Origin of the sequence: Streptomyces sp. NPDC091209 (genome assembly GCF_044757755.1) — a bacterium.
Classification (GTDB): domain Bacteria; phylum Actinomycetota; class Actinomycetes; order Streptomycetales; family Streptomycetaceae; genus Streptomyces.
Genome location: NZ_JBIVVR010000001.1, coordinates 788,523 through 846,193 on the forward strand (window position 1 = coordinate 788,523; position 57,671 = coordinate 846,193).

Below are 57,671 nucleotides of genomic sequence, written 5' to 3' on the forward strand. Positions count from 1 at the left end.
CCCCGTCAAACATCTTTCTCCCGCGCCGGGGGGGGGGCCGCGGGGGCGCGGGGGGGGGGGGGGGCGGGGGGCGGGGGGGGGGCCGCGGGGGGGGGGGGGGCGGGGGCGCCCCCGGGGGGGGGGCCCCCCCCCCCCCCACGACAGGCCGTGGCCCCGGCCCGGCGGCCGTCCCGCGCCTACTTGCGACCCGCAGCGGCACAGCTCCGTCCGGATAAGGCAGTCTTGTCCCGTGCCCGAACCCGAAGCCAGCAAGACCGAGCGCCCAGCGCATGACGTCCAGATGCACACCGCCACCCTCAAGCGGCTGGAGAGGTCGGCCGGCAGTCTCGCCGCCCAGGCCATCACGCGGATGGACGAGACGCTGCCGTGGTACCGGGCCATGCCCCCGGAGAACCGCTCGTGGATCGGGCTGGTCGCCCAGGCCGGTATCGCGGCCTTCACGGAGTGGTTCCGGCACCCGGACGCGCCGCAGGCCATCTCCACCGATGTCTTCGGGACCGCGCCGCGCGAGCTGACCAGGGCCATCACCCTGCGCCAGACGGTGGAGATGGTGCGGACCACCATCGAGGTCATGGAGAGCGCGATCGACGAGGTCGCCGCCCCGGGCGACGAGGGCGTGCTGCGCGAGGCGCTCCTGGTGTACGCCCGCGAGATCGCCTTCGCGACCGCCCAGGTGTACGCGCAGGCGGCGGAGGCACGCGGTGCCTGGGACGCCCGGCTCGAATCGCTCGTCGTGAACGCCGTGCTCTCCGGCGAGGCCGACGAGGGCGCCGTCTCCCGGGCCGCCGCGCTCGGCTGGAACTCGCCCGAACATGTCTGCGTGGTGCTGGGCACGGCACCCGACGGTGACAGCGAGCTGACGGTCGAGGCGATCCGGCGGGCCGCCCGGCACGCCAAGCTGCAGGTGCTGACGGGGGTGCTCGGGGACCGGCTGGTCGTCATCGCGGGCGGCAGCGACAACCCGCTCGCCGTCGCCAAGTCACTGATCGGTCCGTACGCCGCCGGATCCGTCGTCGCCGGGCCGATCGTGCCCGACCTGCTCGCCGCGACCCGGTCCGCGCAGGCCGCGGCGGCCGGGCTGAAGGCGTGTTTCGCCTGGCAGGACGCCCCGCGCCCGGTGCTGGCGGACGATCTGCTGCCCGAGCGCGCCATCGCCGGAGACCCGTCCGCCCGCGAGCAGTTGGTGGAGGAGATCTACAGACCGCTGGAGGAGGCGGGCTCCGCGCTCCTGGAGACGCTCAGCGTCTATCTGGAGCAGGCGAGCAGCCTCGAAGGCGCTGCCCGGATGCTGTTCGTCCATCCCAACACCGTGCGCTACCGGCTCCGACGTGTGACTGACGTCACCGGCTGGTCACCCTCGGATGTACGATCCGCGTTCACGCTGCGGATCGCGCTGATCCTGGGGCGTCTGGCCGATGGAGATCCCCAGACCTAGGCATTTGTCGGGGACCTACAATTCCGTCTCGTGTTCTTCGTCCCTGTCCCCACGGGCGGCCGTGGCCGTCCACAAGAGAGAGTGTGAGAGTGCTCGTACTCGTCGCTCCCGGCCAGGGCGCTCAGACGCCCGGCTTCCTGACTCCTTGGCTCGACCTCCCCGGCGCCGCCGAACGCCTCGCCGCGTGGTCGGACGCCATCGGGCTGGACCTTGCCCACTACGGCACGCAGGCCGACGCGGACGCGATCCGTGACACGGCTGTCGCCCAGCCGCTCCTGGTCGCCGCCGGCCTGCTGTCCGCCGCCGCACTCGGTGACGTGACCCCCGGTGCCGTCGCCGGCCACAGCGTCGGCGAGATCACCGCCGCCGCCTTCGCGGGAGTGCTCGACGACACCGCCGCGCTGACCCTCGTACGCAAGCGCGGCCTCGCGATGGCCGACGCCGCCGCCATCACGCGGACCGGTATGTCGGCGCTGCTCGGCGGGGACCCCGACACGACGGTCGCGCACCTGGAGAAGCTCGGGCTGACCCCGGCGAACGTGAACGGCGCGGGCCAGATCGTGGCCGCCGGCACGCTGGAGCAGCTCGCCGCCCTGGAGGCGGACAAGCCCGAGGGTGTCCGGCGGGTCGTGGCCCTGAAGGTGGCGGGCGCGTTCCACACCGTCCACATGGCCCCCGCGGTCGAGGCGCTGGCCGAGGCGGCCGAGGAACTGAGTCCGGCGGACCCGCGGGTCACCTACGTCTCGAACCGGGACGGCCAGGCCGTCGCCTCCGGTGCCGAGGTCGTCTCGCGCCTGGTCGGCCAGGTCGCCAACCCGGTCCGCTGGGACCTGTGCATGGAGACCTTCCAGAAGCTCGGCGCGACCGCGCTGATCGAGGTGTGCCCCGGCGGCACGCTGACCGGTCTGGCCAAGCGCGCGCTGCCCGGCGTCGCGACGCTGGCCCTGAAGACACCCGACGACCTCGACGCGGCTCGCGAGCTCATCGCCGAGCACAGCGCTGCCCAAGGAGCCTGAGAGCATGTCGAAGATCAAGGCACCCAAGGGAGCTCCTTTCGCGCGCATCCTGGGCGTCGGCGGCTACCGTCCCGTCCGGGTGGTGCCCAACGAGGTGATCCTGGAGACGATCGACTCGTCCGACGAATGGATCCGCTCGCGCTCGGGCATCGAGACCCGGCACTGGGCCTCCGACGAGGAGACCGTCGCCGCGATGTCGATCGAGGCGTCGGGCAAGGCCATCGCCGACGCCGGGATCAGCGCCGAGCAGATCGGCGCCGTGGTGGTCTCCACCGTGTCGCACTTCTCCCAGACCCCGGCCATCGCCACCGAGATCGCCGACAAGCTCGGCACGAACAAGGCCGCGGCCTTCGACATCTCGGCCGGTTGCGCGGGCTTCGGTTACGGACTGACCCTCGCCAAGGGCATGATCGTCGAGGGTTCCGCGGAGTACGTCCTCGTCATCGGCGTGGAGCGGCTGTCCGACCTCACCGACCTGGAGGACCGCGCGACGGCCTTCCTGTTCGGCGACGGCGCGGGCGCGGTCGTCGTCGGTCCCTCCGAGGAGCCGCACATCGGCCCCACGGTCTGGGGCAGCGAGGGCGACAAGGCCGGCACGATCAAGCAGACCGTGCCGTGGGACCGCTTCAAGGTCGGCGACGTCTCCGATCTCCCGCTCGACTCCAAGGGCGAGATCAAGTTCCCTGCCATCACGCAGGAGGGCCAGGCGGTCTTCCGCTGGGCCGTGTTCGAGATGGCGAAGGTCGCACAGCAGGCGCTGGAAGCGGCCGGGATCAGCCCGGACGACCTGGATGTCTTCATTCCCCACCAGGCCAACGAGCGGATCATCGACTCGATGGTGAAGACGCTGAAACTGCCGGGACACGTCACGGTCGCGCGTGACGTGCGCACCACCGGCAACACCTCGGCCGCCTCGATTCCGCTCGCGATGGAGCGGCTCCTGGCGACCGGTGAGGCGAAGAGCGGCGACACCGCGCTCGTCATCGGCTTCGGGGCGGGTCTCGTGTACGCCGCGACGGTCGTTACCCTCCCCTAGGCACTCCGTACCGGATCATCCGGTCCGTACGGATTACCGCCACCCCTCTGGAAACACACCGAAGGAGCGCCTGACATGGCCGCCACTCAGGAAGAGATCGTCGAAGGTCTCGCCGAGATCGTCAACGAGATCGCCGGGATCCCCACCGAGGACGTCCAGCTGGACAAGTCCTTCACCGACGACCTGGACGTCGACTCGCTGTCCATGGTCGAGGTCGTCGTCGCCGCCGAAGAGCGCTTCGACGTCAAGATCCCGGACGACGACGTCAAGAACCTCAAGACCGTCGGCGACGCGACGAACTACATCCTCAAGAACCAGGCCTGATCTTCCGGTCACCCTGGGCCGACCGTCCGGGTTCACCGGGGCCTAGTGCCCTGGTTCCCCCGGGCTGATGCCCCGCCACCCGGCGGTGGCGCCGCTGAATCCTCGTATCCGTTGGAGAAAGAATTCCCGTGAGCCCGACCAATCGCACCGTGGTCGTCACCGGTATCGGCGCAACCACACCGCTGGGTGGCGACGCAGCCTCTACCTGGGAGGGCCTGATCGCCGGACGTTCCGGCGTCCGCCCCCTCGAGCAGGAGTGGGCCGCCGACCAAGCCGTCCGTATCGCGGCGCAGATCGCCGTGGAGCCGGGCGAGGTCATTCCCCGCCCGCAGGCCCGCCGCCTGGACCGCTCGGCGCAGTTCGCGCTGATCGCGGCCAAGGAGGCCTGGGCGAACGCCGGTTTCACCGACAAGGCGGGCGAGGACCCGAGCATCGACCCCGACCGGCTGGGCACGGTCATCGCCTCCGGCATCGGTGGCGTGACGACCCTGCTCGACCAGTACGACGTGCTGAAGGAGAAGGGCGTACGCCGTGTCTCCCCGCACACCGTCCCGATGCTGATGCCGAACGGTCCGTCCGCCAACGTGGGGCTCGCCGTGGGCGCCCGCGCCGGTGTGCACACCCCGGTCTCCGCCTGCGCCTCCGGCGCCGAGGCCATCGGCTACGCCATCGAGATGATCCGCACGGGCCGCGCCGACGTCGTCGTCGCCGGTGGCACCGAGGCGGCCATCCACCCGCTTCCCATCGCCGCGTTCGGCAACATGATGGCGATGTCCAAGAACAACGACGACCCGCAGGGTGCCTCGCGCCCCTACGACGTCGCCCGTGACGGCTTCGTCCTCGGCGAGGGCGCCGGCGTCCTCGTCCTGGAGTCCGCCGAGCACGCCGCCAAGCGCGGCGCCCGGGTGTACGCCGAGGCGGTCGGCCAGGGCATCTCGGCCGACAGCCACGACATCGTGCAGCCGGAGCCGGAGGGCCGCGGCATCGCGCACGCCCTCCAGAGCCTGCTCGACAACACGGACCTGGACCCGGCCGAGATCGTGCACGTGAACGCGCACGCCACCTCGACGCCGGCCGGTGACGTGGCCGAGCTGAAGGCGCTGCGCAAGGTGTTCGGCGACGAGGCCGACCACTTCGCGGTGTCCGCGACGAAGTCGATGACCGGTCACCTCCTCGGTGGCGCCGGTGGCGTCGAGTCGGTCGCGACCGTGCTGGCCCTGTACCACCGCCTCGCACCGCCGACCATCAACGTGGAGAACCTCGACCCCGAGGCCGAGGCCGCCGCCGACATCGTCCGCGGCGAGGCGCGCAAGCTGCCCGTCGAGGGCCGCATCGCCGCGCTGAACGACTCGTTCGGCTTCGGTGGGCACAACGTCGTGCTGGCGTTCCGCAGCGTCTGACGCCGGCTTCCCCGTTCCGCATGACGTGTGGCCCGTACCCCTGGTTCGAGGGGTACGGGCCACACGCCGTTCGTCCGGTCCTGGAGGGACGGGCCGCACGCCGTTCGTTCTCCGGCCCGGCCCGGTGTCCTTGACGGGGTGTCACACCACCTGGTGCAGCCAGCGGACCGGGGCGCCCTCGCCCGCGTAGCGGAAGGGCTCCAGTTCGTCGTCCCAGGGCTTGCCGAGGAGCTTGGCGAGGTCGGCCTCCAGGTCGCTCTCGCCGCGCTGGGAGCGCAGCAGCGCGGCGCGCAGCCGGTCCTCGGGGATGAGGATGTCGCCGTGGATGCCGGTGACCGCGTGGAAGATGCCGAGCTCGGGGGTGCAGCTGTAGCGCTCGCCCTCGGCGGTGGGGCAGGGTTCGGCGGTGACCTCGAAGCGCAGCAGGTGCCAGCCGCGCAGCGCGGAGGCGAGCTTGGAGGCGGTGCCGACCTCGCCCTTCCAGGAGAACTCGGATCTCCAGGTGCCCGGCGCGGCGGGCTGCCGGATCCAGTCGAGGTTGACGCGCGTGCCCAGCACCCCCGCGACCGCCCACTCGACATGCGGACACAACGCGCGGGGCGCGGAGTGCACGTAGAGAACTCCACGTGTCGTCACTGGGGCCTCCGGACAGAGCGAGACATCTTGTAACTTAGCGGAACGGCAGTGGCAGGGCGGCCACGTGGCGAGGCTACCCTGCGGCGGCGCAAGGAGTGTGACGTACCGTCGGTCCAAGCGCCGTGAACCTCCGAGGTTTCACCCGGCGGGACGCGTCCGGACCCCCTTGTCGGGGATACGGGGTTGCCTCCCGGGTGGAGACGGCCGCCCCAGGTGAACGCGGTGCGACCGGCCGTGTACGACATGGTGCGACCGACCGCGCAGGACGGGTGCCGACCAACCCTGTACAACGAACGAGGAGACCAGGGGATGCGGAATCGCAGCCACCGTTCACGGGCGGTCCTCGCCGTCGCCGCGGCGGCGGCTCTCCTCGGCGTCGCCGCGTGCGACGCCACCGGCGGCAACTCCTCCGCGCCCGGCGGGACCCGGCCGTCCCCGAAACCCACCCCGGTCTGGGACCGCAGCCCGGACTCCATGGCCGCGGTCGGCGACTCCATCACGCGCGGGTTCGACGCGTGCAGTGTGCTGACCGACTGTCCCGAGGTGTCGTGGGCGACCGGCAGCGATCCGCAGGTCGACAGTCTCGCCGTACGGCTGCTCGGCGCGACCGGGGCGGCCGAGCGGAGCTGGAACTACGCGGTGACCGGCGCTCGGATGGCCGACCTCCCCGGCCAGATGGCACAGGCGGCGACCCGCAGGCCGGAGTTGGTCACCGTGATGGCGGGCGCCAACGACGCCTGCCGCTCCTCCGCCTCGGCGATGACGTCTGTCGCCGACTTCCGTGCCGAGTTCCAGGACGCGCTGGGGACCCTGCGCCGGGCGCTGCCCAGGAGCCAGGTGTATGTGTCGAGCGTGCCGGACCTGAAGCGGCTGTGGTCCCAGGGGCGCGGCAATCCGCTGGGCAAGCAGGTCTGGAAGCTGGGCATCTGCCCCTCGATGCTCGGCGACGCGGACTCGCTGGGCTCGGCGGCGACCCTGCGGCGCGGACAGGTGCAGGACCGGGTGAAGGCGTACAACCGGGTGCTGCGTGAGGTGTGCGCCAAGGACCGGCGCTGCCGCTTCGACGGGGACGCGGTGTTCGACTACCGCTTCGGCACGGACCAGTTGAGCCACTGGGACTGGTTCCACCCGAGCAGGGACGGACAGGCCCGACTCGCGGAGATCGCCTACCGGACCGTCACCTCACGCAAACCGGTGACCTAGGGTTTCTCTCATGAGCGAACTTTTCGGCACACTTTCCGACGGCACCCCGGTCCACCGCTGGACCCTGGAGCGCGCCGGGGTCCGGGTGCGTGTGCTCACGTACGGCGGGATCGTGCAGTCGGCCGAGGTGCCGGACCGGGACGGGCGCGCCGTGGACGTGACGCTGGGCTTCCCCGGTCTGACGGGTTACGTGGAGCACCCGGAGCCCTATCTCGGCGCGCTGGTCGGGCGGTACGCGAACCGGATCGGCGGTGCCCGCTTCTCGCTGGACGGAACGACGTACCGCCTGGAGCCGAACAACGGGCCCAACTCGCTGCACGGCGGCGACGGCGGCTTCGACAAGCGCGTGTGGGACGCGGAGCCGCTCGACCACGGGGTGCGGCTCTCCCGGGTCAGCCCGGACGGCGAGGAGGGTTTCCCGGGCCGCCTGGAGGTCTCGGCGACGTACACGCTCGACGAGCGGGGCGCGCTGCGGATCGCCTACGAGGCGGTCACCGACGCGCCGACCGTGGTGAACCTGACGAACCACACGTACTGGAACCTGAGCGGCTCGGGCAGCGCGCTCGGGCACGAACTCCGTCTCGACGCGTCACGGTTGACGCGGGTGGACGCGGACCTCACCCCGACCGGGGATCTCGATCCGGTCGAGGGCACCCGCTTCGACTTCCGGGAGTCCCGCAAGACCGGCGCGGGCTACGACCACAACTACGTGCTCGACAAGGGGCTCACCGGCGCTCCGGTGGAGGTCGCCGAGCTGTACGATCCGGCGTCCGGGCGGGTGCTGACGGTCGCGACCACCGAACCCGGCCTCCAGCTCTACACCGCCGACCATCTGAGCGACCCCTTCGCCCCCAACGACGGCGTCGCGCTGGAGACCCAGCACTTCCCCGACTCCCCGAACCGGCCGGACTTCCCGAGCACGGAGCTGCGGCCGGGCGGCGTGTACAGGTCGGAGACGGTGTACGGGTTCTCCGTACGGTCCTAGGGAGACCGCGAGTCCCGGTCCGGAGGTCAGGTTCCGGACCGGGGCCCGCCGAAGGGGCGCGCGCTGGTTACGCCTCGATCATCGTGCTCAGACGACGGTCCCCGAGGGAACGGCCTGCCTGAATCTCGTACGAACCCTTCACAAACGCCCAGCCGCTCGCGGTGGTGTCCCAGATCTCGAAAGCGCGGCGCGGGAGTTCCACGACGGCCTCGACGCTCTCGCCGGGCGCGGCCTCGACTCCCGCGAAACCGGCGAGGACCCGGGCGGGCCGCTCGGTGCCGGGTTCCGCCGGGGCGAGGTAGACCTGGACGACCTCGCGACCGGCGCGCTCGCCGGAGTTGCGGACGCGGACGGTGGCGGTCGTGCCCTCGACCTCGATGGACTCGTACGTCCACTCGGTGTAGCCGAGGCCGTGGCCGAAGGCGTACGAGGGGGCCCTCCCCTCCTTCTCCCAGGCGCGGTAGCCGATGAAGACGTCCTCGGTGTACGGGAGTTCGCCGTCGGCGGGACGCACCTGGGTGACCGGGGCGTCAGCGAGGGAGCCCCAGGTGGTGGGGAGGCGGCCGCCCGGCTCGTGGGCGCCGGTGAGGACGTCGGCGAGGGCGGATCCGCCCTCCTGGCCCGGGAACCAGCTGAGGAGGACGGCGGCGACCTCGTCACGCCAGGGGAGTTCCACCGGGGAGCCGGAGTTGACGATCACCACGGTGTTCGGGTTGGCGGCAGCGACGGCGTGCACCAGCTCGTCCTGGCGGCCGGGGAGCCTGAGGTCCGCCCGGTCGAAGCCCTCGGACTCGACGCGGTCGGTGGTGGCGACCACGACGACGGCGGTGTCGGCGGCACGGGCCGCCTCGACGGCCTCGGCGATCAGTTCGTCCGCGTCGCGCACGGGCTCCTGGTGGGCGAGCCAGAAGCCGACGACCTTCATCGGGACGTCCTCGGGGACGGCGACGACGTGGGTGAGGGAGACCTCCACCGGTTCGCCCGCGGTGAGTTCGGCCTGAGCGCGCGGGACCGGGGCGCCGAAGAACGTCACGAAGGGGTCGTCCTTGCCGGTGCCCTGGACGTCGTCGAAGTACGTCGTGCCGTCGACGGTGAGGGTGAACGCGCCGAGGCCCTTGATGCCGAAGGTGTGCGGGCCGCTGTCCCGCGGGGTGAAGGTGCCGGTGAGTTCGACGGTGTGCAGGGTGTCGTGCGTCACTCCCTCGGGCAGGTCGTCGCCCATCCACTGGATCTGGCCGTTCGGGGCGGAGACGGTGGCGATGATCTCGCCGGCGTCGTCGCGGCAGACCGCGCGCAGCTCGAACCCCTTGTCGGCGAAGGGGAGTTCCACGGTCGGGTCGGCGCCGACGGCGAACGTCAGGCCGCCCTCGGGGAGGGCGGCGGTGAGGCCGTCGAGGGGCGAGACGATCCGTGCGGGGAAGACGGTGGCGGAGCCGCCGCCGAGGATGCGGGCGTCTCGGGCGGCGGCGCCGATGAGCGCCACCCGGTGGCCCTCGGCGAGCGGCAGGGCGCCCTCGTTGCGGACGAGGACGAAGCTGCGGCGGGCGATCTCGCGGGCCAGCGCCTCCCCGTCCACGGTCTCCGGCGGCTCGGTCACGACGGGCGCGGCACCCTCCAGGATGCCGACGCGGGCGGCGAGGCGCAGCACGTTGCGGACGGCCGCGTCGACGGTGGCCTCGGCCACCTCGCCGGCGCGCACGGCGGCGGCGAGCGGCGGACCGTAGACGGTCAGGGGGCCGGGCATGGCGACGTCGAGGCCGCCCTCGATCGCGGCCTCGGTGGAGCGGGCGGCCGTCCAGTCGGAGACGTTGAAGCCGTCGAAGCCCCATTCGCCGCGCAGGATCTCGTTCACGAGGTAGCGGTGTTCGCTCATCGTCGTGCCGTTGACGGAGTTGTAGGCCGTCATGACACCCCACGGGTGGGCGTTCTCGACGATGGCCTCGAAGGGGGCCAGGTACAGCTCGCGCAGGGCGCGTTCGGAAACGAGGTTGTTCACCGTGAAGCGGTCGGTCTCGGCGTCGTTGGCGACGAAGTGCTTGACGGTGGTGCCGACTCCGCCGGACTGCACGCCCTGGACATAGCCGGTGCCGATCACGCTCGTCAGCAGGGGGTCCTCGCTGTAGGCCTCGAAGTGGCGGCCGCCGAGCGGGGAGCGGTGCAGATTGACGGTGGGGGCGAGCAGCACGTGGACGCCCTTGCGCCGGGCCTCCTGGGCGAGGAGCACGCCGGCGCGGCGGGCCAGGTCCGGGTCCCAGGTGGCGGCGAGCGCGGTGGGCGAGGGGAGCGCGACGGAGGGGTCGTCGGCGGTCCAGCGGACGCCGCGGACGCCGATCGGGCCGTCGGACATGACGAGGGACTTCAGTCCGATCCCGGGGAGCGCGGGCAGCGTCCACATGTTCCGGCCGGACAGCAGCCGTGCCTTCGCGTCCAGGTCGAGCCGGCCGAGGGCCGCCTCGACGACGGCCTCGCGGGCCGCGTCCGCCTCCGCGTCCTTCCGGTCGTTCGCCGTCTTCCGCCCGTTCGCCGTCTCCACCGCAGTCTCCGCCATGGCGGCACCTCCTCGTTGAAAGCCGTCGGTCTCCCCTCATCCTGCACGGGCTACCTGTAGGGCGGTAGGTTTCGTGATGCTGTCGTTACGATGGGCGTGATCGGATGCCGTACGGTGACGCCATGGCGACCAGGACCAGGAGTGAGGAGCGGCGCGCGGAGATCGTGCGCGCGACGCTGGAGGTGATCGCCGAGCGCGGTTACCGGGGCGCGAGCCTCGCGGCGGTCGCCGAGCGGGTGGGCCTCACCCAGCAGGGCCTGCTGCACCACTTCCCCACCAAGGAGGCCCTGCTCGTCGCCGTGCTCAAGGAGCGGGACCAGTGGGACGCCCTGCCGGACACCACCTGGCGGGCCGATCTGCTCGTCTCGCTCGTCGAGTACAACTCCATGCGGCCCGGGATCATCCAGACCTTCTCGGCGCTGCTCGGCGAGAGCGTCACGGAGGGACACCCGGCGCGCGAGTTCTTCACCCGGCGCTACACCGCGGTGCGCGCGAGCATGGCCTCGGTGCTGCGCGCCGAGTACGGGGAGCTGCTGCCGAGCGGTCTCACGCCGGAACGCGCCGCCCCCCTGCTCGTCGCCGTGATGGACGGGCTGCAGTACCAGTGGCTGCTGGACCCGGAGTCGGTGGACATGCCGGCCGCGTTCCGGGACTTCCTGACGCTGCTGGGCGAGGACTGACCGTCCCGCGAGGCCACCGGGGCCACGGGACGAGGCCTCCGCCGGGGCCGCCGCATCACCGGTCCGTCCGTCCCGGACAACGGCCCATGTCCTTCGGCCACTTCCGCCCCGCGCCATGGTGGACGCCCCCCACGTCACGGGATACTGCCGCCGTCCGGCAGTACCCCCACCTGACGGAAGGCCCGAAATCCCTTGACCCACTTACGTGTTCGGATCGGCGTCCTCGGACTGGCACTGCTGGCGGGACTCACCGTGACACCCGCCGCGACGGCGACGCCGGCCGGGAATCCCGCCGCCTGGACCCCCACGACCGAGGAGCGGCGGCTCGACGGGGCGGCGCCCCAGGAGATTCTGCGGCGCTCCGGATTCGACACGGTGGCACCGGAGTTCGTCCGGGCGCTGGGCCGGGCCGGCTCGTACGCGCGGGCCGAGCGGATCGTGGCGCGGGATGGTGCCCGGCTGTGGCGGCGGGCGGTCGACCGGGCGCAGGGCCGGGGCCCGGCGGGCGGGGACCTGAGCCGGGACGACGACCGGCCGCTGTACTGGGCGCGGCTCGCCATGACCCGCGAAGTGCGCGGGTGGGAACCCGGGTTCGGGCTGACGGACACCCGACGCGCCCGCCTGCTGGACGAGTTGGAGCGGACCTCGCGCGGCCAGGGCTCCGTGCGGTACCCGGCGCGCACGGGGCCCCACGAGGGGATGAAGCGCATCCTGCTCACCGGCTTCGACCCGTTCACGCTCGACCGCGACATCCGGATCTCCAACCCGTCCGGGGCGAGCGCGCTCGCTCTCGACGGCACGACCATCCGGACGGCTGACGGTCCCGCGCGGGTGGAGACCGTCGTGTTCCCGGTCCGCTGGCAGGACTTCACCGGGGACACCACCCCAGGCTCCGGCTCCGCGGAGGGGACGGTGGAGCGGACCCTGCGGCCGTACCTCCCGCGCGTGGACCTGTTCACGACGGTCAGCCAGGGCCGCGTAGGCCGGTTCGACGTGGAGCGGACCAACGGGGCCTGGCGGGGCGGCTTCCCCGACAACGACAACGTCTCGGTGACGGGGACCGTCCCGGTCACCGATCCCGCCTCGCAGCCCCAGTGGACGACGACGACCCTCCCGTACGCGCGGATCGTCGCCGCGCACACGGGCCGCTTCCCGGTCTACGACCACACCTCGGTGACGGAGATCCCGGCGGGCGGGACCGATCCCGTCGTGCGCCCCGACGGGCCGACCCCGGGATCGCAGGCCCGAGCGGGTGGCGGCGGGGACTATCTGTCGAACGAGATCGCCTACCGGGCGACCCTGCTGCGGGACCGCCTCGGGCTGGGCGCGAGCCTGCCCGGCGGTCATGTCCACACGCCCGTGCTGCAGTTCGGCGCGGACAACACGGATCCGGCGACCGGGACGGTGACGGACCCCGAGTTCGTGCGCAACCGGCTCGACATCATCGCGCAGGTGCGGGCGATCCTGACGGTGGCGGCGGACGCGACCGCCCCGGCCCTCAGGGGGACGGCGCGAACGCGCGGGTGACGCCGATCGTGGTCGGCACGGTGACGGCGACGGCGGGTGTCCCCGTCAGGGGGTGGCGCCCTGTTCCTCCGACGCGCCTTCGGAAGCCCGGGCCGCGTCCTCGTCGGCGTCGTCCTCGCGGCTCTCCTCGATCTCCTCGCCGAGCAGGTCCCGGGCCATCAGCGTGGCGCCCGCGACGGCACCGGGCATCAGGAACACGGCGACGAACGGGACGAGGAAGGCGAGCCCCAGCGGAGTGCCGAAACCCCAGACCAGGGTCTTGCGGGAGCGGAGCAGGGCGAGGCGCGCCCGCAGGTCGACACGGCGGCGTTGCAGGGCGACGGCGACGAGTTCCTCGGTGAGGAAGAAGCCGGTGACGAAGAAACCGAGCACCGGGACGACGGTCTGGCCGATGAACGGAACGAAGCCGAGTGCGAAGAGGAGGACACCCCAGACGAGGGCCCGCACGAGGATACGGAGACTGTCGCGCGCGGAGATCCACAGTTCACGCCAGAGCGGCAGCCCCGACTCGGGGGCCGTGCCGTCCGGGGAGACGTCGCGGTCGACCTTCTCCGAGAGGTTCTCGTAGAAGGGCTGGCCTATGAGCAGGGTGACCGCGGTGAAGGTGAGGACGGCGAGGAGGAGGGCGAGACCGAAGAGCACCGCGGTGAGGAAGCCGCGGAACAGGCCTGCCCAGGGGCTGGTCCAGCCGTCCGCGAACGGCGTCGCCCAGGTGACGAAGCCTTCCCCGTACACGCCGAGGCCGACGAGGGCCGCCGCGTAGAGCACGAGCGTGATGAGTCCCGGCAGCAGCCCGAACCCGTAACTCTTCCCGTGCCGGGCCACCCACCGCTGGCCGCGCAGCAAATAGCCGAAGCCCACCCCAAGATCGCGCATGGGCCAACTTTATCGGGGTGCCGCGCCGGACCCCAGTGCGTGGCGGTCACGGCTTGGGCAGACGGAGGCCGCACCCCACGTCCCGGGGTGCGGCCTCCGCCGTGGCGGCCATCGTCGTCCGCTTCGAGCGCCCCGCACTTCGGGCGCCGTCGGGCAGGGGTTCCCCTCAGCCGGACCGACGGTCAGAGCTTGACGATCATCTTTCCGATGTTGTCGCCGCGCAGGACGCCGAAGAACGCCTCCACGTTGTTCTCGATGCCTTCCACGACCGTCTCGGCGTACTTCAGCTCACCGGAGCGGACCCAGGCGCCGACCTCCTGGACGAACTCCTGCTGGAGGTCGTAGTTGTCGCCGACGAGGAAGCCCTGGATGCGGCCGCGGGTCTGGATCAGCCGGGCCAGGTTCCTGGGGCCGGGGGCGGGCTCGGTGTTGTTGTAGACGGAGATCATGCCGCAGACCGCGATGCGGCCGTCCCGGTTCAGCGAGCCGATGGCCGCCTCCAGGTGGTCACCGCCCACGTTGTCGAAGTAGACGTCGACACCGTCCGGGGCGGCCTCGCGAAGCTGCTGGGAGACCGGGCCGTTCTTGTAGTTGAACGCGGCGTCGAAGCCGTACTCCTCGACGAGCAGTTTGACCTTCTCGTCGGATCCGGCGGAGCCGATGACGCGCGAGGCGCCCATGAGCCGGGCGATCTGGCCCACCTGGCTGCCCACGGCACCGGCGGCGCCGGACACGAAGACGGAGTCGCCCTCCTTGAAGGAGGCGGTGCGCAGGAGCCCGGCGTACGCGGTGAGGCCCGTCATGCCGAGGACGCCGAGGTACGTCGACAGCGGCGCGGCCTCCGGATCCACCTTGACGGCCTGCTTGGCGTCCACGGTCGCGTACTCGCGCCAGCCGAGGAAGTGCAGCACGTGGTCGCCGGCCTCGATGCCCTCGGCGTTCGAGGCGATGACCTCGCCGACCGCGCCGCCCTGCATGGTCTTGCCGAGCTCGAAGGGGGCGACGTAGGACTTGGCGGCGCTCATACGGCCCCGCATGTACGGGTCGACGGAGACATAGGCGTTCCGGACCAGGACCTCGCCCGGACCCGGCTGCCGGACCTCGGCCTCGACCAGTTCGAAGTCCGTGGGCTGGGGCCAGCCGACCGGACGGCTGACCAGGTGCCATTCGCGGCCGACGGAGGGGAGCTGGGGGGTCTCGGACATGAGATTGCGCCTTTCACGGTGACCGGCGAGCGGGATCTAATACTTCAGTACCTGAAACAACCATGCGCCTGAATATTTCATGATGTCAAGTAACGCGGTAGGCTCGGGGGCATGGCCACCCACAAGAGACCACGGATCGACCCCCTGACCATGGAGGTCGTCGAGCTGATCGGCACGGTCGTGGCCCGCTACCACGAGGAGTACGAGGACGCGGCCGCCGAGCACGCCCTGACCGGCGCGCAGGCGCGGCTGCTGAGCCTGCTGTCGCTGGAGCCGCTGCCGATGCGGCGCCTGGCGCAGAAACTGAAGTGCGAGCCGTCGAACGTCACGGGGATCGTGGACCGGCTGGAGACACGAGGGCTGGTGGAACGGCGCCCCGACCCGGCTGACCGCCGGGTGAAGCTGGCCGCGGCGACGGCCGAGGGCCGCACGATCGCCGGGGGGCTGCGCGACTCGCTGAACTTCGCCCGCGAACCCCTGGCGGAGCTCTCGGACGAGGAACGGCTGGCCCTGCGCGACCTGCTGCGCCGCATGCTGGGCGCGGACACCGACAGCGACACCGACTGAGGCGCCGACGCCGGCACCGGCGCGGTGAACCCGAGCGGCTCACGGCGCCAACGATTCACGGCGTGACCGGCCAACGGCGTGAACGGCTCACGGTACAAACGGCTCGCTCCCCGAACGACTCACGGCGCGAAGGGCTCACGGCGTGAACGGCTCGCTCCGCGGGCGACTCACAGCGTGACCGGCTCGCGGCGTGACCAGTGACCTCCCGGAACCGGCCGGGCGTCAGGTTCGATGGGTCCCCATCGGCTTCTGTCGGTCTCTGTCGGGACCTGTGGTGTTCTGCCGAAGCCTGTCACGTTCTGCCGGGTTCCGCCGATCCTGCCGGGTTCCGCCGAACTGCTGCGGCCCACCCTCTCCGGTGGGCGGAATCGCCGTGGATGCCCCGGAAAGGGGCCGTCGCCCGGTCGGCGCGGGGGCCTGCCATCGGCGTGTCGGGGTCGTCGCGCGGCCGGCACGAGGACCCGTCATCGGCGTGTCGGGGCCGTCACGGGCCCGGCCGGACGCCGACAGGACCTACGTGCACCACCACAGGAAGCGGTTGCAGGCGTCCGAGGACGAGGGGCTCGGAGTGGGGGCCGACGTCGTGGGCGCCGCGGTGGCGGGGGCCGACGTCCCGGGGGCCGAGGAGGCGGTCGCCGGGGCCGAGGCGGACCGGCCCGGGAGGGCACTGGCGATCGCCGACCCATCGCTCCCGGCGCTCTTCCCGCTCGACGCCGTGGGAGACACGGAGGCGGACGCGGAGGCGGACCCCGAGGGCGACGAAGAGGAGCCGGGCCTGCCCGTGGCCGACGCGGAGCCGGACGGGGAGCTCTTCGGGCGCGAGGACGCCGCCGAGGAGGCCGAGCCGTCCGGCGACTCACCTCCGGCCGCGGCGGGGCTCGGACCCAGTCCGGGCGCGTCGACGCCGAGTTCGGCGAGACTCAGGCCGCCGGCCGCGAGGACGAAGCCCATCGCGACGAACAGGGTGCGGCGCCTCCGACGGCGGTGCGCGGCGGCCTTGCGGTCACGCCGACTGGTGCCGGCCGGGGCGTCCGGGCCCTGCGGACCGCTCGGGCTCCCGGTGTCCCGGCCGTGCCCTCCGCGCCGTCGCGCGGCCCGCCCGGAGCCCCTCTCGGCGTCGCGTTCGTCGCCGTAGTACGCGTCGGCGTCGGCGCCCGTTTCCGGGCGCGCGTCGGCCTCCTCAGCGTCCGCGCCGAGTTCGTCGACCGGGGTGCCGCACCCGGGACAGGCGAGGGCGCCGTTGAGGTGCCTTCGGCACACGTGGCAGTAGTCCATGACGCGGGAAGACTAGGGTCACCGCCGGTAACGTTCCTAGGGTCAGTTGTGAAAGTTCTGTGCGGAATCAAGCATTCCGGTCCGTCGGACCCGGACACCCCCGAACATTCCCCGCCATCCTGACGCCCGTCGCGTCGAAACCGTTATGTGCGCGCCCCATTGACACCCCCCCGGCCGCGTCCTTACTGTCACGCCAGCATTTCGAACGTGTGACGAAATTTCGAACAACGCTCAAGCAGCAGGGGGCATCTGCCGTGCGCATCACGGGAATCACCACACACGTGGTCGGGACACCCTGGCGGAACCTGACCTACGTCCAGGTGCACACCGACGAGGGCATCACCGGAGTCGGCGAGACCCGCATGCTGGGCCACACCGACGCGCTGATCGGCTATCTGCACGAGGCACAGGCCAACCACATTCTCGGTTCCGACCCGTTCGCCGTCGAGGACCTGGTCCGCCGGATGAAGTACGGCGACTACGGACGGGCCGGCGAGATCGTGATGTCCGGCATCGCGGTCATCGAGATGGCGTGCTGGGACATCAAGGGCAAGGCGCTCGGGGTGCCGGTCTGGCAGCTCCTCGGCGGCAAGGTCACCGACAGGGTCAAGGCGTACGCCAACGGCTGGTACACCACCGAACGGACCCCGGAGGCCTACCACAAGGCCGCGCAGGAGGTCGTGGCGCGGGGCTACAAGGCCCTCAAGATCGACCCCTTCGGCACCGGCCACTTCGAGCTCGACCACGCGGCCACGCTCTACTCCGTGTCGCTCATCGAGGCGGTGCGCGACGCGATCGGGCCCGAGACCGAGCTGATGCTGGAGATGCACGGCCGCTTCTCGCCGTCCACCGCCGTCCGGCTGGCCCACGAGCTCGCGCCCTTCAAGCCCGCGTGGCTGGAGGAGCCGGTGCCGCCGGAGAACCTCAAGGCGCTGGAGAAGGTGGCCGCCAAGGTCGACATCCCGGTCGCCACCGGTGAACGCATCCACGACCGCATCGAGTTCCGCGAGCTCTTCGAGAGCCAGGCGGTCGACATCATCCAGCCCGACGTCGGCCACATCGGCGGCATCTGGGAGACCCGCAAGCTCGCCGCGACCGCCGAGGCGCACTACGTCCTGGTCGCGCCGCACAACGTCGGCGGCCCGGTGCTGACCGCCGCCTCCCTCCAGGTCGGCTTCACCTCGCCGAACTTCAAGATCCTGGAGCACTTCAACGACTTCGCGGACGCGGAGATCAAGAAGGTCGTGAAGGGCGCCCCGCAGGTCGTCGACGGCTACTTCGAGCTGTCCCACGAGCCCGGTCTGGGCGTCGAGCTGGACGTGGACGCGGCGGCCGAGTTCCCGCAGCAGCAGGCCCGGTTCGACCTGTGGGCCGACGGCTGGGAGCAGCGCAAGCCCAAGGGGGCGAAGTGAGCACCGCGGTCGTCATCGAGGGTCCGGGCGAGCACCGGCTGATCCCGCACGAGCCGGTCCGGCCGTCGGCGGGCGAGGCGCTCGTGCGGGTGCACGCGGTCGGCATCTGCGGCAGCGACCGCGAGGTCTACCAGGGCAACCGGCCCGAGGGATACGTCCGCTACCCCCTGACCCCGGGTCACGAGTGGTCCGGGACCGTCGAGGAGGTCGGCGCCGGTGTCCCCGCGGCACTCGTCGGCCGCAAGGTCGTCGGTGAGGGCTTCCGCAACTGCCAGGTCTGCGACCGTTGCCACGCGGGCGAGACAACGTTGTGCACGGCCGGGTACGAGGAGACCGGGTTCACCCAGCCGGGCGCGATGGCGGGCACGCTGACGCTGCCGGCGCGGCTGCTCCACGTCCTGCCCGACGACGCCGATCTGAGCGCCGCCGCCCTGCTGGAGCCGGCCGCCTGCATCGCGGCCGCCGCGCTCAAGGCGAACGCCCGGCCCGGTGAGCGCGTGGCCGTGGTGGGCACCGGGACGCTCGGGATGTTCGCCGTGCAGTTCCTGAAGGCGGGTTCGCCGGCCGAGCTGCTCGTGGTGGGCACCCGCCCGGACCGGGCCGCTTTGTCGAAGGACTTCGGCGCCACCGACTTCCGTACCAGGGACCAGGAACTGCCCGACGATTTCGACGTGGTCGTCGAGACCGCCGGGTCCGCGTCCGCCGCGCGCACCGCCGCCTCCCTGCTGCGGCGCGGCGGACGCCTGGTCCTCACGGGGATCCCGGCGCCGGGTGCCGAGGGACTCGACCCGACCGATCTCGTCGTACGGCAGCTGGAGGTGCACACCGTGTTCGGGGCGCCGCCGGAGGCCTGGGCGCACACGGTGCGGGTGTTCGGCGCCGGTCTGCTGAACCCCTCGCCGCTGGTGACGCACGAGCTGCCGCTCGCCGCGTTCCCGGAGGCCATCGAGCTGGTGGGGTCCGGTGATCCCAAGGTCGGCAAGGTCCTGCTGAAGCCCTGACCACCCGAGCCGTACGCCGGTACGGGGACTCCTGACGGCCCCGTACCGGCGTACATCAGGCCCCCGCACACCCTCAGCCGCGAACTCTGCCCGAAATACCGAACGTGAAGGACTGCTCGTGACCGACGCCTCCCCTACGGCGGCCCGTCGACCCGGTGAGAGCGCGCTCGCCGCGCTCGGCCTGGGCGCGCCCGCCCTCTCCCCCGCCGACGCCTCGCCGCACACCTTCCCGGGAGGCGGGCGCTGGCGCACCGAGGTTCCCTCCGTGGAGGGGCCCGAGGCGCTCGCCGTGGTCCTCAAGGAGTCCTCGCGGCTCGATGTGCCGATCCACCGGATCAGCCAGGGCAGCGGTGTCTGGATGCTGACCGACGCCGAGATCACCGAGATGGTCGAGGCCACCGGTGAACGCGACATCGAGCTCTGTCTGTTCACCGGCCCGCGCGGCACCTGGGACATCGGCGCCTCGGTCCGTACCGACTCGCGCGGCGGCGGGCTGCGTGCCCGCGGCCACGACGCGTTGGCCGGCTGTGTCGAGGACGCCGTCCGGGCGACGGAACTGGGCGTCAAGTGCCTGCTCGTCGCCGACGAGGGCGTGCTGTGGACACTGCACCGGGCACGGGTCGCCGGGATCATCCCGGCCGACACCACCCTCAAGGTCTCGGCGCTGATCGGTCCGGTCAACCCGGCCTCGTACGCCGTGTACGAGAACCTCGGCGCCGACTCGGTGAACGTGCCGAGCGATCTGACGCTCGATCATCTCACCGAGATCCGGCGGGTCTCCGCCGCCCCCATGGACATGTACATCGAGGCCCCCGACGATCTCGGCGGGTACATACGGATGTACGAGGTCGCCGAGCTGATCCGCCGCGGCGCACCGCTGTACCTGAAGTTCGGGCTGTCCAAGACCCCCGGGATCTACCCGTACGGACACCATCTGCGGGACCTGACCCTGAGCACGGCCCGGGAAAGGGTACGGCGCGGCCGTCTCGCCCTTGACCTGCTCGCACGGCACGGGGCGGACGGCGACATGGCGCCGCTCGGCACCCGTCTGCCCGGCTCGCTCACGCGGTTCGACACTCCCTCATAACGTTCGCACAAACCCCCTTCACAGAAGCCGACACAGTCGCGCACAATCCAACACACCCTCTCGGCCTTCCTCTCTCAAAGCTCCCGGAGCATCCGAGTTCCGCGAGACCGAGCCCGGTCCAAGACATCAAGGATGATGATCATGCGTAACCGCAGAGCCGCACTCACCGCCATAGCCGGGGCCGCTTCCCTCGCCCTCACCCTGACCGCCTGCGGCCAGAGCAGCAACGGCGGCAGCAAGGACACCTCGGGAGACGTGAAGGGCGCCACGATCGGCATCTCGATGCCGACGAAGTCCTCCGAGCGCTGGATCGGCGACGGCAACAACGTGGTCAAGGACCTCCAGGCCAAGGGGTACAAGACCAAGCTCGCGTTCGGTGAGGACGACCCGGACCAGCAGGTCTCGCAGATCGAGAACATGATCACCCAGGGCGTGAAGGCCCTGATCATCGCGGCCATCGACAACAAGTCGATGAACAACGTGCTCCAGCAGGCCGCCGACGCCAAGATCCCGGTCATCTCCTACGACCGCCTGATCCTCGGCACGAAGAACGTCGACTACTACGCCTCCTTCGACAACTCGAAGGTCGGCGAGCTCCAGGGCAACTACATCCTGCAGAAGCTCGGCCTCGCGGACGGCTCCAAGAAGGGCCCGTTCAACATCGAGCTCTTCGCCGGCTCGAACGACGACAACAACACGAAGTACTTCTTCGGCGGCGCGATGAAGGTCCTGCAGCCGTACATCGACAAGAAGCAGCTCGTCGTCAAGTCCGGCCAGACCGCGCTCAACCAGGTCACCACCCTGCGCTGGGACGGCGGCACCGCCCAGAAGCGCATGGACGACATCCTGACCTCCTCGTACAAGAGCTCCCGCGTCGACGCGGTCCTCTCGCCCTACGACGGCATCTCCATCGGCATCCTCTCCTCGCTGAAGTCGGACGACTACGGCTCCAAGAGCAAGCCGCTGCCGATCGTCACCGGCCAGGACGCCGAGCTGGCCTCCGTGAAGTCGATCATCGCGGGCGAGCAGACGATGACCGTCTACAAGGACACCCGCAAGCTGGCGACGGTGGCCTCGGGCATGGTCGACGCGGCGCTCAAGGGCAAGAAGCCCGAGCTCAACGACACCACGACCTACGACAACGGCACCAAGGTCGTCCCCGCCTACCTGCTGCAGCCGGTCGGCGTCGACAAGAGCAACTACGAGAAGGAGCTCGTCGGCACCGGCTACTACAAGGACAGCGACCTCAAGTAACCGCCACCTCCTAGTGATTGGAAGGCACGACCATGGCGGGACCCGTCCTGGAAATGCGCTCGATCGTCAAGACCTTTCCCGGCGTCAAGGCGCTGTCGGACGTCAACCTGACCGTCCGACAGGGCGAGGTCCACGCCATCTGCGGCGAGAACGGCGCCGGCAAGTCGACCTTGATGAAGGTCCTCTCCGGCGTCCACCCGAGCGGCAGTTACGAAGGGGACATCCTCTTCGAGGGGGAGGTCTGCTCCTTCAGGGACATCAGGGCCAGTGAGCAGCACGGCATCGTGATCATCCATCAGGAACTGGCCCTGGTGCCCTATCTCTCCATAGCGGAGAACATCTTCCTCGGCAACGAGCACGCCACGCGCGGGCTCATCAGCTGGGGCGAGACGCTCCGGCACGCCTCCGAACTGCTGCGGCGGGTCGGACTCGACGAGAACCCGCAGACCCGCGTCGCCGACATCGGCGTGGGAAAGCAGCAGCTCGTCGAGATCGCGAAGGCGCTGTCGAAGAAGGTGAAGCTGCTCATCCTGGATGAGCCGACGGCCGCCCTGAACGACGAGGACAGCGGCAAACTCCTGGATCTCATCCTGGAGTTGAAGACCCAGGGCATCACCTCGATCATCATCTCGCACAAGCTGAACGAGATCGAGCGGGTCGCGGACTCGGTGACCATCCTGCGCGACGGGCGGACCATCGAGACCCTCGACGTGAAGGCCGCGGAGACCACCGAGGACCGGATCATCAGCGGCATGGTGGGCCGCGACCTCGAACACCGCTTCCCGGAGCGGACCCCGCACGAGCCGGAAGAGGGTGCCGCGCCCGCGCTGGAGATCCGCGACTGGACCGTGTTCCACCCGATCGACCAGCAGCGCAAGGTGGTCGACGACGTGTCGATCTCCGTGCGGCGCGGCGAGATCGTCGGCATCGCGGGACTCATGGGCGCCGGCCGCACCGAACTGGCGATGAGCGTCTTCGGTCGCTCCTACGGCCGGTACGCGGGCGGCACGGTGGTCAGGGACGGCGCGGAGATCCGTACGAAGACCGTGTCCGAAGCGGTCGGGCACGGGATCGCGTACGTCACCGAGGACCGTAAGCACTACGGGCTCAACCTCATCGACACCATCAACCGCAACATCACGCTGAGCGCCCTGGGCAAGGTCGCCAAGCGCGGGGTGGTCGACGAGCACGCGGAGCGGCAGGTCTCCGAGGGCTTCCGCACCTCGATGAACATCAAGGCGCCGACCGTCTTCGAGCCGGTGGGCAAGCTGTCGGGCGGCAACCAGCAGAAGGTTGTCCTCAGCAAATGGATCTTCGCGGGTCCCGAGGTGCTGATCCTCGACGAGCCGACCCGCGGGATCGACGTGGGTGCCAAGTTCGAGATCTACACGGTCATCGACAAGCTGGCGGCCGAGGGCAAGGCGGTCGTCTTCATCTCCTCCGAGCTGCCGGAGCTGCTCGGAATGTGCGACCGCATCTACACGATGGCCGCGGGGCGGCTGACGGGTGAGTTCTCGCGGGCGGAGGCCTCGCAGGAAACGCTGATGCGCCAGATGACGAAGGACAAAGAGGTAACCCGATGAGCACGGATGTGACCGCCAAGACGCCGGCCCCGGCGCCGGCCGGCAAGAGCGGATCGGACGCCGGAGAGAACCTGCTCCAGCTGATGCTGCACGGCATGCGCCGCAACATGCGGCAGTACGGCATGCTGTTCGCCCTCGGTCTGATCGTGGTGCTGTTCGCCGTGTGGACCGGCGGCGACCTGCTGCTGCCGCGCAACGTCTCCAACCTGGTGCTGCAGAACAGCTACATCCTGATCCTCGCGATCGGCATGATGCTGGTCATCATCGCGGGCCACATCGACCTGTCGGTCGGCTCGCTCACGGCCTTCGTCGGCGCGGTGGGTGCCGTACTGATGGTCAACCACCACATCTCCTGGCCCATAGCCGTGGTGCTGTGTCTGGCCATGGGCGCCGCGGCGGGCGCCGCGCAGGGCTTCCTCATCGCGTACGGCGGCATACCGTCGTTCATCGTGACCCTGGCGGGCATGCTGACCTTCCGCGGTCTGACCGAGATCTTCCTCAAGGGCCAGACGATCGGCCCGTTCCCCGAGGGTCTGCAGAAGGTCGCCAACAGCTTCCTGCCCGAGGTCGGACCCACCACGAACTACCACAACCTCACCCTGCTGCTCGGCATCGGCCTGGTGGCGTTCGTGGTGTTCCAGGAGGTCCGCGACCGCAAGCGGCAGCAGGAGTTCTCCCTCGACGTCCTGCCGAAGAACCTCTTCCTGCTCAAGCTCGTCGCGCTGATCGCCGCGGTGCTCACCGTCACCATGCTGCTCGCCAGCTACAAGGGTGCTCCGGTGGTCCTGCTGATCCTCGGCGTCCTGGTCGCCGGCTTCGGCTACCTGATGCGCAACGCGGTCATCGGCCGGCACATCTACGCGATCGGCGGCAACCTTCCGGCGGCCAAGCTGTCGGGTGTGAAGGACAAGAAGGTCACCTTCCTGGTCTTCCTCAACATGGGCATGCTCGCCGCACTCGCGGGCCTGGTCTTCGCGGCCCGCTTCAACGCGGCCTCCCCGAAGGCGGGTCTGAACTTCGAACTCGAAGCCATCGCGGCCTCGTTCATCGGCGGTGCGTCGATGAGTGGCGGCGTGGGCACGGTCCTCGGCGCGATCATCGGTGGTCTCGTCCTGGGCGTGCTGAACAACGGAATGAACCTCGTCGGCATCGGCAGCGACTGGCAGCAGGTCATCAAGGGCCTGGTGCTCCTGGCCGCGGTCGGGTTCGACGTGTGGAACAAGCGCAAGGTCGGTTCGTAAGTCAGCCGGGGCCCCGCCAGAAGGCGGGGCCCCTCCATTTGGGCAGGAGCCGCACAGTGGAAACGAGCAGACGTACGGTCATCGCAGCGGCGGCGGCAGCGGGATTAACCGCGGCCACCATCGGCACGGCGCACGCATCGGGCGGCAGGAAGCCCGAGAAGGAACTCTTCGGCAAGCTCGCCGACGGGACCAAGGTCTACCGCTGGTCGCTGGCGAACGGCGGCACACGCCTGAAGGTCATCTCCTACGGCGGCATCGTCCAGTCGCTGGAGCTGCCCGACCGGCACGGCCGCTACGCCAACGTCTCCCTGGGATACGACAACCTGGCGTCCTACGTCGCCGGGACCACGTTCTTCGGGGCGACGATCGGCCGCTACGGCAACCGCATCGCCAAGGGACAGTTCACCCTGGACGGCAAGAGCTACCAGCTCTCCGTCAACGACGGTGTGAACAGCCTGCACGGGGGCGCCAAGGGCTTCAACACCAAGGTGTGGGACATCGAGGGCTTCACCTCGGGCTCCGACGTCGGCCTGCATCTGTACTACACCAGCGTCGACGGCGAGATGGGCTACCCGGGCACGCTGAAGGTGAGGGTGACGTACACCCTCACCGCGCACGGCGACTGGCGCATCGACTACCGGGCCACCACCGACAAGGCCACGGTCGTCAACCTCACCAACCACACGTACTACAACCTCGCCGGTGAGGGCAGCGGCGGCATCTACGACCACGAGCTGCACCTGGCCGCGGGTCGCTTCACGCCCACCGACTCGGGACTCATCCCCACCGGTGAGCTGGCCCGGGTCGCGGGCACCCCCTTCGACTTCCGCACGGCCAAGCCGATCGGCCGGGACATCCGCGTCGGCCACCCGCAGCTCGTCACCGCCAAGGGCTTCGACCACAACTGGGTCCTCGACAAGGGCGTCACCGCCGAGCCCGAGCACATCGCGACCCTGCGCGACCCGAGCTCCGGACGGACCCTGAGGATCGCGACGGACCAGCCGGGCGTGCAGTTCTACTCGGGCAACTTCCTGGACGGCACCCTGGTCGGCCCCTCCGGTCACACCTACCGGCAGGGCGACGGCATGTGCCTGGAGACCCAGCACTTCCCGGACTCCCCGAACCATCCGGCGTTCCCGTCGACGGTGCTGCGGCCGGGGCAGACGTACCGGACCTCCACAGTGCATTCGTTCGGTGCGTGACCGCTCCTCACAGGCGCACGCGCTCGGTGCGTGACCGCTCACTCACCGGCACATGTGTCCGGTGAGTGAGCGGACCTCACAGCCGGTTCACAAAATCCGCACGATTGCGCAGCGATTGAACAGCGCCACTTCCGTCTCCGTATGAAAGGGCGGCCCGTGCTCCCCCGCGCGGGCCACCCAAAGACGGAGGGCCCGTCCTCCCCAGCGGGCTCGCCCTACACGGAGGTTCCATGGCCGGCAATGTCACCTCGCTCTTTCGCGGCACCGCGGCGCACAGCCCGTCGATGGCCGCACTGACGCGGGAGGGCGACGGAGCCGGCCCGGTGGACTTCTGCATTCCGTGCAACCCGTACTTCCCCACGCCCGCGATGTTCGACGAACTCGCGAGCCGGTTGCGCGAGATCATCACCTACTACCCGAGCAGCGCCGACACGATCACCAGTGAGCTGTGCTCGCTGCTCCAGCTTCCGCCGCAGTGCGTCGCGATGGGCAACGGCTCGACCGAACTCATCACCTGGATCGATCACTTGCTGGTCCGAGAGTCCCTCGCGATCCCCGTCCCCACGTTCGGCCGCTGGACCGATCAGCCGATGGAGACCGGCAAGCGGGTGGACATGTTCCCGCTCCAGGAGTCCACCGGCTTCGCCCTCGACCTCGCCGCGTACGCCAAGTTCATCCGCTCGCGCGGCACCAGGGTCGCCGTGATCTGCAACCCGAACAACCCCGACGGCGGCTTCCTGCCCCGCCAGTCGGTCATCCAGTTCATGGACGCGATGGCCGACCTGGACCTGATCGTCATCGACGAGTCGTTCCTGGAATTCGCCGACGCCGAGTCCGAGCCCAGCGTGGTCGAGGACGCGGTGATGCGGCCCAACGTCATCGTGCTGCGCAGCCTCGGCAAGAACTTCGGCCTGCACGGCATCCGCTTCGGCTACATGGTCGCCAACCCCTCGCTGGCGGGCAAGGTCCGCTCGATGCTGCCGAAGTGGAACCTCAACTCCTTCGCGGAGACCGTGGTGTTCATGCTCAAGAACCACGGCAAGGAGTACATGGAGAGCCTGCACATGGTCCGCCGCGACCGGCTGGACATGGCCCGCCAGCTCTCCGCGCTGCCCGGTCTGACGATCTACCCCTCGCAGGGCAACTTCCTGTTCGTCCGCCTTCCCGTCGGCGCCGAAGGCACCGTGGTCCGGGACCGGCTGCTCACCGAGCACCGCATCCTGGTCCGCGAGTGCGGCAACAAGGTCGGTTCGTCCAGCCGCTTCCTGAGACTCGTGGTACGTCCGCAGACGGATGTGCGCCGCCTGGTGGCCGGCCTGGAACAGGTGCTCTACGGGTCCAGGAAGGAAACCGCCGTACCCGAACTGAGCAACGGGACCGGCTACAGCTCGGGTACGGCCATGGTGGACCGTCTCGTCGGCTCGACCAACGGAGCGGGTGTGCAGGGGCTGGCCGCGCAGGCGAACGCCTGGCCAGGACAGCCCGCTCAGCCCCAGCCGGTGGCCGCCGCCGCTCCGCAGCCCAGTCTGCCGCCCGGTCCGCCCGCGCGGCCCGCCGCGGCCTCGCCCTACCCCGCCCAGCAGCCCGTCGCGGCCCCCATCTACCCGGCCCCGCAGCAGCCCATGGCGGCCCCGGGCTATCCCGGTCCGCAGCCCACCAGCTGGCCGGCTGCGGCCCAGGGCCCGGGGGCGATGCCGGCCCAGATGCCGCCCGCGGCGATGCCCGGGCCGGCCCAGCCGGCCGGTCTCCAGCCGGCCGCCCAGACGGGCATGCCCGGCATGGCGGGCGCCCCCTCCATGGGCGCGCAGGGCGGCCTGACGGCGGCCCAGGTCCGGGGCAGGACGCAGCCCGAACCACCGCCGCCCCAGGCGGACGGCGGCTGGGGAGCCGTCGGAGCGATGCTGTACAACCAGGCCGGATAACAGGCCACTCATACCGCCGGGCGGACCTCCGCGCGGCCGGCCACGGGCCGGCCGCCGGGAACCGCCCATGACCGACGGCGCGGGCAGGGCAGAAGGACGCCCGCCCGACGCCGGCGGACCCCTGTGTCCGGCGCCGCGAACCCGGCGCCGGACACCACGGCGCGGTGCCCGCGGAACCACGGCACCGGCCCGATCGCTCCTTCGCCTGTCCCCGCCTGCCGTCACACCCCTGTGCGGCCGGAAACCGGTGCGTCCCTCGCGCCGGACCGGGGACCGGGCAAGGTGTCCAACAAGCAGCTTGACGGGCTGCCACTTTGCGGAACTGACAGCCGACCGACAGCATCCACTTCTACGGTGCCGTGTCCATGACAGATTCCCCCTCGAAAGACATGTCAGAGGCGGCCCAGATCGGGCGCCGAACCGTCCTGATCGCCACGGGTGTCACGGCCGCGGCGCTGACCGTGGGAGCGGCGGCACCCGCCGCACCCGCCCCCGTCACCGACGTGCCGGACGCCGCCCCGGCCGCGGCGGCAGCCGTCTGCACCCTCACCAAGGAGATGACCGAAGGCCCCTACTACCTCGACGGACAGCTCGTCCGCGCCGACGTCACCGAAGGCAAGGCGGGCGCCCCGCTCAAGCTGGTGCTCACCGTCGTCGACGACTCCACCTGCGCGGCGATCGGCAACGCCCTCGTCGAGATCTGGCACTGCGATTCGCTCGGCGAGTACTCCGGCTTCGTCGGCAACAACGGCCACAGCGAGGCGGACGACGGCACCTTCCTGCGCGGCGGCGTCCTGACGAACGCGTCCGGCGTCGCGAACATCACCACGATCTACCCGGGCTGGTACCGGGGCCGCTGCGTGCACATCCACGTCAAGGTGCACACCGGCGTCACCCTCACCTCCGACGGCTCCTTCACCGGGGGCCAGGAACTCCACACCGGCCAGCTCTTCTTCAACGAGACGATCACCACGGCGATGGCCAAGGTGTCCCCGTACTCGACCAACAAGGTCACCCGCACCACCCTCACCCAGGACTCCGTCTACGACGGCGGAGGCGCCTCCTCCGGCCTCCTGACCCTGACGGCCCTCGGCAGCAGCACCTCCGCCGGCTACACCGGCACCCTGACGCTCGGCGTCGTGACGAGCTGACCCGGCCTTTCCCCCCACGGAGGCCGGGGGCCGCCCGCGACCGCGCGGGCGGCCCCCGGCCGCACCCATCCCGCGTAATCCCCCGCGCCGAGATCGTCGTACGACCATCAAATGATCTGCCTATGTGGACAATGGCGGCACCTTCCCCGGCCTCTCGGGCTCCTGCCGAGCGGGGCAACCTGTCGCCGTCCCCGGGAGAACCCGCATGGTGTTGAGCAGACGTACCTTCAGCGCACTCGCCGGCACCGCCGCCCTCGGCCTCTCGCTCAGCGGCAGCGGGAGCGACGAGGCGTGCGCGGCCGGAAGGGCGCCCCTCGCACCCACCGGACCCGCGCCCGCACCGCCCTCCGCCGACGGCAGGACGCACACGGTCGGCTTCGACCGGTACTCGATGCTGATCGACGGCGGACGCCTGGTGATCTGGTCCGGGGAGGTCCACCCGTTCCGCCTGCCGAGCCCGTCCCTGTGGCGGGACGTCCTGCAGAAACTGCGGGCCCACGGCTACAACGCGATCAGCATCTACGTCGCGTGGAACTACCACTCCCCCGCACCCGGGCAGTACGACTTCACCGGGGTCCGCGATCTCGACCTGTTCCTGCGGACCGCCGCCGAGACCGGGCTGTACGTCATCCTGCGCCCCGGCCCGTACATCAACGCCGAGGTCGACGCGGGCGGCTTCCCCGGCTGGCTGACCACGACCCCGGGGGTGGCCCGCACCTCCGACCCGACCTATCTGACATACGTCGACGAGTGGCTGACCGCCGTCGACCGCATCGCGTCCCGCCACCTCTACACCGACGGCGGCGGCACGATCGTCCTCTACCAGCTGGAGAACGAGTACGACGACCACCTGACCGAGCCCGCCGGACGCGACTACATGGCACACCTCTACGCCAAGGTGCGGGCCGACGGCATCGACGTGCCGCTCTTCCACAACGACAAGGGCAGGAACGGCCATTGGGCCCCCGGCACCTTCGACACGGGCGGCGAGCAACGGCGTTACCTCTACGGCTTCGACGGCTACCCCTCCCCTTCCAAGACACCACCGGACTGGGGGTACTTCGGACCCGGCGGCATGCAGGGCGGCTCGACCGCCAGTCCCGACACCCCGGGATTCATCCCCGAGTTCGGGGGCGGCTGGTTCGATCCGTGGGGCGGGGCGGAGTTCGACGGCCTGGGATACGCGGAGTCGCGCCGCACCCGGGACGCGGCCTACGAACGGCGCTTCTACCTCACCAACCTCGCCAACGGCATCACGGTCCACAACGTCTACATGACCTTCGGCGGCACGTCCTGGGGCTGGCTGCCCGCGCCGATCGTCTACACGTCGTACGACTACGGGGCCGCCCTCGACGAGGCACGGCAGCCGACGGAGAAGCTCGTCCCGATGCACCAGATCGGCCAGCTGCTGCACTCGGTGCCCGACTTGGCCAAGCTGGACCCCGCCGATCCGGTCCCGGGCGACGACACGGGGGCCGGCCCCGGCATCAAGGCGTACCACCTCGTCAATCCGGACACGAAGGCGCACTTCCACGTCCTGCGCAACGACACGTCCGCCGAGGCCGTCGCCTCCGTCCCGCTCGCGGGCACGACCGTCGAGGTGCCGGTGCCCGGTCTCGACGCCCGGCTGCTCGCCGCCGGTATCGCGCTGGGACGATGGAAGTTGAGCTACTCCACCGCCCAGCCGATGCTGTGGCTGACCGCGGGACGGCAGGACATCGCGGTGTTCACGGGCCGGGCGGGAGAATCGACGCACACCTGTCTGGAGTCCGCGGGCGAACCGACGGTCACCGTGCTGGACGGGGACGCCGGGCACAGCTACCGGGACGGGGTCCTGCGGATCGACGCCGTGCTGGACGGCATCACCCGGGTCCGGGTGGACGGCGGCGGTGCCGCCGCCCCCCTCCTGCTCCTGTTCGCCGACGACGAGAGCTCCCGCCGCCTCTGGCGGTACGACACCCCGTCGGGTCCGGTGCTGGTGCGCGGCCCGGCGCTGCTGCGCACGGCCGCCCTGCGGGGCACGACCGTCCAGCTCACCGGCGACACGGTGGAAGCGGCGGACCTGGAGGTATGGGGGCCGCGCGGGACAAGTGAACTCGTCTGGAATCACGGCACGTTGACGTCCCGCACCACCACCTCCGGGAGTCTGCTGTCCGAGCGACCGCTGGCCGGCGTGGACCGGGTGCGGCTGCCCGCCCTGACCGACTGGCGCCGAGCCGAGGGGAACCCCGAGTCGGCCGCCGACTACGACGACACGGCATGGCGGGTCACCGACAGGACGTCCTCGTACAGCGTCACCCCCGTCCCCGCCGGGCAGCCCGTGCTGTTCGCCGACGACTACGGCTTCCACTACGGCGACGTCTGGTACCGGGGGCACTTCGCGGACGCGGGCGAGGCGGAATCCGTGTCTCTGACCTATGTCGCGGGCGCCCAGGGGCTGTTGATGGCCTGGCTGGACGGCGAGCCGCTGGGCACCCACCGGATGCCGGTGCCGGACAAGAAGACCGTGCGGCAGGGGACCTGGACGGCCACCGCCACCTTTCCCGTCCGGCCGCGGGACGGGCACTCCCATGTGCTGTCCGTCCTGGTCCGGAGGATGCAGCACGACGAGGACGGCAAGGCGAACGACACCCACAAGGCGGCCCGGGGTCTGACGGCCGTCGCCTTCGCCGGGGCCGCTCCCGCGATCCGCTGGCGCGTCCAGGGCGCGGCGGCCCCCGACCCGGTGCGCGGACCGCTGAACACCGGAGGCCTGCACGGGGAGCGGCACGGCTGGCATCTGCCGGGGTTCGCGGACGGCGGCTGGAAGACCGTCGGCTTCCCGCGCGCCGAACGGCGGCAGGGTGTCACCTGGTACCGCACCGGGTTCCGGCTCGCGGTGGACACCGGGGTGGACGCGTCGATCGGGCTCACCCTCACCGACGATCCGGCCCGCGCCTATCGCGTCCAGATCTTCCTGAACGGCTGGAACATGGGCCAGTACATCAACGACGTAGGGCCCCAGCACACTTTCGTCCTGCCCAACGGGGTGCTGCGCACACGGGGGCGCAACACACTGGCCCTCGCGGTGCTGTCCGACGGGACCACACCCGCCGGGCCCGGCCGGGTGGAACTGACCCTGCTGGGCAGCGCGGCCGGAGGAGTACCGGTGACCCCGGTGGACTCCCCCGGCCCCGGCACCGCCCAGGACAGGTCCTAGGCCAGCCGGATCACGTTCCAGGACAGCGGCTCCAGGACGGCGTTCAGCGTGCCGTCCCGGAGCGTGGTCCCCTCGACCGGGTGCGGGGTGACCCGCTCCTGGTCGTGCAGGCTGTTGGCGGCGTCCGGGTCGGCGTCGGCGAGCGCGCTGTGCTCGACGACCGTCGTCAGCCCCAGCCGGTTCAGGGCCACTTCGAGCGGCAGCGGTTCGGTCTGGCCGCGGTTGACGGCGAACACGGTGACCGAGCCGTCCTCGGCGCGCACCGCGGTGGCGTGCAGCAGGTCCGCCTCGCCGTACTTGCGGGTCGGGTACGTCGGCGAGTCCACCCGGACGTCGAGGACCCGCCCGCGCCCGTGCGCCGAGGCCTGCGCGAACGGGTAGAAGGTCGTCTGCCGCCAGGCCGGACCGCCCGGTTCGGTCATGATCGGCGCGATGACGTTCACGAGCTGGGCGAGGCAGGCGACGGTCACCCGGTCCGCGTGCCGCAGCAGCGCGATGAGCAGTGAGCCGAACACGACCGCGTCCGTGACGGAGTAGACGTCCTCCAGCAGCCGCGGGGCCTCCTGCCAGTCCTCGACCGGGTGCGGGTTGGGCCGGCTCTGGTACCAGACGTTCCACTCGTCGAAGGAGAGGTTGATCCTCTTCGTGGACTTCAGGCGGGCGCCCACGTGGTCGCAGGTGGCCACCACGTTCTCGATGAACGACTCGGTGTCGACGGCGGAGGCGAGGAAGGAGTCGCGGTCGCCGTCGGTCTCCTCGTAGTAGGCGTGCAGGGAGATGTGGTCGACGAGGTCGTACGTCTCGGCGAGGACGGTCGCCTCCCACGCGGCGAACGTCGGCATCCCCTGTCCGGAGGAGCCGCACGCGACGAGTTCGAGGTCCGGCTCGATCTGCCGCATCGCGCGGGCGGTCTCGGCGGCGATCCGGCCGTATTCCTCGGCGGTCTTGTGGCCGGTCTGCCAGGGGCCGTCCATCTCGTTGCCGAGGCACCAGAGCCGGATGCCGAACGGGTCCTTGTCGCCGTGCGCGATCCGCAGGTCGGAACGGGCCGTCCCGGAGGGGTGGTTGGCGTACTCCTGAAGGGCCAGGGCCTCGGCGACGCCCCGGGTGCCGAGGTTGACGGCCATCATCGGCTCGGCCTGCGGGCCGATCTTCTTCAGGAAGCCGATGTACTCGCCGAGCCCGAAGCGGTTGGACTCGGTGGAGCGCCAGGCGAGGTCGAGGCGGCGGGGCCGCTCCTCGGCGGGGCCCACCGAGTCCTCCCAGTCGTAGCCGGAGACGAAGTTGCCGCCGGGGTAGCGGACGGCCGTGACACCGAGCTCGCGGACCAGCTCCAGCACGTCCGTGCGCAGGCCCTCGGGGTCCGCGGAGGGGTGGCCGGGTTCGAAGATGCCGGTGTAGACGCAGCGGCCGAGGTGCTCGACGAAGGAACCGAAGAGACGGGGGTTGACCTCGCCGATGGTGAAGGCGGGGTCGAGGGCGAAGCGGGCGGTGCGCATGGGGTCCTTTCGGGGGCGCCTTGAGGGGGTACCTACGTTTCATGGGCTGTGCGGTCTGTCGCGGCCGGTCGCGGCCACGCCGCGGAGCCGCGTACCGACGCGGCCCCGCACCGCCCTAGCCGACGGCGGGCCAGCCGGCCTTCGTCCAGCTCAGCCTGTTCAGGCCCAGCTTGGGCGTGCCGTTGTCGTCCGCGTCGTAGTAGTGGTAGGCCAGCCAGTCCTGGCCGCCGTCCCGGAAGACCGACTCGCCTCCGGGGCCGATGTAGCGGCCGTGGCCGGCCAGCAGGAGGTCGCCGCCGCCTTCGAGCATCGGGGTGCCGGTGCTGTCCACGTACGGGCCGGTCACCGAGGTCGACCGGCCCACCCGGATCTTGTAGGTGGAGTTCACGCCCGCGCAGCACGCGTCGTACGAGGCGAACAGGTAGTGGTAGCGGCCGTGTCGGACCACGTACGGGCCCTCGACGGCGTACGGGGCGTCCGGGCGGGTCGCGAGGTGGTGGACGGGGGCGGCGGCCTCGGCCTTGCCGGTCCCCGGGTCCAGTTCGACCATGCGGATGCCCGTCCAGTACGAGCCGAACGTCATCCACAGTCTGCCGTCGGCGGCGGTCACCGCCGGGTCGATGGCGTTCCAGGTGTCGGTGGTGTCCGAGGTGAAGGCCTTGCCGTGGTCGGTCCAGGTGCCGGGCAGACCGCTCGGGGAGGTGGCGACGCCGATCGCGGAGTGGTTGGTGCCCCAGGAGGAGACCGCGTAGTAGAGCCAGTAGCGGCCGGCCCGGTAGGAGATGTCCGGGGCCCAGGGGTCGCCGGTCGCGTTGTACTCGTACCACCAACTCGGCGGCGCGGCGAAGGCGTTGCCCGCGTCGTCCCACTGGACCCGGTCCCCGGAAAGGCGAGCGCCGATCACTCCGCCGGTCGAATAGGCCACGTACCCACCGGACTTGAGGTGGATCACCGTGGGATCATGGATGATCTGCTGCCCGGTGACGGGCCCCGGGTCGGGGTAGCTCACGTCGGCCTGCGCGGTGGTCGGCAGCAGGGCGACGACGGCCGCGGCGAGCAGCGCGGCGAGTCGGTGCGCGGTCAACTGGGGCTCCTCGTCCGGTCACTGGCCGGCCAGACCGGTGTGGGCGACACCCCGCACGATCTGGCTCTGGAAGAAGACGAACACGACGATCAGCGGAAGGCCCGCGATCAGACCGCCCGCCATGAGCTGCGGCCAGATGATGCCGAAGGAGTTCTGCACGGTGGCGATGCCGTTCGGCATGGTCATCAGGTCCGGGTTGTTGGTCACCATGTACGGCCACAGGAAGTTGTTCCACGAGGCGATGAACGTGAAGATCCCGACCGCCGAGAGGGACGGCTTGGAGAGCGGGAGGACGATGGTGAAGAAGATCCGCCAGCGGCCCGCGCCGTCGATGAACGCGGCCTCCTCCAGCTCGCGGGGCAGCGACTGGAAGAACTTGTACAGGATGTACACCATGGCCGCCGGGGCGCACTGCGGCAGGATCATGCCCCAGTAGGTGTCGACCATGCCGAGCGACTGGACGGTCGCGAAGAGGGGGACGCCGAGGACGGCCGGGGAGAACATCAGGCCCGCCATCGTCAGGGCCATCAGGGCGGACTTGCCGCGGAACTCGGTACGGGCGAAGCCGTATCCGGCGAGGGACGCGACGAGCAGCACGACGAAGGTGACGCAGACCGACACCACCAGGGAGTTCACGAACCAGTTGGGGATGTTGCCTGCTTCGAGGACGCTCTTCCAGGACGCCGCCGTGAGGTGGTCGGGGATCCAGTGCGGGGAGGTCACCGACTCGGTGGGGGTCTTCAGCGAGGTGGACAGTGCCCAGCCGAGCGGGGCCATCCACACGAGGGACAGCGCGGCGGCGACCGCCGTCAGCGCGATCTGGCCCGGCGTCCAGGTGCTGCGGGCCCTGCTCGGTACGGGAGTCGGGGCGGTGGTCGGGTCGGCGGTGGTCATCGGGCGTCCTCCTCGCGGAGCCGCAGCAGCCACATCCGCCCGAGGGCGACGGCCGCGATGATGAGGAACAGGACGAGGGAGATCGCGGAGGCGTAGCCCACGCGGTAGCTGGTGAAGCCCTGTTCGAGCGTGTACTGGACGAAGGTGCGGGTCGATTCCTCGGGCCCCGGGCCGAACTGGTACATGACGACGGCCTGGTCGAAGACCTGGAGCGAGGCGAGGACCTGGAGGGCGAGCACCAGGCCGGTGATGGTGCGCAGGTTGGGCACGGTGATGTGCAGCATGCGCTGGAACGCGTTCGCGCCGTCCAGTTCGGCCGCCTCGTAGAGGTGGTGCGGGATGTTCTGGAGCGCGGCCAGGTAGAGCAGGAAGGAGAAGCCGACCGTCCACCACAGGGTCGCGATGACGACCGCGACCATGGCGGTGGACTTCTGGGTGAGCCAGGGGGTGTCGATGCCCAGGACATGGTTGACCATGCCGTTGGTGGGCTGGAACAGCCACCACCACAGGTTGCCGACCACGGCCGACGGGAGCAGGAACGGCGCGAAGAAGCACAGCCGCCACAGCCATTTGAGGTGGGTGATGTGGTGGGCGATCAGTGCCATGAGCAGCGCCACGACGACGATGCAGGGCACGACGTAGAGAGTGAACTGGACGCTGTGCCACAGGGAGTTCCACACCAGGCGGTCCTGGAGCGCCTCGCGATAGTTGTCGAGGCCGATGAAGCGGGTGTGGTCGCCGGAGATGTTGGCGTCGGTGAGGCTGAGGTAGAGGCCGCGCACGACGGGGACGACGACGAACAGCCCGTAGAGGACGAAGAACGGGGCGACGAACCAGCCGCCGTGCTGGAACCGGCGGCCCCAGCGGGCGCGGGCGGACTCCGTCGCGGTGGCCGTTCGGGGCCGCAGGCCGGTGGCGGGGGCGAGGGTGGTGGTCATGCCGCGGCTCCCTTCAGCTCCTGGGCGGCCGTGCGGCCGTCCATCGGATTCCGCATGGCGAGCAGTTCCTCCAGGACGGATTTCATCCGGCGGGCGGCGGCGGCCGGTTTCGCGGAGCCGACGTTGGAGGAGGCGACGACCGGGCCGATCCGTTTGGCGAGGGTGCCGGTGGAGCCGGCGAACCAGATGCGCGGTTCGGTGGCCGGGTGTTCCATGGCCGGGCGGGAGTACTCGTTCTGCGGGGTCAGCTTGAGATAGGCCGGGTCCTGGAACGTCGGCAGATAGGCGGGGACATGGCCGCCGCCCGCCCAGGCGGTGGCGTGCTTGACCATGTAGGCCGCCAGCAGGTGCGCGCCCTCGTCGGCGGGGCCGCCGCGGTCGGCCTGGTGCGGCAGGACGAAGGAGTGCGACTCGGCGTGGGTGGCCGGGGTGCCGAAGACCGGGGGCAGCGGCTGGGCCCCGTAGCCGACCTTCTCGCCGCTGAAGTACGGAACCGACCAGTTCCCCTCCCACACGAACGGTGATCCGGCGAGGAAGGCCTCGGCGTCGGTCTGGCCGACGATCGTGTAGCCGTCGGCGACGTGCTGGTGGAGGAACTCCAGGACCTGGGTGGCCTTGTCGGTGTCGAAGGTGACGTCGGTGCGGTCGTCATTGAAGTAGCCGCCGCCGAGCTGCTGGTAGAAGGCGACGAAGAACCACCAGGAGAAGTTCTGGTCGAAGGCGTGCAGGCCGAGGGTCTGCTGTCCGTCCTTGAGCTGCTTCTTGGCCTCCTTGAGGAGGGCGAACCAGTCGTCGGTGGAGGTCGCGGTCGGCAGCCTTCCGTCCGCGTCGAGCAGGCCGGCCTTCCGGCAGACGTCCGTGCGGTAGAAGCTGAGCTGAACGTGGATGTCGAGGGGCAGCGCGTAGAGCTTGCCGTCGACGATGCCGCGCTTCCAGAGGACGGGGTTGAAGTCGGCTTCCCGGACGCCGTACTTGGCGAGCAGGTCCATGTCCCAGGGGTCCAGGAGCCGGCCGGGCGCGAAGCCGGGGACGCGGCCCTGGTGCATCACGCTGAGGTCCGGCGCGCGGTTGCCCGCTGCGGCCATCGCGAGCTTCGTGTAGTACGGGTCGCCCCAGGTGAGAGTGGAGTCCTTGACCGCGATACCGGGATGCTCCTTCCGGAAGGCGTCCACCATCGCGACCATGTTGGCTCCGTCGCCTCCGGTGAACAGGTTCCAGTAACGGACCCGTGTGCTCGCGCCGGAGGCGAGGGCGTCCGCGCCGGTGCCGAGCGCGGCGAAGCCGAGACTGCCCGCGACCGTCAACCCGCCGACCGCGGAGAGGAGTTGCCTGCGGTTCAGGCCAGGTCGTCGCATACCGTGCTCCCACTGTTCGAAATTTCGTCAGGTGATCGCAACTTCGAACGGGACCGTAGATAGGAAGCGCTTACTCGTCAATGGTTTGCGCAGAAAACGGTTCGCGAAAACGCGAGTCCCCGCCCGGTGACCGGCACCTGGGCGGGGACTCGCGGTGGGACTGGTGGCAGGACCGGCCGGTGTCGGCCGGTGCCGGCCGGTGCCGGCTATCCGGCGAACTCCGGCTGCGACAGGCCCTTGCCCGCGCCGGGGACGACGAGCAGGGAGCCGGACATCGGGTGCGGTGCCGTGAGGCCCGTACGGGCGGTGGTGATGTACAGGTCGGTGAGGTCGGCGCCGCCGAACGCGCAGGAGGTGGGGCGGCGGACCGGCAGGTCGAGGACCCGGTCGAGCGTGCCGTCCGGCGTGTAGCGGCGGACCGCTCCACCGTCCCAGAGGGCCACCCAGACGCAGCCGTCGGCGTCCACCGTCAGACCGTCGGGGAATCCGTCCTCCACGGTCGCGAACGGGCGCCTGCCGACCGGGAGTTGATCGTCGCCGAGGTCGAGGACGTCGATGCGGCGGGTCGGCGAGTCGACGTAGTAGACACGGCGGCCGTCCGGGCTCCAGCCCGTACCGTTGCTGACGGTCACGTCGTCGAGGATCGGGCGGACGGTGCCGTCGGGGGCGATCCGCGACAGCGTGCCCCCGCCCGGCGCCTCGTCGTAGCGCATGGTGCCGGCCCACAGCGAGCCGTCGGGGGCGACGGCCGCGTCGTTGGCACGCCGGCCGGGCACGGGTTCCCGGTGCAGCCACCGGAAAGCACCGGCGGAAGCCTCGGCGCTCGTGGACCCGGCGGCACCAGCGGGTCCGGCGGGTCCGGCGGCACTGGTAGACCCGGCGGCACCGGCTCGTCCGGCGGCACCGTGGGCTCCGGTGGTTCCCGCGGCACCGTGGGCTCCCGCGACACCGGTGGCTCCGGTGGCTCCGATGGTGGACCCCCCGGGCGCCGTCGGCCCGTACAGGCCCACTCCGTCGCGGAGGTTGACGACCAGGCCGCCGCCCGCGCGGGGCTTGGCCGCGCCGACGTGCTGCTCGGTGGTCATCACCGTGCGGCGGCCGGAGACGGGGTCGTAGGTGTGGATCCGGGAGCCGAGGACATCGACCCAGATGAGCCGGCCCGCCCGGGTGTCCCAGGTCGGGCCCTCGCCGAGCGCCGCGTGCGCGGGGACCGCGACCTCGACGGCGGTCATCGCGCGTTCCGGTGGCCGAGCCGCTCGGACAGTTCCGCGGCGCCCTTCGCCGCGAGCTGCTCCAGTTCGACGCGGCGGTCGTCGCTCCACCGGATCATCGGCACGGAGATCGAGAGCGCGGCGACGACCTGTCCCGCGCGGTCGCGCACCGGGGCCGCCACACAGCTCACGTCCGGGTTGGACTCCCGGTTCTCGACGGCGATCCCGCGACTGCGGATCTCGGCGAGGGCCTCGCGCAGCGCGCCCGGCTCGGTGATGCTGTTGGGTGTCATCGCGACGAGGTCGGCGTCGTCGGGGAAGCGTGAGGTCAGCTCCGGCTCGGAGAGGGAGGCGAGCAGCATCTTGCCGACGGAGGTGCAGTGCGCGGGAAGGCGGCGGCCGGCCGCCGAGACCATGCGGACGGCGTGCGTGGAGTCGACCTTCGCGATGTAGATGACGTCGGTGCCTTCGAGGATCGCCACATGCACGGTCTCGTCGCAGGTCTCGGCGACGGAGCGGGCGACCTGCTGGCCCTCGGCCGCGAGGTCGAGCTGCTCGGCGTAGCGGCTGCCGAGCTGGTACGGGCGCACGCCGAGCCGGTAGCGTCCCGGCTGACCGGGCACCTGCACGATGTACGAGCGGGCGGCGAGCGTGGTCACCAGCTCGTGCACGGTCGTGCGGGGCAACTGGAGTCTGCGCACGATGTCGGGGGCGGAGAGAGTCCCGTCCCCGTCGAGAAAGAGCTCCAGTATGTCCAGAGCCCGGGTCACGGCAGGTACGAGGCGTCCCACAACCGGCCCCCTCTCTTTTGTTCGAAATTTCAACAGACGATCGGGATGACGAACAGAGGCCAGGCTAGCCATAGTGCCCTCGGGCGGGCAATGGTTTGGGGGCGACCCCTGCTCGAAGGTGCGCGTGACGGACCTCATGGCGAACGCCCTGGCGACCCCGTGACGGACGGAGTGGTCGGCTGCCCCCCTGCGGATCCCCGCACCCGCCCGGCGCCGCACGGGCGACGGCCGGGCGAAGCAGGGCAAGGGCAGGGCAGGCACCAGCGGCAGCGGCAGCGGCAGCGGCAAGGACAGGAGCAAGGAGCAAGGAGCAAGGGCAGGTTGCGCGACCATGGACCCCATGCCGGCCAAACGCCCCGCCACCCCCTTCACCCCGCTCGACTTCCAGCTCGTCCTGCTGCGCCGCATGGCCGACCACAACCCTGGTCTGGTCGAGGACGCCCGGCACGAACTGGGGGTGTCCATCGCCGACATGCGCGAGGCCAACCGGCGCTGGCAGGCGATGCTGCACGTCCCGCGCTCCCGGTCCGCCGCCTCCCGCTACCGCTCGGTCCTCGGTGCCCCCGAGTCCGCGCGGGAGCGCCGGATCGGCGATCTGACCTGCGAGGCCCTGCGATGGCCGGTGCCCCTGTGGCCCGATCTGCGCTTCGAGGTCCTGCTCGCCCCGAACGGCGTCGCCTGGAACGAATGGCTGGTACGGGCCCCGGGCGCCGCCGCTCCGGCGCTGGAGACCCTGGAGGACCTGGCCCCCTGGTCCTGCACGGTCGACGAGGTGGCCCGCGCCTTCGCACCCGCCCGGCCCCTGGAGGGCACGGCCCCGACCCGCTGGGGTCTGGCGTTCACGGCCCCCGACGCCACAGGTGTGCCGCACGCGTGCGCGGCGGAGTTCACCTGGGGGCTGCTGCAACGCGTGGGTGTCAAGGGACCCGTACCGGCACCCCCCGAGTAGCCCGCTCGGGATCCGCGACCGGACCGCCGACGGGACCGCCGACAGGAGCGCCGACAAGCCCACCGCCGGGACCGCCGACGAGACGTTCAAGAGGCGGAGGCCTTCGGAACGTTCAAGAGGCGGAGGCCTTCGAGACGTTCAAGAGGCGGCGGCCTTGAGGATCCGGTCCACGACGACGGGCAGCGAATCCGGGTGGAGCCACAGGAAGAGGTTCGGCTCGACGAGTTCCAGCTCCATCACCCGGGGCTCGCCGTCGTCGCCGTCGACGAGGTCGACGCGGGCGTAGAGCACGCTGTCCGGCCCTCCCGGTATGACGGCCAACGCCCTTTCGGCGACGGCCTGTTCGGCCGCGGTCGGCTCCCAGACCTCCAGCCGCGGATGAGGTGTCTTGTCCCCGTCGTAGGGCGTTCCGGGCTCCAGTACGGCTCCCTTGCGGCTGGCGTGCAGCAGCCGTCCGCCGAAGAACTGGAGCGCCCGCTCGCCCCCGGTGTCGATGTTCGTCACATAGGGCTGGACCATCGCGGTCAGCCCCTCGGCATGCATCCGGGTGAGCTGCCCGAGGGCGGTCTCCCGCTCCTTCGGCGTGTACCGGGCGGCGTAGCGTGCCCCCGCCCCCGCGGTGGGCTTCACGACGAACTCGTGATCGCCGGGCAGCTCCACCGGGTCCCCCGGCGCGAGATACCGGGTCGGGATGACCGGCACCCCCGCGTCCGCCAGGTCACCGAGGTACCGCTTGTCCGTGTTCCACCGCACGACCGGCGCCGGATTCAGAAGCCTCGTGAGCCCCGCGCACCGCTCGGCCCACGCCACGAACTCCGCCACCCGGCGGCTGTAGTCCCAGGTCGAGCGGATCAGCGCCAGGTCGTACCCCGCCCAGCCGACCCCGGGATCGTCCCAGTGCACGATGTCCGCCACGGCCCCGGCGTCCTCCAGGGCCGCCCTCAGCACGGGCAGATCCCGGTCCATGCCGGGCTCCTCCCCCGGGTCGTACGTGACGAGCGCGATACGGGGCACGACGGACTCCATCCTCGTACGGCACCTGCGTACGACATCGACGTACTGCTGCGGCGCGACGACACCGGCGTACGACATCTGTGCACGACTGCTGTGCACGACCTCGGACGCACCCCACCGGCACGCCGTCCGGGGACAACCCCGCCGCAGGCCAACAACCACGCGCGCCCCTGGACCAAGCCAATATTGACCTTCACCAAGGGGCAGGGCCCAGCATCGGTGACAGAACGAGGAACGGGCAACGGCCCGGACACGGGAGCGACGGGGTGGGCACGTGGACATGCTGACGATCGGGGCCTTCTCGAAGGCCTCCCGGCTCTCGCCGAAGGCGTTGCGGCTCTACGACGAGCTGGAGCTGTTGCGCCCGGCCCGGGTGGACCCCGAGACGGGGTACCGCTACTACGCGGCGGCACAGCTCGAACAGGCCCGGCTGGTGGCGTGGCTGCGGCGGCTCGGCATGCCGCTCGCCCGGATCCGGCGGGTGTGCGCCCTGGAACCGGGGCCGGCCGCGCGGGAGATCCGCGCGTACTGGGCCCGGGTCGAGGCCGAGACGGCCGCTCGCCGCGATCTGGCGGCGTTCCTCGTGGACCATCTGTCACCGTCCCCAGGAAAGGACACCAGCATGCTGGAACTCCGTTACGCCGCTCTCTCCGACACCGGTCTGGTCCGTGACGCCAACCAGGACAGCGTCCACGCGGGCGCCCGTGTCCTCGCGGTCGCGGACGGCTGCGGGCCCTACGGGGCCCCCGCCAGCACGGCGGCGGTGCGGGCCCTCACGTTCCTGGACGACGAGCCGCTGTCGGCCGGTGGCGTGCTCAACCTGCTGGAGGACGCCGTGGAGGGCGCCGCCCGGGCCGTTGCGGACCTGGTGCCGCGACGCGCCACGGCACAGGAGCCGGACGGGAAGGGCACCGGCAGCACGCTCACGGCCCTGGTGTGGACCGGCTCGCAGCTCGCGCTCGTCCACATCGGGGACTCGCGTGCCTATGTGCTCCGCGACGGTGGGCTGTTCCGGATCACCCACGACCACACGGTGGTCCAGTCGATGATCGACGAGGGCCGGCTCACTCCGGAGGAGGCGACCGTGCATCCTCAGCGCGCCCTGCTGCTCAAGGCACTGGGCACCGAGGCACCGGTACCCGATCTGAGGCTGCAGGACGTACGGCCGGGCGACCGTTACCTGTTGTGCTCGGACGGCCTGTCCAGCGTGGTGCCGGACGAGGAGATCGCGCGGCTTCTCGCCTCGGCTCCCGGTCCCGACGCCGCCGTCCGGGCCCTGATCGGCGCGGCGAACGACGCCGGCGGTCCGGACAACGTGAGCTGCGTGGTCGCGGATGTGGTCGAGGCGGCCCGGCCGGCCACGATCCGGGTCGGATAGGGGGCCGTCGGGCGGTCCTGGATCCGCGGGTCGGGCCTGGCGGCAGGTCGGTTCCGAGGAGCTGCGGTCGGCTCCGGGGCGCCGGTCAGTCTTGGGGGCTGCGGTAGCCCAGGGAGGTTTCTATGGCGCGGCCGACCGGATCGACGGGGGTGTCGTCGACGGGGCCGGTCACCCAGGAGCGGAAGACGCTCGCCAGTTGCAGGCCGAAGGCCTCGGCCTGTGCCTCGTCCGCCTGTCGTGATCCGTCGCGGGCGGCGACGGTACGGGCGACCTCCTGGCGCAACGGCGCTCGTACGCCGGGGTCACGCCAGTCGGAACGGCCCGAGAGGGCCGCCCGTGCGACGGCCGTGGCGCCGTCCACGTGGTGGTCGCGGTGCCCTTCCCGCATGTGCCACAACTCGTGCCCGAGGATGACGAGTTGCTGCACCGTCTCGGCACGCTCCTCCACGACGACGAGATCGAAGTCGTTGAACTCCATCCACAGGCCGGTGACTTCGATCTCGTCGGGGAAGCGCTCGAAGCGGAGCTGGACGGGTCGGCCGCCCCGCCGCCGGCTCATCTCCTCGCAGAGGGCCTGCGCCAACTCCCGCATGTCGACGGGCGTATCGATCCTTCTCCTGAGCACCCGGCCGAGCTCCACCGCCAGCGCCCGCATCTCGGAACGGGCGCCGCGCGGACGCAGCGCCGTCAGAAACTTTCCGACGGAACCGGCCGGCTTCGCCGTCATCGCTCCGCCTCCTCGCCGTCCAGCAGGACGTGCTGGAACGCGACGATCCGCGCGCCGAGGCGTTCGGGTGTCTCGGGAAGGAGCGACGGGGACTCACTCACCAAAGGTCTCCCGACAGTTGACTCATCAAGTTGTGACGCGAGGCCGACACTACGTGTCCGGGTCCGTCCACGCCACGGTTCATGAACGATCGTTCCCGGTTTCGGAACGATCCTTACGACGCCTGCTCTCCCCCTCCACGTCCTCGGCGCGAACGGGTGGCCGACCGCCCGGTTCGGAAGCCTCATCGTGTAGGAAGAGCCTGTCCCTCCCGGTGAAGTCCTCTCGGCAAGGAGTCCCCGTGTTCTCCCTCTTCCCGGCCCTGGTGGGCGGTTCGGTCGCGGACCGGTCCGCGCTGCGCTTCGGCGATCGGTCCCTGACGTACGCGGAACTGGCCGCATCGGCGGGAGCGCTGGCCACACGGCTCGACGGTGCCGGGAGGGTCGCCGTCTGGGCGACGCCGACCCTGGAGACGGCCGTCGGTGTCGTCGCCGCGCTGCTCGCCGGGGTGCCGGCCGTACCGCTGAACCCGAAGTCGGGGGAGGCGGAACTCGGCCACATCCTCGGCGACAGCGCGCCGTCCCTGGTGCTCGCGGCCAGGGGCGACCGGCTTCCCGGTCCGCTCGGGGCGCTGGAACGTATCGATGTCGAGGCTGCGGTCCAGGTCGCGGTCCCGGTCGATGTCGAGGTCTCCGGCACGGAAACGGGCGGCGCGGTCACCGACCCCGACGCCCCCGCCCTGGTCGTCTACACCTCCGGCACCACCGGTCCGCCCAAGGGCGCGGTCATCCCGCGCCGGGCCGTCGCCGCCACCCTGGACGCGCTGGCCGACGCCTGGCAGTGGACCGGCGACGACGTGCTGGTGCACGGCCTGCCCCTGTTCCATGTGCACGGGCTGATCATCGGCATCCTGGGCCCGCTGCGGCGCGGCGGGTCCGTACGGCACCTGGGACGGTTCAGCGCGGAGGGCGTGGCGCGGGAGCTGAACGCCGGGGCGACGATGCTGTTCGGGGTGCCGACGATGTACCACCGGCTCGCCGAGACGCTCGCCGAGGACCCCGGGCTCGCCAAGGCGCTGGGCGGGGCGCGGCTGCTCGTGTCCGGCTCCGCCGCGCTGCCCCTGCACGACCACGAGCGGATCACGGCCGCGACGGGACGCGGGGTGGTCGAGCGGTACGGCATGACGGAGACCCTGATGAACACCAGCGTGCGGGCGGACGGGAAGGTCCGGCCCGGCACCGTCGGCGTGCCGCTGCCCGGTGTCGGCCTGCGGCTCGTCGAGGAGGACGGGACGACGATCGCCGGGTACGAGGCCGACGGCACCCCGACCGGCGCGTACGACGGCGAGAGCGTCGGCGAGATCCAGGTGCGAGGGCCGAACCTCTTCACCGAGTACCTGAACCGGCCGGACGCCACCGCCGCCGCGTACACCGCGGACGGCTGGTTCCGTACCGGTGACATGGCGGTCCTCGATCCCGACGGCTCGGTCCGGATCGTCGGCCGCAAGGCCACCGACCTGATCAAGAGCGGCGGTTACAAGATCGGGGCGGGCGAGATCGAGAACGCGCTCCTCGAACACCCCGGGGTGCGCGAGGCCGCCGTCGCCGGGGAGCCGGACGCCGACCTCGGTGAGCGGGTGGTGGCCTGGATCGTCCCCCTCGATCCCCAGGTGCCGCCGTCCGCCGACGAGTTGGCCGACCACGTGGCCCGCCGTCTCGCCCCGCACAAGCGGCCCCGCCGGGTGCGTTTCCTGGACGAGCTGCCCCGCAACGACATGGGCAAGATCCTGAAGCGGGCGCTGCCGCGTGTCTGAACGGATCTCGGCCCGCGAGGCCATCGCCCTGGTCACCGACAGCTTCGCCGAACTCCCCTCCCCCGGCGGGACGTTCCCGCCCGACGGTCCGCTCGCCTGGAAGGGGTACGACGACGCGCGGGCGCGCGCCGCGGCCCGCACCGGTGAGGAGGAGTCCGTCGTCTGCGGCATCGCGACCTTCGGGACGGCGAGCTTCGGCACGACGACCGACGGCAGGGCTCCGCTCGGCCCGGTCACCGGCCTCCTGATCGCCTTCGAGTTCGGCTTCCTCGGCGGCTCCCTCGGCGAACGCACCGGTGACCGCCTGGAGGCGGCCTACGACTACGCCCGCACGCACCGGCTGCCCGTCGTCTCGCTCGTCGCCACGGGCGGCAGCCGGATGCAGGAGGGCATGCTCGCCCTCACCCAACTCCAGCGGGTGGCACGGCAGTCGGCGCTCACCCGGGAGGCGGGGCTCGCCCAGATCGCCGTCCTGAGGGACCCGACGACGGGTGGCGGTTGGGCCACGCTCGGCGCGGGCTCCGATGTCACCCTGGCGCTGCCCGGCGCCCAGGTCGCCTTCGCGGGCTCCCGGGTCCGCCCGCCCGGCGCGGACCCGGCCGCTTACACGGCCGAGGCGCAGGTGGCGGCGGGGTCCGTCGACGCCCTCGTACCGCAGGACGGGCTGCGGGAGACGCTCGCCCTGTGGCTGGACCTGCTCACCCGGCCCGCCGCCGGGGCGGCGCCCGTCCCGTCCGCGCTGGGCGACGCGACCGACCTGCCCGCGACCGGCTGGGACGCGGTGGAGCGCGCCCGCTCCCCCGAACGTCCGCGCGCCGACGCCTACTTGGACGCGTACTTCAGCCGCCGGGTGGCGATCGGCGGCGACCGTTGCGGCGGCACCGACGAGGGCATGGTGTGCGGCTTCGGCCGCGCGCGCGACGGGCGGACCGTCGCGTACGCCGCCCAGCGCGGGACCCCGACCCGACCCGCCGGATACCGGACCGCCGCCCGGCTGGTCCGGCTGGCGGGACGGCTCGGCATCCCGGTTCTGACCCTGGTGGACACCCCCGGCGCCGCGAACGACGCGGACGCCGAACGGCAGGGGGCCGGTGCGGCGATCGCGGACCTGTTCGCGGCGCTGGCCACGGCCCGTGTGCCGGTCACCACGCTGGTGATCGGCGAGGGCGGCTCGGGCGGCGCGCTGGCGCTGGCCGCTCCCGGCAACACCTGGGCCACGCCGGACAGTTACTTCTCCGTCATCGCGCCGGAGTCGGCGGCCGCGATCCTCAAGCGGCCCGCGGACGAGGTCCGGGCGACCGCCGCCCAGCTCCGGCTCCGGCCGCAGGACCTGCTGGACCTGGGAGTGATCCGGGGCGTCACGCACCGCCGCCCCGGAGCATGAACGGACGGCGGCCGCCGGTTTCCTCCCTCCCAAGAGGAACCGGCGGCCGCCTGCTCCACGGGCCGCCGCTACGGTGGCGGCCCGGTGACGTGCCGGGCGGCGGGCTCTCCCCCGGGGAACCCGCCGCCCGGCGGCCTGTTACCGGACGCCCACCGCCCGGATGGTCTCCTGGCTGACCGTGCCGCCCCGGTCGTCCCGTGCGGAGGCCCGGAGCGACACGAACCCGGCGTCGCGCGGCACGTTCAGCGTGCCCTTCCAGCGGGCTCGGCCGCCGCCGGTGAGCGGGACGGCCTTCCAGGTCGTCCCGTCGTCGTAGGACACCTCCAGCTTTCCGCCCCCGATGGTGCCGGTGTCGGGCGCGCCCTTCACGTACTCGGCGTAGATGCCGACCTGGACCCGGCCGCCGCGCACATCGCCCGCGAGGTCGGTGTCGACGTCGTAGCCGAGGTTGATGAGCGGGAGGAAGGTGTAGTGGTCCTCGGGGGTGGCCGCCGAGCGGACGGTCCACTCGGTGTGGCCCTTCGTGGAGAGCTTCCAGCGCTCCGGGTCGAGGGTGGTGTCCGTGACGACCTTGTACGTGTGCTCGTCGGCGGGCGCGTCCCAGACGTATCCGGCGGAGCTCTTGCGCCGCCCGAGCAGGACACCGTCCTGGTAGACCTCGGTGAACTGCGTCATCCCGGTGTCGTCGCTCCACACGTCGCCGAAGCCGGTGTGGTCGGGGCCCGAGTCGCCCCAGCCGGGCGTGTTGAACTGGATCACGTTGCCCGCGCGCTGCTGGCCCCAGCCCAGTCCGGTGCCGAGCCAGGGGTGCCAGACGGGCTTGAACCAGTTCAGGGTCTCGTGGGTGCCGCCCCGGTAGGGGACCAGGCCGCTGCGCTCCTCCAGCGTGCCCTCCCCGACGTACGAGGACTCCGTCCAGGTCTGCCCGGGGCCGGTGGAGACGTAGTCGGTGCGCTCGGCCGGGTAGTCGATCCGCTCCTGGAAGCCGAGGCCGATGGGGAACGGCTCGGCGATCGAGTAGCGGAACTCGCTGCCCGAGACGGGCTTCACGGCGTGGAACCTGGCGTCCAGCACGGCCAGTTCACCGCGGTCGGGCGCGTAGGTGAGGTTCCGGTCCGGGATGCCGTTCTTGTAGCCGTGCGAAAGGTCGTACACGTAGGGCGTGTTGAGCGTGCCGGTCATGTCGACGGTCCGGGTCGCGCGCAGCCGTGCCGCGTCCGCCGTGTCGACGGTGGCGATCTGCAGCGGCCGGTTCTCGTTGTCGTCCGTGCCGAACCAGGCGTTGAGGCGTCCCGGAGTGTCGTCGGTGACGAACAGGGCCTTGGCGCCCGCGTCCTGGGCCGCCTGGGCGAGCGCGGCCGGGTCGACGCCGTCGGTGAGCCGGGCGAGGACGGCCTTGCCGCTCACCCCGGTGAACGGCCCGTCCCCGACGTCGACGAGCGGGAGCCTGCTGCGGCCCTCGATCAGGGTGCCGCCCGGCTGGGCGAGCGCCGCCTTGACGCCCGCCACTTCGAGGAGCGGCTTACCGAGCCGCCACACGGTCCGGTAGTCGAAGGTGCCCTCCGTGACCTTCCGGGTCGGCGCGGCGAAGATGCTGTCGTACTTGACGGGTACCTGGACCGCGCCGAAGAGGTCGGAGCCGCCGCCGTTGCGGTCGTACTCCATGAGGAGCTGCCGGGTCTCGGTGCGCCGGTCGACCTTCGCGCCGATCTCCCGCAACGTCCGCCCGTCCAGGGTGACTTCGCGGTCCTGGTCGAGCGTGATCTGGGGTGCGGCGAGGAAGCCGATGCCGAGCGAGTCGGCGCCGTGGCTGCCGCGCACGTCGAGGAACGACGTGAGGCTGTACGTGCCGGGCTTGAGCCGCAGCTTCAGGGTGCCGGAGTCACCGACGGAGGCGGGGTACGCGTCCGCGTCCTGCGCGAGCTGCTGCACCGCGAGGTAGGCCGCGGTCGGGGCGCCGTCCCGGTCCTTCACATGGACCGTGAGCGTGTACCGCTCCTCCTCCTTGACCAGCCCGAACGCGGTGTGCGCGACGGGCGCGCCGGCCACCGACGCCACGATCCGTCCCGAGGTCTCGCCCACCGGCGCCTTCGAGCCGTCGCCGGTGACCGTGGTGGACGCGGTGCCGTGCGCGGGCACCGTGAGCGTGGTGTCGGCGAGGGTGGCGACACCCTCGCCGGCCCCCTCCGCGGCGAGCGTCAACTCCACCGCCGCGTCGGAGGAGTTGGTGTAGGTGAGCGTCCGGGTGACGGGCTTGTCGTCCGCGTAGGGCCAGCTGTAGAAGCCGAGGTCGGCGCTGCCGGTGGCGGTGATCTTCGCGTCGACCGCGTCCGGGACGCTCACCCGGCCCGCGCCCAACTGGTAGGCGGAGGCGTCGAGTTGCTTCGAGGTCGACATCAGCGCGTCCTTGAGCCGGGCGCCGGTCCAGTCGGGGTGCTCCTGGGCGAGCAGCGCGGCCACGCCTGCGACGTGCGGTGTCGCCATCGACGTACCGCTCATGGAGGTGTAGTAGCCGCTGCCGCTCACGAGCTGGGAGCGGGCGGCGAGGATGCCGACGCCGGGCGCGGAGAGGTCGGGCTTGAGCGCGTTGTCGCCGTAGCGGGGTCCGGCGCTGGTGAAGTAGGCGGCCGTGTCGGTGGAGTCCACCGCGCCGACGGTCAGGGCGGAGTCGGCGGCGCCGGGCGAGCCGATGGAGGAGGGGGCGCCGGTGTTGCCGGCGGCGATGACGAAGAGGGCGCCGGTCTCCTTCGAGAGGGTGTCGACGGCCGCGGCCATGGGGTCGGTGCCGTCGCTGGGCTCGGACGAGCCGAGGCTCATCGAGATCACCTTGGCGTGCACATCGCGGGCGGCCCACTCCATGCCGGCGATGATCTGCGACTCGCTGCCCGAACCCTGGTCGCTGAGCACCTTGCCGACGGCGAGCGTGGCCTCGGGCGCGACGCCCTTCTCCTTGCCGTCGGAGGCGGCGCCGTCCCCGCCGATGGTGGAGGTGACGTGCGTGCCGTGCCCGTTGCGGTCGGCGACCTCCTGTCCGTCGATGAAGCTCTTGGTCTGTGTCACCCGGCCGGCCAGATCGGGGTGACTCGTGTCGACGCCGGTGTCGAGGACGGCGACGGTCACGCCCTTGCCGGTGAGCCCGGCCTCCCAGGCCTTCGGGGTGCCGATCTGCGCGTTGCTCTGGGCCATGTCGGCCTTGACGCGCCCGTCGAGCCAGACCTTGCCGATCCCCGCCTGACGGGTCATCGCCTTCCAGAAGGTCCGGCCCTTGTCCGCGTCGAGGGCCGCGCCGCGGATGCTCGGCAGCGAACGCGTCCGTTCGGCCCCGCCGGGGGTCGTCGCGCGTGCCTTCGGGTCGTACGTGACGATCAGCGGCAGCTCGCCCGTCCGCTGGTCGGTCAGCCCCTGCCGTATCAGCTCGCTCACGTCGAACAGCCGCCGGTCGAGGGTGCCGGCCCGCAGATACGGCAGCGCCTCGTCCGGTACGACGGTGACGGCGCCGTCGGCGACCTGGGTGCGCACGGCTCCGGTGGCGCCGCGGGGGCGCACGACGGAGACGGTCTTCTTTCCGCCGCCGACGTCGGTGACGGTCACCTTGTCGCCGGTCACGAGGGTGACGGTGTGGGCGGCAAGGGCGGCTCGCGTCGACGCCGGGGTGCCGGTGTCTCCGGTGTCCGCGGCGCCTGCCGTGGCGAGCGCGCCCGCCCGTCCCATGGGCAGCAGGGCGAGCACGAGCCCGGCCGACAGCAGTGCCGCCGGACGTCTCAGTGGTCCTCTGGTCATTGTGCCCTCTCTTCGTCGGCCGACCCGCGCCGGGCAGGGGTGGCGCCCGGCGCTTGCGAAGAGTGTCAGGGGGCTTGTGTTGCGGGGGCGTTGACGGAACCTGGCGGGAAGGCGCCCTGGCGGCTTCCCGCCAGGACAGGTGGGTACGAGCAGCAGAAACCGGGACAGTCCCAACTGCCGTCCGGAACAATGTCGGTGCTCGGACGTCAGGGACAACGGGGGTGCGCCATGGACGGTTTGGTGGAGTTCAAGACCGATGACGGGGCACTGGTCGTCGTGGAGGCGGTGGACGACGGGTCCGGCTCCCGGCTCGTGGCCCGCGACGACGGCACGGTGCAGGCCACGCGCACCTTCGAGGGCGCCCTGGAGGGCGTGCGGGCCGCCGCGCACTCGGCGCTGCGGGTGTTCCGCGACGGGAGCCTGCGGCCCGACTCCGTCGAGATCGAGTTCGGGGTCAAACTCACCGCCGAGGCGGGCGCGTTCATCGCGAAGAGCGCGGTCGAGGGCCATCTGGTCGTCAAGCTCTCGTGGGCGCCGGGAGAGTCCGGGCGGGACAGCTCCCGGCCCACCCCTGACTCGGCCCCTGGAGACGAGCCCGGGGCGGGCGGCACGCCCGTCGGGCCCGGGGCCACACCCGACGGGCCCGGGGCCACACCCGACGGGCCCGGGGCCACACCCGACGGGCCCGGGGCCACACCCGACGGGCCCGGGGCCACACCCGACGGGCCCGGGACCACACCCGACGGGCCCGGGACCACACCCGACGGGCCCGGGACCACACCCGACGGGCCCGGGACCACACCCGACGGGCCCGGGGCCACACCCGTCGGGCCCGGGGCCACGCCCGGGATCGGGCCGGCAGCCGGGACCGGGGTCAGACCCGGCAACGGCGGCGCGTCCGGGAACAGGCCCGGAATACCGTCCATACCCCCTGCGTCCGGGCCGGAGGCCGGGACCGGGGCCATGTCCCGGAGCGGGGCCGGCGGGGCCGTGCCCGGAACCGGCGGCACGCCCGGAATGGGTGTCCCGCCGGAGACCCGGACCGGGCCCGGGACTCCCCCTGCCTCCGGGCCGGAGACCGGTGCGCCCGGGACCGCCGTGCGGTCATGAACAGCGCCTCCTGGCAGGCCAGGATCACCTGTGGGCGGGAGACGGGCGCGGGCTTCCTCGTCACCGAGCGGCATGTGCTGACCTGCGCCCATGTGGTGGCGCGCAGCGGGACCGCGCAGGTGAGCGTCTCCTTCGCCCGGGAGGAAAACGCCCTGCCCGCGAAGGTGGTGGCGCACGGCGGCTGGGACGGTCACGACACCGACCCCGGCGATGTCGCCGTCCTCGAACTCGACCGTTCCGTACCGCTGGAGCCCGCCGAGTTCGCGGCGCCGTCGGACGCCTACGGCGATCCGCCGCGCAGACTGGTGGCGTACGGCTTCCCCAAGCGCTACGAGGAGGGGACCCTCGCCGAATACCGGGCCACCGCGGCCCAGTTGATCGCGGACGAGTGGGTCCAGCTGGAGGCCTGGGCGGCGCACGGACAGCCGCTCGCGCCCGGTTTCAGCGGCGCCGCGGTGACCCTCGCGGACTCCGGACGGGTGGTGGGCATGGTGTCCGCCGCCGCACGGGACGCGGGGATCCGCAACGGACGGATGCTGCCCGCGCACGTCATGGCCCGCTACTGGCCGCGGCTCGGCGAGCTGATACCGACACCGGAGTACGGGCGGGTGGACAAGGAGCGGCTGCGCGAGCTGGTGCTGGCGCGGGGGCCGGAGTTCGACGGGCGGCCCGAGTGCAGCCCGGAGCGACTGTACGGCGACGCCGTGGGCCCGTTCGGACCGCCGCTGCCGGGGCGGCGGTTCCGGTCACTGTGGGACGCGGCCTGGTATCTGCTCTCCGAGGTGCCCGACACCGGTGCCGTCGTCCGGTTCGCCGCGCGGCTCGCCGATTTCACCGAGGACGCGCCGACGCGGGGCGCGTTACGGGCCTGGCCGTCCCGGGCGTACGGCCGGCGCCCCCGGCCGCCCATGGACCCCGCGGTCCGGTCCCCGGCCGGGACGCAGCCCTGGTCGCCGATCCTGGTGGAGATCGCGCCCAGCGGTTCGGGCGACCACCAGTTCCTCGTCGAGGTCTCCGCGTACAACGGCCGGCACCGCCGTGTCGTCGGCTCGCGCGCCCTGCCCGCCGACCGGGTGCGCGGTTACGCACTGGAGCGCATCGACGAGGCGTACCACGAACTGGAGCCTGGGGCGCGCGAGTTGATCGCGTTCGTGCTTCCGCGCCGCTGGCTCAACACCGATGTGGCGCACTGGCAGCGCAGCGCCGACGACGACAGCCCGCTCGGCTCCTTCGCGCCGCTCGTGGTGATGGACCTGGAGCGGCGGCGCAGCGGAGGCCTCCAGCACAAGCTGCTGCAGAAGTGGCAGCGGCTGGAGGGGCGGTCCGCGCCACGGCTGCACCGCATCGGCTGCGGGGCGCTCGGCCAGGATCCGGTACGGCTGACCATCGGGCTGCGGCGCGGCGCCGACATGGTGGGCTTCGCCTCCCCGCCGCGCGCCGAGGGCACCCGCCGGCTGTTCCAGGCGAGCCTCAACGCGGCGGTCCCGGTGATGCTCTGGCCGCGCAGCGGCTGCCGCGGCGAACAGCGGGGCGGGGCGCACGAGGACTGCACGGGGGCGGCGTTCCTGGACCGTCTCGCCGTCCATCTCGCGGATCTCCCGCCCTCGGACCTCCCCTCGCACATACACGAGTTGCGCGAGACGGCGTACGCGGACGACGGTCCCGAACCGCACTGGGCGAACGACCTGGCGCTGCTCTGGGAGGACCCCAGATGCCTCCCCGACCCGGTCGGCTATCTGCACTCACCCGTGGGCTGAGCACCCGGGGTCCGCGCGGAGACCGGCACGCGAGCACGCGAGCACGCGAGAAACGAAAGAGGAGAGCGCATGTCCCTGTGGCCCGTCTACACGGGTGGGAGCGAGCCCCACGACGGTATCGCCGAGTTGCCCGCGCCGCCGCCGTGGCGCGATTTCGACGGCGGTCCCGAGCTGGAGACTCCCGCCGAGGACGGCGACACCTCAACGGCCTCCCCCGACCGCAGGCATCGCGCCCGCACCTACCGGGCGACCGACCGGGCCGTCCAGCTCGTGAACGCGGCGCTGTACCTGCGCCGCCCGCTGCTGGTGACGGGTCCGCCGGGAAGCGGGAAGTCCTCCCTCGCGTACGCGGTGGCTCGGGAGTTGCGGCTCGGTCCGGTGCTGCGCTGGAACATCACCAGCCGCACCACGCTGCACGACGGCCTCTACCAGTACGACCCGCTGTCCCGGCTGTACGCCGCCGGCCGTGCCGCCGCGCACGAGATCCCGGTCGGCGGCGATCTGCAGGACCATCTGCGGCTCGGCCCGCTCGGCACGTCCCTGCTCCCCTACCGGCGCCCCCGGGCCCTGCTCATCGACGAGATCGACAAGAGCGACCTCGATCTGCCGAACGACCTGCTGAACATCCTGGAGGAGGGCGAGTTCGAGATCCCGGAGCTGGTCCGGTCGGCCCGCCACACCCCGGCGGCCGAGGTGATGGTGGCCGGCACGGACGAGCGGATCACCGTCTCCCGGGGCCGGGTGCGCTGCCGCGCCTTCCCCTTCGTCGTCCTGACCAGCAACGGCGAGCGCGAGTTCCCGCCCGCCTTCCTGCGCCGGTGCGTCCGGCTCGAACTCCACCAGCCGCGCGACGCCCACCTGGAGAGCATCGTCCGCGCCCATCTCGGCGAGCCCGACGCCTACGCCCGCGAGCTGATCGCCCGCTTCCTCTCCCGGGGCACCGGGGGCGAACTCGCCACGGACCAACTCCTGAACGCCCTCTACCTGACCGGTACGGCGGGCATCGACGCGGCATCGCGCGACGATCTCGCCGAGCAGCTGATGCCCTACCTCAGCAGCACACGGGACGACGATGAGTTCTGAGGCCCCGGACACTCCCGAGCACCGGGTCCCGGACGCCCCCGAGAACCCGGTCACGGGCACGGCCGCGCACCGGGTCCCGGAGGCTCCCGGGAATCCGGTCCCGGGCGCTCCCGCGCATCCGGTCCCGGACGCCGGGCCGGACCCGGGTCCGGCCCTGCTCGCCGCGTTGCTGGGGCGGGTCGGTGGCGGGGAGACGCCGACCTCCGTGGAACTGGCCGAACTGCTGTGGCTCGCGGGGCACATCGAAGAGCCGGCGGTCGTGGCACCCGGCCCGCCCCGGCCCGGCGGGCGCCCCGCCTCAGCGCGTACGCCCCCGGAGGCCCCCGCGCGGACGGACGTGCCCCCGGACCCGCCCCCCGGGGACCCGCCCGCCGGTCCGGACCGTCCGGGCGACGGTCGCGTCCCCCTGCGCCTGCCCGGCTCCGGCTCCCCCGACCGGGACGCGACCGGCACCGGCCGGGACGCGGCGGACGACGGCCCGACGAACACGCCGCACACCACGCTCCTCGCCCCCGCTCCGCCGATGCTGCCCCACCCGCTCGCGCTGCAGCGCACCCTGCGTCCGCTCAAGCGCCGGGTGCCCGCGCCCGCCGGCCACACCCTGGACGAGGAGGCGACCGCCCACCGGATCGCGCGGCTCGGCGCGGCACCCCAGTGGTGGCTGCCGGTGCTGCGCCCGGCCACCGAGCGCTGGCTGACCCTGCATCTCGTGCACGACACCGGGCCCACGATGCCCGTCTGGCGCCCGCTCGTCCGCGAACTGCACACCGTGCTCGCCCAGTCGGGCGTCTTCCGCACGGTGGAGCTGCACCAGCTCACCGCCGGGGGGACCGTACGACGGCCCGGCTCGCAGGAGTCGTACGCGGACGGCCGTACGGTCACCCTGCTGGTCAGCGACTGCATGGGAGCGCAGTGGCGGGGCGGCCCGGCGGGCACCCGCTGGTACCGCACGCTGCGCCGCTGGGCGGCCCGGATGCCCGTCGCCGTGCTGCAGCCGCTGCCCGAGCGGCTGTGGCGCACCACGGCCCTGCCCGCGACGACCGCGCGTCTCACCGCTCCCTGGCCCGCCGCCCCCAACTCCGCCTACACCGTGGACTCCTGCCTCTCGGACGACCTGCCCGGCACCGGTCCCGCGCTCGCGCTGCCCGTCCTGGAGCCGGCCGCCCGCTGGCTGGCGAACTGGTCCTCGCTGGTGGCCGGCGGCGGCCGGCTCCCGGGCTCGGTGGCGATGCTGGACACGGCTCCGGTACCCGCCCCGCTCGACGAGCACGGCCGCGGCGACGTCGAGCGGCTCTCCGCCGAGGAGCTCGTCCTGCGGTTCCGCTCCACGGCCTCCCCCGAGGCGTTCCGGCTCGCCGGTCATCTCGCCGTGGGACGGCCGGAGCTGCCCGTGATGCGGCTGGTGCACGCCGCGATCGAGCGGAGCCCCCGGCCGCAGCATCTCGCCGAGGTGATCCTCAGCGGTCTCCTCAGCGCCGGCCGGCCGGGCCCGCCCGGCTCGTACGCCTTCCGGCCCGGGGTGCGCGAACTCCTGCTGCGCACGCTGCCGCGCACCGCGCACGGCCGTACCAGCGAACTCCTGGGCAGGGTCGGCGCGTTGATCGACGCGCGGGCCGGGGTGGCCGCCGGGGAGTTCCCCGTGGTCGCCCCCGGCCCCGGAGACGCGACGGCCGACGGCGAGGAGTTCGCCTCGGTGCGCGAGGAGAGCGTCCGACGGCTGGGGGGCGGGGCGGCGCCCCGGACCGGGGGGCTGGTGCTCGGCCGGTACCGGCTGGTGCGACGGCTTGGCCGGGGCGGGCAGTTGATGCTGTCCGAGGACACGCGGAGCGGCCGGAACGTGGTGGTGCACGCCTACGCGCCGAGCGCGCACGAAGGGTTCCTCGATGACGCCGCCGCACTCGCCGGTGTCGGGCATCCCAACGTCCTCACGGTGCACGACTTCGGCATCGAGGAGAACGTCCCGTACCTGGTCTCGGAGTTCACCGAGGGACTCACCGTGGCGGAACTCACCGCGGAGGGCGGCTTCGCCCTGCCCTTCTCGCTGCTCGCCCCCGTGGCCCAGCAGCTCGCACGCGGTCTCAGGGCCGTGCACGAGCGGGGCGTCACGCACGGCAGGCTCACACCGAACGGCCTGATCGTCCGGCCGGACGGCGGCTTGAAGATCACCCACTTCGCACTGGGGACCGGCCGGGACCGCGACCCGTCCCAGGATCTGCACGGTTTCGGCAGCCTGCTGCGGGAACTGACCAACGGAGCCGGATCCGGTGAACTCAACGCGGTACCCAGCGAGTTCAGGGCCCTGATGTCCGACATCCTCAATCCGCTGACCTCCTCGGACCCGCAGGCCCAGCGACGCGGCATGGATCTCTTCTTCACCCCGTCCTTCGCCCAGGCCCTGGAAGCCGCCGAGGCCGCACGCCACCGGTACCGCATCCTGGGACGGGTACGGATCACCCGGGGCGACCGCACCGTCCGTACGCTCTCGCCCCGGCAGCAGGCCCTGGTGTGCATGCTGCTCCTGCGCCGCGGCCGGCCCGCGACGCACGCCGAGCTGACCGAGGGGCTGTGGGAAGGGCGGGCCCCGCAGCGGGCGGCGCGCCTGCTTGCCACGGACGCGGCTGCCGTCCGCGAGGCCCTCGGCCCCGGCGTCCTGGCCCGTACCGCGGACGGTTACGCCCTGCACGCCGACCCCGACTGCGTCGACCTCGCGCTGTGCGAGGATCTCGTCGCCCGCGCGAAGGCCCACCGGAACGCCGGGGACCCGCAGGCCGCCGGCGCGTGCCTCCGGCGGGCTCTCGACCTGTGGGCCGGTGACCCGGTGTACGACGTTCCCGGCCCCGCCGCCGAGGCGGCCCGCGGACGGCTTCGCGCCCTGCGCCTGAACCTCTGTGCCACCCGTGCCGAACTCGACCTGGAGAGCGGCGATTTCAGTCGCGCGGCGAGCGACCTCGGGGAACTCCTGCGGTCCCACCCCCGGCGCGAGGACTTCCGGCGGCTGCACATCCTCGCGCTCAAGGGCCAGGGCCGCGTCGCCGAGGCCATCGAGTCGTACCGGGCGTACGAGGAGCTCCGGGCGACCGGCGAGCCGGACCCCGCCCTG

Annotated in this window: 42 protein-coding genes and 1 pseudogene (1 of these 43 only partly in view); 28 read left to right on the forward strand and 15 right to left on the reverse strand. The window is 71.8% G+C overall.

The window, feature by feature from the left end; all coding sequences use genetic code 11:
• Positions 1-229: 229 nt before the first annotated feature.
• The 5 genes from ACIQRL_RS03530 (at position 230) to fabF (ending at position 5,211) form a co-directional block, all read left to right on the forward strand.
• Positions 230-1,435, forward strand: a complete 1,206-nt coding sequence (locus ACIQRL_RS03530) for a PucR family transcriptional regulator (protein WP_401326432.1) — start codon at positions 230-232, stop codon at positions 1,433-1,435.
• 89 nt (positions 1,436-1,524) lie between these two features.
• Entirely contained in the window at positions 1,525-2,451 is a 927-nt protein-coding gene (locus tag ACIQRL_RS03535) for an ACP S-malonyltransferase (RefSeq protein ID WP_401326434.1), read from the forward strand.
• 4 nt (positions 2,452-2,455) lie between these two features.
• Entirely contained in the window at positions 2,456-3,487 is a 1,032-nt protein-coding gene (locus ACIQRL_RS03540; protein WP_401326437.1) for a ketoacyl-ACP synthase III, read from the forward strand.
• Positions 3,488-3,562: 75 nt separating this feature from the next.
• Positions 3,563-3,811: an acyl carrier protein gene (locus ACIQRL_RS03545; RefSeq protein ID WP_261702511.1), complete on the forward strand. Its 249-nt coding sequence runs from the start codon at positions 3,563-3,565 to the stop codon at positions 3,809-3,811.
• Between the two features lie 128 nt (positions 3,812-3,939).
• Positions 3,940-5,211: a beta-ketoacyl-ACP synthase II gene (gene fabF, locus ACIQRL_RS03550; protein ID WP_401326440.1), complete on the forward strand. Its 1,272-nt coding sequence runs from the start codon at positions 3,940-3,942 to the stop codon at positions 5,209-5,211.
• Positions 5,212-5,352: 141 nt separating this feature from the next.
• On the opposite strand, the gene ACIQRL_RS03555 is transcribed toward fabF, so the two are convergent.
• Positions 5,353-5,847 carry a DUF3145 domain-containing protein gene (locus tag ACIQRL_RS03555; protein WP_261702513.1) on the reverse strand — a complete coding sequence of 165 codons (495 nt, stop codon included), beginning with the start codon at positions 5,845-5,847 and terminating at the stop codon, positions 5,353-5,355.
• A 309-nt stretch (positions 5,848-6,156) separates the two neighbouring features.
• On the opposite strand from ACIQRL_RS03555, the gene ACIQRL_RS03560 reads away from it, so the two are divergent.
• Together ACIQRL_RS03560 and ACIQRL_RS03565 are read left to right on the forward strand one after the other, a co-directional pair.
• On the forward strand, positions 6,157-7,050 hold the full coding sequence (locus ACIQRL_RS03560; RefSeq protein WP_401326444.1) for an SGNH/GDSL hydrolase family protein: 894 nt from the start codon (positions 6,157-6,159) through the stop codon (positions 7,048-7,050).
• Positions 7,051-7,060: 10 nt separating this feature from the next.
• Complete coding sequence (locus ACIQRL_RS03565) at positions 7,061-8,035, forward strand: aldose epimerase family protein (RefSeq protein WP_401326446.1); 975 nt, start codon at positions 7,061-7,063, stop codon at positions 8,033-8,035.
• Between the two features lie 67 nt (positions 8,036-8,102).
• Here ACIQRL_RS03565 and ACIQRL_RS03570 read toward each other — a convergent pair whose 3' ends face one another.
• A complete protein-coding gene (locus tag ACIQRL_RS03570) occupies positions 8,103-10,583 on the reverse strand; it encodes a beta-glucosidase (RefSeq protein WP_401326449.1) in 2,481 nt (826 codons plus the stop codon).
• 104 nt (positions 10,584-10,687) lie between these two features.
• Between ACIQRL_RS03570 and ACIQRL_RS03575 the strand changes: the two genes are divergently transcribed.
• Positions 10,688-11,263, forward strand: coding sequence for a TetR/AcrR family transcriptional regulator (locus tag ACIQRL_RS03575; protein WP_401326452.1), 576 nt, complete (start codon positions 10,688-10,690; stop codon positions 11,261-11,263).
• A gap of 192 nt (positions 11,264-11,455) precedes the next feature.
• Positions 11,456-12,790, forward strand: a complete 1,335-nt coding sequence (locus tag ACIQRL_RS03580) for a pyroglutamyl peptidase (RefSeq protein ID WP_401326455.1) — start codon at positions 11,456-11,458, stop codon at positions 12,788-12,790.
• 45 nt (positions 12,791-12,835) lie between these two features.
• Here the strand turns inward: ACIQRL_RS03580 and ACIQRL_RS03585 are convergent, their stop codons facing one another.
• Together ACIQRL_RS03585 and ACIQRL_RS03590 are read right to left on the reverse strand one after the other, a co-directional pair.
• A complete protein-coding gene (locus ACIQRL_RS03585) occupies positions 12,836-13,666 on the reverse strand; it encodes an EI24 domain-containing protein (protein ID WP_401326458.1) in 831 nt (276 codons plus the stop codon).
• Between the two features lie 182 nt (positions 13,667-13,848).
• Positions 13,849-14,871 (reverse strand): NADP-dependent oxidoreductase, encoded by a 1,023-nt coding sequence (locus ACIQRL_RS03590; protein ID WP_401326460.1) that lies wholly within the window; start codon positions 14,869-14,871, stop codon positions 13,849-13,851.
• A 111-nt stretch (positions 14,872-14,982) separates the two neighbouring features.
• On the opposite strand from ACIQRL_RS03590, the gene ACIQRL_RS03595 reads away from it, so the two are divergent.
• Positions 14,983-15,438, forward strand: a complete 456-nt coding sequence (locus tag ACIQRL_RS03595; protein WP_401326463.1) for a MarR family winged helix-turn-helix transcriptional regulator — start codon at positions 14,983-14,985, stop codon at positions 15,436-15,438.
• Positions 15,439-15,951: 513 nt separating this feature from the next.
• Here ACIQRL_RS03595 and ACIQRL_RS03600 read toward each other — a convergent pair.
• Positions 15,952-16,713: a hypothetical protein gene (locus ACIQRL_RS03600; protein ID WP_401326466.1), complete on the reverse strand. Its 762-nt coding sequence runs from the start codon at positions 16,711-16,713 to the stop codon at positions 15,952-15,954.
• 254 nt (positions 16,714-16,967) lie between these two features.
• Here ACIQRL_RS03600 and ACIQRL_RS03605 point away from each other — a divergent pair, with 254 nt between their 5' ends.
• The 10 genes from ACIQRL_RS03605 (at position 16,968) to ACIQRL_RS03650 (ending at position 31,765) form a co-directional block, all read left to right on the forward strand.
• Entirely contained in the window at positions 16,968-18,125 is a 1,158-nt protein-coding gene (locus ACIQRL_RS03605; protein WP_401326469.1) for a mandelate racemase/muconate lactonizing enzyme family protein, read from the forward strand.
• Positions 18,122-19,126: a zinc-binding dehydrogenase gene (locus ACIQRL_RS03610; RefSeq protein ID WP_401326472.1), complete on the forward strand. Its 1,005-nt coding sequence runs from the start codon at positions 18,122-18,124 to the stop codon at positions 19,124-19,126. Before ACIQRL_RS03605 ends, ACIQRL_RS03610 begins: the two co-directional genes overlap by 4 nt.
• Before the next feature lie 118 nt (positions 19,127-19,244).
• A complete protein-coding gene (locus ACIQRL_RS03615) occupies positions 19,245-20,213 on the forward strand; it encodes a hypothetical protein (RefSeq protein ID WP_401326475.1) in 969 nt (322 codons plus the stop codon).
• A 141-nt stretch (positions 20,214-20,354) separates the two neighbouring features.
• Complete coding sequence (gene chvE / locus ACIQRL_RS03620) at positions 20,355-21,467, forward strand: multiple monosaccharide ABC transporter substrate-binding protein (RefSeq protein ID WP_401326478.1); 1,113 nt, start codon at positions 20,355-20,357, stop codon at positions 21,465-21,467.
• A gap of 32 nt (positions 21,468-21,499) precedes the next feature.
• The gene (mmsA, locus tag ACIQRL_RS03625; protein ID WP_401326480.1) at positions 21,500-23,050 is read left to right on the forward strand and encodes a multiple monosaccharide ABC transporter ATP-binding protein; all 1,551 of its coding nucleotides are present in this window, start codon (positions 21,500-21,502) and stop codon (positions 23,048-23,050) included.
• Entirely contained in the window at positions 23,047-24,291 is a 1,245-nt protein-coding gene (gene mmsB, locus ACIQRL_RS03630; protein WP_401326483.1) for a multiple monosaccharide ABC transporter permease, read from the forward strand. The genes mmsA and mmsB overlap by 4 nt, the downstream gene beginning before the upstream one ends.
• Positions 24,292-24,347: 56 nt before the next feature.
• A complete protein-coding gene (locus ACIQRL_RS03635; protein ID WP_401326486.1) occupies positions 24,348-25,493 on the forward strand; it encodes an aldose epimerase family protein in 1,146 nt (381 codons plus the stop codon).
• 230 nt (positions 25,494-25,723) lie between these two features.
• A complete protein-coding gene (locus tag ACIQRL_RS03640) occupies positions 25,724-27,415 on the forward strand; it encodes an aminotransferase class I/II-fold pyridoxal phosphate-dependent enzyme (RefSeq protein WP_401326489.1) in 1,692 nt (563 codons plus the stop codon).
• A gap of 365 nt (positions 27,416-27,780) precedes the next feature.
• Positions 27,781-28,566 (forward strand): intradiol ring-cleavage dioxygenase, encoded by a 786-nt coding sequence (locus ACIQRL_RS03645; RefSeq protein WP_401326491.1) that lies wholly within the window; start codon positions 27,781-27,783, stop codon positions 28,564-28,566.
• A gap of 205 nt (positions 28,567-28,771) precedes the next feature.
• Positions 28,772-31,765 (forward strand): beta-galactosidase, encoded by a 2,994-nt coding sequence (locus ACIQRL_RS03650; RefSeq protein WP_401326494.1) that lies wholly within the window; start codon positions 28,772-28,774, stop codon positions 31,763-31,765.
• Here the strand turns inward: ACIQRL_RS03650 and ACIQRL_RS03655 are convergent.
• The 7 genes from ACIQRL_RS03655 to ACIQRL_RS03685 all read right to left on the reverse strand — a co-directional run bounded on the left by ACIQRL_RS03655 (position 31,762) and on the right by ACIQRL_RS03685 (position 39,537).
• Entirely contained in the window at positions 31,762-33,264 is a 1,503-nt protein-coding gene (locus tag ACIQRL_RS03655; protein WP_401326497.1) for an alpha-N-arabinofuranosidase, read from the reverse strand. The two genes, ACIQRL_RS03650 and ACIQRL_RS03655, sit on opposite strands and share 4 nt — an antisense overlap.
• Before the next feature lie 115 nt (positions 33,265-33,379).
• Positions 33,380-34,348: an arabinan endo-1,5-alpha-L-arabinosidase gene (locus tag ACIQRL_RS03660; RefSeq protein WP_401326500.1), complete on the reverse strand. Its 969-nt coding sequence runs from the start codon at positions 34,346-34,348 to the stop codon at positions 33,380-33,382.
• A gap of 18 nt (positions 34,349-34,366) precedes the next feature.
• Positions 34,367-35,242 carry a carbohydrate ABC transporter permease gene (locus ACIQRL_RS03665; RefSeq protein WP_401326503.1) on the reverse strand — a complete coding sequence of 292 codons (876 nt, stop codon included), beginning with the start codon at positions 35,240-35,242 and terminating at the stop codon, positions 34,367-34,369.
• On the reverse strand, positions 35,239-36,180 hold the full coding sequence (locus ACIQRL_RS03670) for a carbohydrate ABC transporter permease (RefSeq protein ID WP_401326506.1): 942 nt from the start codon (positions 36,178-36,180) through the stop codon (positions 35,239-35,241). The genes ACIQRL_RS03665 and ACIQRL_RS03670 overlap by 4 nt, the downstream gene beginning before the upstream one ends.
• A complete protein-coding gene (locus ACIQRL_RS03675) occupies positions 36,177-37,535 on the reverse strand; it encodes an extracellular solute-binding protein (protein WP_401326509.1) in 1,359 nt (452 codons plus the stop codon). The genes ACIQRL_RS03670 and ACIQRL_RS03675 overlap by 4 nt, the downstream gene beginning before the upstream one ends.
• A 206-nt stretch (positions 37,536-37,741) precedes the next feature.
• Positions 37,742-38,767, reverse strand: a complete 1,026-nt coding sequence (locus tag ACIQRL_RS03680) for an SMP-30/gluconolactonase/LRE family protein (protein WP_401326512.1) — start codon at positions 38,765-38,767, stop codon at positions 37,742-37,744.
• Positions 38,764-39,537 (reverse strand): IclR family transcriptional regulator, encoded by a 774-nt coding sequence (locus ACIQRL_RS03685; protein WP_401326515.1) that lies wholly within the window; start codon positions 39,535-39,537, stop codon positions 38,764-38,766. Before ACIQRL_RS03685 ends, ACIQRL_RS03680 begins: the two co-directional genes overlap by 4 nt.
• A 331-nt stretch (positions 39,538-39,868) precedes the next feature.
• Between ACIQRL_RS03685 and ACIQRL_RS03690 the strand changes: the two genes are divergently transcribed.
• Positions 39,869-40,486, forward strand: a complete 618-nt coding sequence (locus ACIQRL_RS03690; RefSeq protein WP_401326518.1) for a hypothetical protein — start codon at positions 39,869-39,871, stop codon at positions 40,484-40,486.
• A 138-nt stretch (positions 40,487-40,624) separates the two neighbouring features.
• Here the strand turns inward: ACIQRL_RS03690 and ACIQRL_RS03695 are convergent, their stop codons facing one another.
• Positions 40,625-41,500, reverse strand: coding sequence for a RimK family alpha-L-glutamate ligase (locus ACIQRL_RS03695; protein WP_401328065.1), 876 nt, complete (start codon positions 41,498-41,500; stop codon positions 40,625-40,627).
• Positions 41,501-41,780: 280 nt separating this feature from the next.
• Here ACIQRL_RS03695 and ACIQRL_RS03700 point away from each other — a divergent pair, with 280 nt between their 5' ends.
• Positions 41,781-42,878, forward strand: a complete 1,098-nt coding sequence (locus ACIQRL_RS03700; RefSeq protein WP_401328068.1) for a MerR family transcriptional regulator — start codon at positions 41,781-41,783, stop codon at positions 42,876-42,878.
• A gap of 85 nt (positions 42,879-42,963) precedes the next feature.
• Here ACIQRL_RS03700 and ACIQRL_RS03705 read toward each other — a convergent pair whose 3' ends face one another.
• Positions 42,964-43,605: a toxin-antitoxin system, toxin component gene (locus tag ACIQRL_RS03705; protein WP_401326521.1), complete on the reverse strand. Its 642-nt coding sequence runs from the start codon at positions 43,603-43,605 to the stop codon at positions 42,964-42,966.
• A 340-nt stretch (positions 43,606-43,945) separates the two neighbouring features.
• Here ACIQRL_RS03705 and ACIQRL_RS03710 point away from each other — a divergent pair, with 340 nt between their 5' ends.
• Together ACIQRL_RS03710 and ACIQRL_RS03715 are read left to right on the forward strand one after the other, a co-directional pair.
• Complete coding sequence (locus ACIQRL_RS03710) at positions 43,946-45,457, forward strand: acyl-CoA synthetase (RefSeq protein WP_401326523.1); 1,512 nt, start codon at positions 43,946-43,948, stop codon at positions 45,455-45,457.
• A complete protein-coding gene (locus tag ACIQRL_RS03715; RefSeq protein WP_401326526.1) occupies positions 45,450-46,841 on the forward strand; it encodes a carboxyl transferase domain-containing protein in 1,392 nt (463 codons plus the stop codon). The genes ACIQRL_RS03710 and ACIQRL_RS03715 overlap by 8 nt, the downstream gene beginning before the upstream one ends.
• A 138-nt stretch (positions 46,842-46,979) precedes the next feature.
• Here ACIQRL_RS03715 and ACIQRL_RS03720 read toward each other — a convergent pair whose 3' ends face one another.
• Entirely contained in the window at positions 46,980-50,621 is a 3,642-nt protein-coding gene (locus ACIQRL_RS03720) for a S8 family serine peptidase (RefSeq protein ID WP_401326529.1), read from the reverse strand.
• A 228-nt stretch (positions 50,622-50,849) separates the two neighbouring features.
• Here ACIQRL_RS03720 and ACIQRL_RS03725 point away from each other — a divergent pair.
• From ACIQRL_RS03725 to ACIQRL_RS03740, 4 genes and pseudogenes are all read left to right on the forward strand, one after another.
• A pseudogene (locus ACIQRL_RS03725) lies at positions 50,850-51,194 on the forward strand (CU044_2847 family protein); the annotation flags it as partial.
• Between the two features lie 533 nt (positions 51,195-51,727).
• Complete coding sequence (locus tag ACIQRL_RS03730; protein WP_401326532.1) at positions 51,728-53,488, forward strand: trypsin-like peptidase domain-containing protein; 1,761 nt, start codon at positions 51,728-51,730, stop codon at positions 53,486-53,488.
• A 69-nt stretch (positions 53,489-53,557) separates the two neighbouring features.
• The gene (locus ACIQRL_RS03735) at positions 53,558-54,571 is read left to right on the forward strand and encodes an AAA family ATPase (protein WP_401326534.1); all 1,014 of its coding nucleotides are present in this window, start codon (positions 53,558-53,560) and stop codon (positions 54,569-54,571) included.
• Positions 54,561-57,671, forward strand: partial view of an SAV_2336 N-terminal domain-related protein gene (locus ACIQRL_RS03740; RefSeq protein WP_401326535.1) — the 5' portion only. Its footprint extends 1,299 nt past the window's final position; only the first 3,111 of its 4,410 coding nucleotides appear in the window; it begins with the start codon at positions 54,561-54,563; its stop codon lies beyond the right edge, outside the window. Before ACIQRL_RS03735 ends, ACIQRL_RS03740 begins: the two co-directional genes overlap by 11 nt.

Excerpts from the sequence above, each read along its gene's own strand:
- ACIQRL_RS03590 (WP_401326460.1), bottom strand. The coding sequence starts at position 14,871 with ATGTCCGAGACCCCCCAGCTCCCCTCCGTCGGCCGCGAATGGCACCTG.
- ACIQRL_RS03575 (WP_401326452.1), top strand. The coding sequence starts at position 10,688 with ATGCCGTACGGTGACGCCATGGCGACCAGGACCAGGAGTGAGGAGCGG.
- ACIQRL_RS03640 (WP_401326489.1), top strand. The coding sequence starts at position 25,724 with ATGGCCGGCAATGTCACCTCGCTCTTTCGCGGCACCGCGGCGCACAGC.
- ACIQRL_RS03655 (WP_401326497.1), bottom strand. The coding sequence starts at position 33,264 with ATGCGCACCGCCCGCTTCGCCCTCGACCCCGCCTTCACCATCGGCGAG.
- ACIQRL_RS03585 (WP_401326458.1), bottom strand. The coding sequence starts at position 13,666 with ATGCGCGATCTTGGGGTGGGCTTCGGCTATTTGCTGCGCGGCCAGCGG.
- ACIQRL_RS03705 (WP_401326521.1), bottom strand. The coding sequence starts at position 43,605 with ATGACGGCGAAGCCGGCCGGTTCCGTCGGAAAGTTTCTGACGGCGCTG.
- ACIQRL_RS03565 (WP_401326446.1), top strand. The coding sequence starts at position 7,061 with ATGAGCGAACTTTTCGGCACACTTTCCGACGGCACCCCGGTCCACCGC.
- ACIQRL_RS03720 (WP_401326529.1), bottom strand. The coding sequence starts at position 50,621 with ATGACCAGAGGACCACTGAGACGTCCGGCGGCACTGCTGTCGGCCGGG.
- ACIQRL_RS03650 (WP_401326494.1), top strand. The coding sequence starts at position 28,772 with ATGGTGTTGAGCAGACGTACCTTCAGCGCACTCGCCGGCACCGCCGCC.
- ACIQRL_RS03730 (WP_401326532.1), top strand. The coding sequence starts at position 51,728 with ATGAACAGCGCCTCCTGGCAGGCCAGGATCACCTGTGGGCGGGAGACG.
- ACIQRL_RS03680 (WP_401326512.1), bottom strand. The coding sequence starts at position 38,767 with ATGACCGCCGTCGAGGTCGCGGTCCCCGCGCACGCGGCGCTCGGCGAG.
- ACIQRL_RS03600 (WP_401326466.1), bottom strand. The coding sequence starts at position 16,713 with ATGGACTACTGCCACGTGTGCCGAAGGCACCTCAACGGCGCCCTCGCC.
- ACIQRL_RS03540 (WP_401326437.1), top strand. The coding sequence starts at position 2,456 with ATGTCGAAGATCAAGGCACCCAAGGGAGCTCCTTTCGCGCGCATCCTG.
- ACIQRL_RS03645 (WP_401326491.1), top strand. The coding sequence starts at position 27,781 with ATGACAGATTCCCCCTCGAAAGACATGTCAGAGGCGGCCCAGATCGGG.
- ACIQRL_RS03690 (WP_401326518.1), top strand. The coding sequence starts at position 39,869 with ATGGACCCCATGCCGGCCAAACGCCCCGCCACCCCCTTCACCCCGCTC.
- mmsB (WP_401326483.1), top strand. The coding sequence starts at position 23,047 with ATGAGCACGGATGTGACCGCCAAGACGCCGGCCCCGGCGCCGGCCGGC.
- ACIQRL_RS03545 (WP_261702511.1), top strand. The coding sequence starts at position 3,563 with ATGGCCGCCACTCAGGAAGAGATCGTCGAAGGTCTCGCCGAGATCGTC.
- mmsA (WP_401326480.1), top strand. The coding sequence starts at position 21,500 with ATGGCGGGACCCGTCCTGGAAATGCGCTCGATCGTCAAGACCTTTCCC.
- chvE (WP_401326478.1), top strand. The coding sequence starts at position 20,355 with ATGCGTAACCGCAGAGCCGCACTCACCGCCATAGCCGGGGCCGCTTCC.
- ACIQRL_RS03735 (WP_401326534.1), top strand. The coding sequence starts at position 53,558 with ATGTCCCTGTGGCCCGTCTACACGGGTGGGAGCGAGCCCCACGACGGT.
- ACIQRL_RS03700 (WP_401328068.1), top strand. The coding sequence starts at position 41,781 with ATGCTGACGATCGGGGCCTTCTCGAAGGCCTCCCGGCTCTCGCCGAAG.
- ACIQRL_RS03675 (WP_401326509.1), bottom strand. The coding sequence starts at position 37,535 with ATGCGACGACCTGGCCTGAACCGCAGGCAACTCCTCTCCGCGGTCGGC.
- ACIQRL_RS03595 (WP_401326463.1), top strand. The coding sequence starts at position 14,983 with ATGGCCACCCACAAGAGACCACGGATCGACCCCCTGACCATGGAGGTC.
- ACIQRL_RS03560 (WP_401326444.1), top strand. The coding sequence starts at position 6,157 with ATGCGGAATCGCAGCCACCGTTCACGGGCGGTCCTCGCCGTCGCCGCG.
- ACIQRL_RS03670 (WP_401326506.1), bottom strand. The coding sequence starts at position 36,180 with ATGACCACCACCCTCGCCCCCGCCACCGGCCTGCGGCCCCGAACGGCC.
- ACIQRL_RS03665 (WP_401326503.1), bottom strand. The coding sequence starts at position 35,242 with ATGACCACCGCCGACCCGACCACCGCCCCGACTCCCGTACCGAGCAGG.
- ACIQRL_RS03570 (WP_401326449.1), bottom strand. The coding sequence starts at position 10,583 with ATGGCGGAGACTGCGGTGGAGACGGCGAACGGGCGGAAGACGGCGAAC.